The organism is Aquitalea sp. ASV15, assembly GCF_016429115.1.
Taxonomy (GTDB): Bacteria; Pseudomonadota; Gammaproteobacteria; order Burkholderiales; family Chromobacteriaceae; genus Aquitalea; species Aquitalea magnusonii.
Genome location: NZ_JAELTZ010000033.1, coordinates 1 through 45,323, shown reverse-complemented (window position 1 = coordinate 45,323; position 45,323 = coordinate 1). Strand labels below are relative to the sequence as shown.

Genomic DNA, 45,323 nt, shown 5'->3' with positions numbered 1-45,323 from the left:
TGCCGGACATCATCAGCTTGGCAGCGTAGACCAGCAGTCGGGTGCTGACCGATTCGTCCAGATCATAGCCAGTCAGGCGGCGCAGCTGACCGGCCAGCGTCACCAGCTGGCGGGCCTGGCTTTCGGCAATGCCGGTTTCCTGTTGCAGCACCGCCAGTTCCACATCCGCTGCGGGAAAATCAAAGCTCATGGCGACAAAGCGCTGGCGGGTACTGGGCTTGAGGGTTTTCAGCACATGCTGGTAACCGGGGTTGTACGACACCACCAGCATGAAGCTGGGCGGTGCTTCCAGCAGCTCACCGGTGCGCTCGATGGGCAGCATGCGCCGGTCGTCGGTGAGCGGGTGCAATACCACGGTGGTGTCCTTGCGCGCCTCCACCACTTCGTCCAGATAGCAAATACCGCCCTGGCGCACGGCGCGGGTCAGCGGACCGTCGCACCATACCGTCTGGCCATCCCCGATCAGGTGGCGGCCCACCAGATCGGCGGCGGACAAATCGTCATGGCAGGACACGGTGATCAGCGGCAGGCCCAGCCGGGCCGCCATATGGGCGACAAAGCGGGTCTTGCCACAGCCGGTGGGGCCTTTGATCAAGACCGGCAACTGCTGTTGCCAGGCGGCCTCGAACAGGCGGCATTCATCGCCCTGGGCCTGATAAAACGGTGCTGCCACAGCAGCGGGTAAGGGTGCGTTCATGTCCGGCCTCAGCAAAAACTCATCATCAGCAAACCCGTCACCAGCAGCAGCCAGCCATGCACGACAAGGCGCAGCCAGCGGGGGGCGTGGCGCAGGCCCATATAGTGCTCGATCACGGTAACGCCCTTGACCCAGGCCAGCAGCAATACCAGCCGGGCCAGGGCACCCTGCCCCAGCGACAGGCCCTGTTCGGCCAATAGTGCGGCCAGCAGGGTCAGGCCGCTCAGCCAGAGCCACCACAGCCACAAACGGGAAGATGCGGGATAATTCATCTGCACAGCATAGGCAGTAGGCCGCGCGGCATCCTTGATACCGGATAAGGGTTTGGCCCTGCGCTAGCGCGCCACATACACCAGGGCAAACAGCACCAGCCACACCAGGTCCACCATATGCCAGTAGGCCGCGGCGGTTTCCACGCCGTCCAGCCGGCCAGGGCCATAGCGGCCATCGCGCGCCATCCACCACACCGCCGCCACAATCACCATGCCCAGCACCACATGCAGGAAATGAAACACGGTGAGCGACAGGTAGAACATCCAGAAATCATTGCTGGACAGGCTGATGCCGGCCATGAACTTGCCCGCCAGTTCATACAGCTTGCACAGCAGGAAACCGCTGCCAAACACCATGGCCAGCAGCAGCGCCCGGCGCGCCGCAGCTTGCCGGTCCAGGGCAAACCGCTTCACCGCGGCCACCATGCAGGCGCTGCCGGCGATCAGCAGCAGGGTATTGAGCGTGGGCAGCAGCAAGGCCAGATGCGACTGGCCCTCGGCAAACAAGGCCGGCTGCTGCCGGCGATATACCCCGTACACCAGGAAGAACACGCCAAACACCGCCAGCTCTGCCAGGATGAAACACCACATGGCCAGGTCACCCGGTATATGGCGCGCGGGCGGCGCTGCGGTCAGTTCCAGACTTTGTCCATTCATCTCTGCCTCCAAAACAAAGAGGCGGCCCGCAAGCCGCCTCAAGATCGGTACGGATAGCCGCTACTCAGCTTTCACGTTTGCCGGTGACAAAAAAACTGGTGACATACATCATCAGGCCAGTGAAGAAACACAGGCCAAAGCCGAAACGGGCCCAGTACATCGGCATGATGTGCTGCTGGGTTTCCATGAAGGACAGCGGTGCGGCGGACAGGCGCTGCAGCGACACCTGGGTCACCGCGGCAGCAGTCAGCGACAGGGTGATCCCCACGATGGCCAGCGTCATCACCCAGAAGGCGGTCTTTTCCAGCTTTTGCGCCGCGGCACTGTTGGCTTCACGGCCACGCAGCAGTGGCATGGTGTAGGAGATCATGGTCAGCACCACCATGGCGTAAGCACCGTAGAACGCCATATGGCCATGTGCCGCAGTCAGCTGGGTGCCGTGAGTGTAGTAGTTCACCACCGACAGCGTACCCAGGAAGCCCCATACCCCGGCCCCAAGGAAAGACATCACCCCGGTACCCAGCGCCCACAGCGTGGCGGCCTGGTTGGGATGCTCACGCCGGCGCCGCTTGACCATATTGAAGGCGAACACCGTCATCATGAAGAAGGGAACCGGTTCCAGCGCCGAGAAGACGGAGCCCAGCAGCTGCCAGTAGCCCGGCGTGCCAATCCAGAAATAATGGTGGCCGGTACCGATGATGCCGGTGATCAGCGTCATGGCAATGATCAGGTACAGCCATTTTTCAATGATTTCACGGTCGACGCCGGTCACCTTCACCAGCACGAAAGCCAGCATGGCGCCCATGATCAGTTCCCACACGCCTTCCACCCACAGGTGCACCACCCACCACCAGAAATACTTGTCCAGCACCAGGTTGTTCGGGTTCACAAAAGAGAACAGGAAGAAAATCGCCAGGCCCCACAGCCCCAGCATCATCACGATGCTGATGCTGGTCTTGCGCCCGGACAGCAGGGTCATCGACAGGTTGAACAGGAAGGACAGCGCCACCAGCACGATGCCTACCTTGGTGATCAGCGGCTGCTCCAGGTAGCCGCGCCCCATGGTGGGCAGCAGGTCGTTGCCGGTAAGGTGGGCCAGCACGTTATACGGCAGGCCCAGATAGCCCAGAATGGTCAGCGCACCGGCCACCAGGAATACCCAGAAGGTGATGATGGCCAGTTTCGGGCTGTACAGCTCGCGCTCGCACTCTTCCGGGATCAGGAAGTAGCCCGCGCCCATGAAGCCGAACAGCAGCCAGACAATCAGCAAATTGGTATGCACCATGCGGGCGGTGCCAAACGGAATGGCGGGAAACAGGAAGTCGCCCTTGAAGTACTGCAGGCCGATGATCAGGCCAAACAGGATCTGGCCGATGAACAGGCCGATGGCCGCCACGAAATAGGGCTTGGCCACTGCTTGCGAGCGGTATTTTATCTGGTCATTCACTGTCGCCTTGCTGGCGGGCAGTGCTGCCACGGTTGCATTACTCATGTGTTTTCTCCGGAAGCAATTGATCGCACTGCGGATCAGCCTTCGATATTGGGCGGCCAGTTATTGGTATTGATCTGCGAGCTGTACTTCAGGAAGGCCACCAGATCATCCAGCTGGGCATCGTTCAGGTTGAACTGCGGCATCTGGCGCCGACCCGGTACATTGGTGGGCATCGCCTTCATCCAGCCCTTGATGAACTCCGGGCCACGGCGCACATAGACATTGCCCAGCTCCGGCGCAAAGAACGCCCCCTCGCCCAGCAGCGTGTGGCAACCGGCACAGTTGCGTGTCTCCCAGATTTTCTTGCCGCGCACAGCGGCATCGGTCAGCTGGGCCTTGGCGTTATGGCTGGGCACCGCCAGGGTGGTATCCACGGTCAGCCCCAGGAAAATCAGGAAAAAGAAAACCGACCCACCGTAAAAGATGTTGCGGGCCGTCGATTTGGTGAAGCTCGCGCTCATCACGTCCTCCTCAATTGCGTGTACCGGCAAGCCCGGCACTTGCGGCGAAATGTACGGTTTCGGACATCCCGACAGCATTGATTCGAATCAACGATTTCCGGCCCCCTCCCTACCTACACTGGCAACATTCCAGCCAAGGCCCAGCCAAAGGAGCCTGCATGAACAGCCCGTATCAAGCCCTGCACACGCCCCTGGTGCCGCCAGAAAAACCCGTCATTCCCGGCGCTGAATTCCGGCCTGGCAGCGTCGCCCTGGTGGGTGCCGGGCCGGGTGCCGCCGACCTGCTCACCCTGCGCGCGCTGCAGCGCCTGCAACAGGCGGATGTGGTGCTGTACGACCACCTGCTGGACAGCAGCATTCTGGCGCTGGCCCCCGCCACGGCCGCACGCCTCTGCGTGGGCAAACGCGCCAGCCGCCATACCCTGCCGCAAGCCGACATCAATCAGTTATTGGTCAGCCTGGCCCGGCAAGGCCAGCGCGTGGTGCGGCTGAAGGGGGGCGATCCGCTGCTGTTCGGCCGCGGCGGCGAAGAGATGGAAGCGCTGGCCGCCGCCGGCATTCCCTGTGAAGTGGTCCCCGGCATCAGCGCCGCGCTGGGGGCCGCCGCCAGTGCCGGCCTGCCGCTCACCCATCGCGATTACGCCCAGGGCTGCAGCCTGGTCACCGGTCACCGCCGCCAGGGGCAGCAGACGCTGGACTGGACCCGCCACTGCACGCCCGAGCAGACCATCGTGGTCTATATGGGGCTGGGCGAGGCCGCCAGCATCGCCAGTCAGCTGCTGGCGCATGGCCGGGCGGCCGACACCCCGGTTGCCGTGGTGGAACATGCCTGCTCCGCGCGGCAGCGTTGCCTGTGTGGCAGCCTGCAGACGCTGGCCACCCTGATCGAACAGGAAGGCATCACGGCCCCGGCCCTGCTGGTGATCGGGCAGATCGTCACCCTGCATCAGAAGCTGCAGGCCGCCATGGCCGGGCAAGCTGCAGCGGCAAGTTCTTGATCCGTGTCATTCAAACGGGCCGCCGCCGCACCGCATACTGCGCTTTTACCGTCAGCCCCAGCCACACAGGACACCACCCATGAATGCCATAGCCTGCCTGACCCAGCAGCATCGTGACTGCGACGCCATTCTTGCCCAAGCCGAACAGGCGGTACGTCACGGCGACTGGACCACCGCCGGCCAGACCTGCCTGCGCCTGGCCACCGATCTGGAGCAACACTTCCAGCTGGAAGAACAGCAGCTGTTCCCGGCTTTCGAGGCTGCCACCGGCATGTACAGCGGCCCCACCGCCGTGATGCGCCAGGAACACCAGCAAATCCGCCTGCTGCTGCAGGACATGGACGACGCGCTGCTGGCCAGCGATGCCAGCGCCTGGCTGGGCCACGCCGAAACCCTGCTCATCCTCACCCAGCAGCACAATATGAAAGAAGAAAACATCCTCTATCCCATGTGCCGCCAGCACATTGCCGGCTTTGAGCAGATGGTGCGGCCGGGAGTCAGCGCATGAGCCCGGTCGACCTGCGCCACCTGGCAGCCCCCGCGCCGATGGAAATCATTCTGGATGCCGCCGAGCAATTGCAAGACCAGCAAACCCTGGCCTGGATCCTGCCGCACCACCCCACGCCACTGCTGCCCATGCTCACCGCCCAGGGCATTGCCTACCGCTTCGAGCTGTCCGGCGATGGCGGGGTGATTCTGTACATCAGCAAGGCATGAGCCAGGCCTGGCTTTCCTACGACGACGCGCCCCCCATCTGGCTGCCTGCCAGCTTTTTTGGCGCAGCCATGCTGTGGCTGCTGGCCCTGGGAGGGCTGCTGCTGCCTGCGGGCATGCTGGCGGCCAACCGCTACCACCCGCAGCTGCTGGCGCTGACCCATGTTCTGGCGCTGGGCGTGCTGGGCAACATCATGGCCGGTGCCCTGCTGCAAATGCTGGCGGTGGCCAGCGCCGTGGCAGCACGGCGCGCAGGCCGCCTGCTGCTGGGCATTTTCCTGCCCTGGCAGCTGGGAACCACCTTGCTGGTGGGCGGCTTTTTGCATGGCTTTTCCCCACTCGCCCTGCAGGCGGCGGCAGTCTTGCTGGGTGCGGCCATCCTCCGCCTGGCCTGGCACGGCCTGCATGGGCTGGCCCACAGCCCGGCGCGCGATGCCAGCAGCCGCGGCATGGCGCTGGCACTGCTGGGACTATTGGTCGCCGCCGCGCTCGGGCTGTGCCTGGTGCTGACCCTGAGCGGCCGGCTGGCCCTGCCCTGGCTGCCGCTGCTGCACAGCCATGTACTGTGGGCGGCCATGGGCTGGCTATTGCTGCTGATGCTGGCCGTCAGCCAGACCGTGATTCCGCTGTTCCTGATCACTCCGCCCTATCCGGCCTGGATGCTGAGCACGGCGCGGAGCGTGCTGATCTTGCTGCTTGGCTGCAGCCTGGCCCTGCTGTTCTGGCCAGCGCAATTGTGGCTGCCCGCCAGCCTGCTGCTGATTCCAGTACTGCTTTATGCCGTGCAATCCTGGCAGCTGCTGCGGCAAAGCCGGCGGCCGGCTGATCCGCTGTGGTGGCAATGGCAGGCGGTCCTCGCCTGCCTGCTGCTAGGCTGCGTGGCCGCCTGGCTATGCGCTGGATGGACAATATGGCCGAGCCTGCCCTTGCTGGCTGGGCTGTGGTGGCTGGGCGGCGCCGGCCTGGGAGCCACGCTGGCCATGCTGGGCAAGATCCTGCCGTTTCTGGCCTGGTTGCACTTGAAGCGGCTGAACCCGCCACGCGGCCTGCTGCCCTCCACCCATGGTTTCCTGCCCGAGTCCGCCCAGCTGCGGCTGCGTCATCTGCATCTGCTATGGCTGCTGGCCGGCACGCTATGGTGCTGGCAGCCCGCCCGTTTTCATCTGCTGTTTGCCCTGGCCACGCTGGCGCTGGCGGCTTATGCCTTGTGGCTGGGTGGGAACATCGCGCAGCGCTACCAGGCGGTGCGGCGTGCACTGCCTGCGGCGGCGGCGCGCTGAGCGGCCAACAGCCTTGCTGCCGCAGCCGCCGCGCGCGGCCGGATTTTCTTGACGAGAATCATTCCGCCTTGCACGACCGCCACCGATACTGGGCTACCACCTTCTGCGAGCCCGACCATCATGCCTGACACACTTCCCCCCGCCTTGCTGCGCGCACCGCACCGCCTGGCTTTTCTGCTGGGCATGCTCAGCGCCCTGTTGCTGTTTGCCGCCTGGTTTGCCGAACTGGCATCGCGGCTAGGCCCACATATCATCACGCCGCAGATTCCTGCGGTGATGGCGCATGCCTTGCTGATGCTGTACGGCATCTTCCCCTTGTTCATGACCGGCTTTATCTTTACCGCCGGCCCGCGCTGGCTGGGGGTGGCCCCGCCCAACCGGATGCGCTATCTGCTGACGCCCGGCCTGATGGCTGCCGGCGTGGCAGGCTGGCTGGCGGGCCTGGCGCTGGGCAAGAGCTGGCTGCTGGCCGGCCTGCTGTTGTACGGCCTGGGTTTTGCCAGCCTGACCTTGTGCTTTGCCGGGCTGATCTGGCGTAGCCCGCAGCCGGATCGCCGCCATGCGCTGGTGGTGCTGGCGGCTTTTGTGCTGGGGCTGGCCGGTGTCGTGGCCGCAGGCTGCTGGCTGTTCAGCGGCAATGGCGCTTACTGGCTGATCATGCGCGATCTGGCCTTGTGGGGCTTTTTGCTACCGGTATTCCTGACGGTGTGCCACCGCATGCTGCCTTTCTTCACCAGCAGCGTACTGCCGGATCGCAAGGCATGGCGGCCCTACTGGCTGCTGGCCGCCATGGTGGGCGGCAGCTGGCTGCATGGCTTGCTGCTGCTAAGCCAGCACAGCAGCCTGCTGGCCGACCTGCCGCTCACCCTGCTGTTTGGCTACACCAGCTGGCGCTGGGGCCTGCTGCCCTCACGCAAGGTGAGGCTGCTGTGGATGCTGCACCTGTCCTTTGCCTGGCTGGCCGTGGCATTCGGCCTGTACAGCGTAGCCGGCCTGCTGCCCGCGCTGGCGCTGGGGCTGGCGCCGCTGCACGCCATCACCGTCGGCTTCTTCATGACCATGGTCATCGCCTTTGTCTCGCGGGTAACGCTGGGGCATTCCGGCTTGCCGCTGCAGGCCGGCAGCTGGCTGTGGCGTGTCTATCTGGCGGTGCATGCGGTGGCACTGAGCCGGGTCGTGGCCGACTTTGTGCCGCCAGCATGGGTCGCCTGCCTGTATGCAGCAGTAGCCCTCTGCGGCCTGCTGGCACTGCTGGGCTGGAGCCGGCAACTGATCGGGCTGTACCTCAAGCCGCGCGCCGATGGTCAGGCTGGTTGAAGCAAACCGTTTACCGCGACCAAGCAAATAGCGCAGCGCCCCTGTGGCGCAGCCGCTTTCCGGTTTGCGGCTCTTGCATCAAACCGTCTTGCCGCCCCCTGCGCATTGAATAGCCGGGCAAGGGGGCGGCACAGCTTGCCCCGCCAGGTGATCAGCACGCTGATCACCTGGCCATCCACACCCCGGCCGCAATACCCCCGCCATTTCACAAAGCATGCCGACAGCTGATGCGGCGACAGCGCATCAAGTCACGCGCCCTTGCCGACCTTGCTGGCGCCGCAAGCGATGACCAGGCGTCGCATCACTGCCCCCGCAGCCTGCGCAATGAGAGCGGGCTCACAACACCTCGTAGCGAAGCCGGAGTACCAAGTGTAGGGCAAGGAGGCGCAAGGCAGGCGCGGGGGTCTTGTCAGCGGGTCTAAGCAGCCGGGCTGGCGCGCCATACCACCCCCGCGGCATGACCGCGCCCAAAGAAAAGTCGGCTTGTGCGCAGCGCTCTCACACCCCACTGCGCCCTTGCACCGGGCGCCGCCACATCCGCACCGCATGTCCTGGTCGGCTGGCACGGAGCCGACCTTCTGGTACCGGCTTTGTCTTGCCATGCAAGAACACAGCGCCCCCTGCACCGGAGCATTTGCCGCCGGTGATGGTGCGGGACTGGCCCGCAAGCAAAAAAAAGCCCTGTCTCCAATCGCTGGAAACAGGGCTTTCTGCTGTGTGAATGGCTTGTTGTGCCTAGCCAGCCAACTGCTGATCAGGCACGCGGGCGCACCAGCTGCCAGGCGCGTCCCAGATACGTCACCGCGCCAAAGCCGCTCCATACATGCACCAGACGGGTGAAGGGGAAGATCACGAACACGCTCATCCCCATGAACAGGTGCAGTTTGAAGATGGGGGATGCGGCCACGATGAACTGTGCGGCATCGCCACGCAAGGTGACGATATGCTGCGCCCAGGTCATCAGCAGCACCATTTCGTGGCCGTCCAGATGCTGGGCGGACACGGCGATGGTACACAGGCCCAGCAGCAGTGTGGCCAGCAGCCACAGCAGCACCAGCTTGTCACGCCAGGTGGTGTTGGCAGCCAGACGCTGGTTGCTCAGGCGGCGATGCAGCAGGATCAACAGGCCGACCAGGGCCAGGCTGCCCATGATGCCACCGGCGCTCATGGCAAATACCTGCTTGAAGCTGTGGGTGACACCCAGTGCTTCCCATACGCTCAAGGGCGTCAGCAAGCCCACCAGATGGCCGAAGAACAGGCCCAGCACGCCGACGTGGAACAGGATGTTGCCCAGGCGCAGATTGCCGCGATACACCAGCTGGGAGGATTCGCTCTTCCAGCTGTACTGTTCGCGCTCGAAGCGCATCAGGCTGCCCAGCAAAAAGATGCTGAGCGCGATATAGGGATAAATCCCGAACACAAATTGATGCAGATAATCCATCTCTCTCTCCTTGCTGTTCCGGCCAGCCCATGACAGCGCGGGCCGGGAACGGGCAGATTCAGGCGCCGGGTCGCGACGGGTAGAAATTGACCGGAGCTATGGCCGGCATGGCGGGCTTGAGCAAGGGCTCGCTGCCATCCGCACCGGGGCCAAAGGTTTCCAGCAGTTCGTCCATGTCGCGGATGGGCGGTACGGTCAGCGGCTCCGGTGCCACTGGCGACAGCCACACCAGCACATCCAGCACCCCGGCATAGGGCGAGGACGATTCGCGCAGCTTGCCGGCGATATGGCCCAGCACATGCACCGCATCGCCCAGCAGGCGGCTGCCCTCCTCCGCCTCGCACTGCGACAGGAATTCCAGGAACAGCGGCACGTAGTCGGGCAGCTCGGCACACACCGGCTCGAAACCGTGGGCCTTGTACTCTTCCATCAGGTCCACCATGGCCTGACCGCGGGCGCGGTCCTCGCCATGAACATGCTCGAACAGGTGCAGCGAGTGCGCCGGGCTGCGGTCGAAAGTCTGCACATAGCCTTCCTGCAGGGCGATCAGCTCGCTGCCCTCCAGCTGGGCCAGCAACGGTTCCAGCATGCTGGCTGCGGTTGGCGTAGCCTGCAGTGCGCTGCGGATGTCATCCAGCGCCGCCAGCAACTCGGGCTCCGGATAACACAGCAGGGCCGAGGCAATCTTGAACAATGACTGGTTCATGGCTTAGCTCCCGGCGTTGGCCTTGCGGTCGCGCCGCATGTCGTGGAACACGATGGGCGTGGCCTTCTTCTTGCCAAACAGGCTGGATTCCGACGTGCCGCCGGAGCAGCCATTGCCAAAGGTGAAACCACAGCTGGCCTTGTCGTCGAAGGTGTTTTCCACCATTTCCTTGTGGCTGGACGGAATCACGAAACGGTCTTCGTAATTGGCAATCGCCATCACCTGGTACATTTCTTCCACCTGGGCCGGTTTCAGATGCGTGCCGCGCAGGGTGGCCGGATCGCTCACCTTCTCCACGCTCTTCTTGCGCATGTAACGGCGCATGGCCACCATGGTTTCCAGCGCGCTCACCACCGGTTCTTCCTTGCCGGCGGTCAGCAGGTTGGCCAGATAGCGGATGGGGATGCGCAGGTCCTTCACGTCCGGGATGATGCCGTTGTCACCGATCAGGCCATTTTCCAGCGCGCTCTGGATGGGTGACAGCGGCGGGATGTACCACACCATGGGCAGGGTGCGGTATTCCGGATGCAGCGGGAAAGCTACTTTCCATTCCATGGCCATCTTGTACACCGGCGAATTCTGCGCGGCGCTGATCCAGGCTTCCGGAATGCCCTGTTTGCGGGCCTCGGCCTGGATTTCCGGCAAATTCGGGTCCAGGAACACGCCCAGCTGCGCTTCGTACAGGCTCTTCGGGTCCTCCACGCTGGCAGCCGCTTCGATGCGGTCGGCGTCGTACAGCAGCACGCCCAGATAGCGGATGCGGCCTACGCAGGTTTCCGAGCACACGGTGGGCTGGCCGGCCTCGATACGCGGGTAGCAGAAGATGCACTTCTCGGCCTTGCCACTGGTCCAGTTGTAATAAATCTTCTTGTACGGGCAGCCGGACACACACATGCGCCAGCCGCGGCACTTGTCCTGGTCGATCAGCACGATGCCGTCGTCTTCGCGCTTGTAGATGGAGCCGGACGGGCAGGAGGCGACACAGGCCGGGTTCAGGCAGTGTTCGCACAGGCGCGGCAGATACATCAGGAAGGTGTTCTCGAAGGCCGAGTACATTTCCTTCTGGATGCCTTCAAACAGGGCGTCCTTGCTGCGCTTGGCGAACTCGCCACCCAGGTCGTCTTCCCAGTTGGGGCCCCATTCGATCTTGTCCATCTTCTTGCCGGTCAGCACCGATACCGGACGGGCCGTCGGCGGAGTCTGCATTTCCGGCGCGTTTTGCAGGTGCTCGTAATCGAAGGTAAACGGCTCGTAATAGTCGTCAATGGCCGGCAGATTGGGGTTGGCAAAGATATTGGCCAGAATGCGCATCTTGCCGCCCTGCTTGGGCACCAGCTTGCCATTGGGCTTGCGTTCCCAGCCGCCCTGCCATTTTTCCTGGTTTTCCCAGTCCTTGGGGTAGCCGATGCCGGGCTTGCTTTCCACATTGTTGAACCAGGCGTATTCCACACCGTCGCGGCTGGTCCAGACGTTTTTGCAGGTGACCGAACAGGTATGGCAGCCGATGCACTTGTCCAGGTTCAGCACCATGCCGATTTGTGCACGGATTTTCATTTGTCTTCTCCTGCAGGCTTATCCATCCAATCCACTTTTTTCATCTTGCGCACGATGACGAATTCGTCACGGTTGGCACCCACCGTCCCGTAGTAATTGAAGCCCCAGGACAGCTGGGCGTAACCGCCAATCATGTGGGTCGGCTTGGTCACCGCACGGGTCACCGAGTTGTGGATGCCGCCGCGCTTGCCGCTGGTTTCCGCCCCCGGCACGTTCACGATTTTTTCCTGGGCGTGGTACATCAGCGTCATGCCTTCCGGTACGCGCTGCGATACCACCGCACGGGCGGTCAGCGTACCGTTGACGTTGAATACTTCGATCCAGTCGTTGTCGACGATGCCGGCCTTCTTGGCGTCCACTTCCGATACCCATACATGCGGGCCGCCACGCGACAGCGTCAGCATGCGCAGGTTGTCCGAATAGGTACTGTGGATGCCCCATTTCTGGTGCGGGGTGATGAAGTTGAGCACCAGCTCGTGGTTGCCATTGGACTTCTTGCCCAGGATGGCCTGGGTGGTTTTCAGGTCCACATGCGGCTTGAACACGCACAGGCCCTCACCAAAGGCGCGCATCCACTGGTGATCCTGATAGAACTGCTGGCGGCCGGTGATGGTGCGCCATGGAATCAGCTCGTGCACATTGGTGTAGCCGGCGTTGTAGCTGACTTCTTCGCTTTCCAGGCCCGACCAGGTGGGCGAGGAAATGATCTTGCGCGGCTGCGCCTGCACATCGCGGAAGCGGATGCTGTCATGCTCGCGCGGCAGTGCCAGATGGGTGTGGTCGATGCCGGTGATCTTGGACAAGGCTTCCCAGGCTTTCACCGCCACGTGGCCGTTGGTTTCCGGCGCCAGGGTCAGAATCATCTCGGCGGCGTCGATGGCGGTGTTGAGCTTGGGTTGGCCCTTGCCTGCGCCCTCGGCCACGGTATGGTTGAGGCCGCGCAGGATGTCCACTTCGTGGCCGGTTTTCCAGCTGATGCCCTTGCCACCATTGCCCACTTTTTCCAGCAGCGGGCCGATGGAGGTGAACTTGTCGTAGATGGCGCCGTAATCGCGCTCCACCACCGTCATGGCCGGCATGGTCTTGCCCGGCACCGGCTCGCACTCGCCCTTTTTCCAGTCACGCGGGTCAAACGGCTGGCCCAGTTCCTGCGGGGTGTCATGCATCAGCGGGGTGAGTACCAGGTCCTGCTGCACGCCCAGATAGTCCTTGCCGATTTCGGAAATCTTCTTGGCAAAGCCCTTGTAGATTTCCCAGTCCGACTTGGCCTGCCACAGCGGCTGTACGGCTTCGGACAGCGGGTGGATGAAGGGGTGCATGTCGGAGGTGTTGAGGTCGTCCTTCTCGTACCAGGTGGCGGTCGGCAGCACAATGTCGCCGTACAGGCAGGTGGTGGACATGCGGAAGTCCAGCACCACCAGCAGGTCCAGCTTGCCTTCCACCGCCGGACGCACGGTGATTTCGGTGGGCTTGATGCAGTCGTCTTCCGAACCCATCACCGCGTTCTGGGTGCCCAGCAGGTATTTGAGGAAGTACTCATGGCCCTTGCCGGAGCTGCCCAGGATATTGGAACGCCACACAAACATATTGCGCGGGAAGTTCTTCGGGTTGTCCGGGTCGTTGCAGGACATGTCCAGCGTGCCGTTTTTCAGGCTGTCCACGGCAAACGGGATGGCATCCTTGCCAGCGGCCCTGGCGGCGCGGGTGATGTCCAGCGGGTTGGTGGTCAGCTGCGGGGTGGACGGCAGCCAGCCCATGCGTTCGGCCTTGGCGTTGTAGTCGATCAGGCTCATATTGGCCATCTTGCCGTCGGCCGTCGGGCACAGGATTTCGTTGATGCCCAGCTTTTCGTGCCGCCACTGGCTGGTATGGGCGTAGAAGAAGCTGGTGCCGTTCATCTGGCGCGACGGACGCACCCAGTCACCGGCAAAGGCCAGCGGTGCCCAGCCGGTTTGCGGACGCAGCTTTTCCTGGCCCACATAGTGGCACCAGCCGCCGCCGCTCTGACCGATACAGCCACACAGCATCAGCATGTTGATGATGCCGCGATAGCTCATGTCCATGTGATACCAGTGGTTAAGCGCGGCACCGACAATCACCATGGATTTGCCATGGGTCTGGTCGGCGTTCTGGGCGAATTCGCGCGCTACCTGGATCACCATTTCCGGCTTCACGCCGGTGTGCTTTTGCTGCCAGGCCGGGGTGTACGGCACGTCGGCCATGTAATCATTGGTGACATTGCCGCCGCCCAGGCCACGGTCGATGCCGTAGTTGGCTGCCATCAGGTCGAATACCGTGGCCACCAGTGCAGTGCTGCCATCAGCCAGCACCACCTTGCGGGCCGGGACATTGCGGGTGAGCAGTTCCTCGTGCTCGGCACCAAAGTAAGGGAAGCCGACGCCAACTACTTCGTCACGGTTTTCAATCAGGGACAGGCGGGCCGATACCTCGCGGCCAGTGCTGCCGTCCTGCTGTTGCAGGTTCCACTTGCCGGTCTTGCCTTCAGGTTGGCCCCAGCGGAAGCCGATGGAACCGGTGGGAGCCACGATGTCGCCACTGGTTTCGTCGAATACCAGGGTCTTCCATTCCGGGTTGTTGTCTTCGTTCAGGTTATTGGCCAGATGGCTGGCACGCAGGAAGTAGTCCGGCACATAGCGTTCGCCATCCTGGCGCAGCGTTACCAACATCGGCATGTCGGTGTAGCGGCGGATGTAGTCGGTGAAGTAGGCCGACGGTTTGTCCAGGTGGAATTCCTTGAAGATGACATGACCCATGGCCATGGCCAGCGCGGCATCGGTGCCCTGCTTCGGCGCCAGCCAGATGTCGCCGAACTTGGCCATTTCGCCAAAGTCACTGGAAACGGCCACGGTCTTGGTGCCCTTGTAGCGCACTTCGGTATAAAAGTGGGCGTCCGGGGTACGGGTCATCGGGATATTGGAACCCCACACCATCAGGTAGGTGGAGTTGTACCAGTCGGCCGATTCGGCCACGTCGGTCTGTTCGCCCCAGATTTGCGGGCTGGCCGGCGGCAAGTCGCAATACCAGTCGTAGAAGGACAGCGGCACGCCGCCAATCAGGCTGAGGTAACGGCTGCCCGCGGCGTAAGACACCATGGACATGGCCGGAATCGGCGAGAAGCCCACCACGCGGTCCGGACCGTAATTCTTGATGGTATAGGCATTGGAAGCCGCGATGATTTCGTTGGCCTCATCCCAGTTGGCACGCACAAAACCGCCCTGGCCGCGCTTGCTCTTGTACTGCTTGGCCAGTTCCGGGTTCTGGCTGATGTGCTCCCAGGCTTGTACCGGGCCCATGCTCTTGCGCGCCTCGCGCCACAGCTTGGCCAGGCGGCCGCGGATCATCGGATATTTCACGCGCTGGGCGGAGTACACATACCAGCTGTACGACGCACCACGCGGGCAGCCGCGCGGTTCGTGGTTGGGCAGGTCCGGCCGGGTGCGCGGATAGTCGGTCTGCTGGGTTTCCCAGGTAATCAGCCCGTTCTTGACATACACCTTCCAGCTACAGGAGCCGGTGCAGTTCACCCCGTGGGTGGAACGCACGATCTTGTCGTGCTGCCAGCGTTGGCGATAGGCGTCTTCCCACTGGCGGTCTTCATTCACCACCGCGCCATGGCCATCGGCAAAGGTGGATTTCACCTTGCCGAGGAAATTCAGTCTGTCCAGAAAATGGCTCATCTTGCCTCCGAGTTTTTACCGCCAGATGCGGTGCCGCGGCCGTGCCGCGCAGCCTTTGCTTACGCTGGACAGATTAAGTCCGGGCAACAACAGCGCCCATTCGCCACAGGTGGCAAGCAGGCAAAGCAGAGTGAGGAGGCGGATAAGCCATAAGAATTAGACGGCACTACACAGGCCGGCCAGCAACAGGGGGAAAGGGGGCGGGATGGGCGGAGCAGGCCGCCAAGGGGCTGCTCCGCAGCTTGCTGCAGGGAACTCAGGAACTGGTGTGCTGGAAACGGTCGACCAGTCCGACCATCTTGCCGGCGGTGCGGTTAAGCTGGCCGGACAGCGCCGCGGCCTCCTGCACGATGCGCGCATTGCTTTCCGCCAGCGCGGCAATCTTGCTGACATTGGTGGCCACATCATTGCTGGCGGCAGTCTGCTCCTGCATCGCCAGCGTGGTGCTGCGACTCTTGTCGGCGGTAGCGCTGGCCTTGCCGTGAATCAGCGCCAGGTCGGCCACGGTGTGATCCACTTCGGCCATGCCGCCCTGCATGCGCTGCCGCGCCGTGGCCATCTGCTGCGCCACATCGCGGGTTTCGTGACGGATGTCTTCGATCAGCGCCGCGATGTCCAGCGTTTCCTTGCTGGTGCGCTCGGCCAGCTTGCGCACCTCGTCCGCCACCACGGCAAAGCCGCGTCCCATCTCACCGGCACGGGCGGCCTCGATGGCGGCATTCAGCGCCAGCAGATTGGTCTGGTCGGCAATCTCGCGAATGGCGGTGACGATGCTGTGAATACCCTCGGACTTGTCGCGCAGCATATTGACGCTTTCGCCGGTATGGCTCAGGCCATCCGCCGTTTCACTCAGTGCGGCAGCGGTACTGCGCATGCGTGCACGGCCATCGTCCACGCAGCCCTGCATGTCCTCGGCCACGCGCATGGCCTGCTGGGCATTGTCGGTAACCGCGGCAATGCCGGCGGACATTTCCTCGATGGCGGCGGCAATATCCACCGAGGAGCGACTCTGTACCTCCGCGGTGGAGGCCGCCCGTTCCGACACATCGCTCAGCGCATTAGCTGCCGCCACCATCTGGTGTGCTTCGGCCTTGATCTGGCGCAGGGTGGCGGCAAAGGCGTCCGCCAGGTGATCAAAGGCATGGCCCATGCGGGCAATCTCATCACTGCCGGGCAGCGCGGCGCGGCGCGACAGGTCGAAGTCGCGGCTCATGCCGCTCATCAATTGCTCCAGCCGGGAAATCGGCCGCTCCACACTGTGGTAAATGGCCCAGCCCAGCAGCGACAACACCAGAATGGTGGCGGCCGACCCCAGCAAGGTGAACCACAGCTGGAAACGGGCCTGTTGCAGCAGCTGCTGCATATTGTCATCCAGCTGCTGCAGCAATTGATCCTGCAGCTTTTTCAGATTGGCCATTTGCGCGCTGGCTGCGCCAAACCACCGGGCCGGCGCCACACCCGGCGACTGGCCTGGCGCCACCTGCATGATCTGCTGGCGCATGGCCTGCAGCACAGCCGCCTCGGCCGACTGGTCGGCCTGCTGTGCAGCCTGGCGAATCCCGGCAGAGGCCACCAGCCGCAGCTGGCTGGCACAAGCCTGTTGCCGGGCCTGCATGCCGGCTGCCTGCAGCAAGGCAGCCTGGTCAAAGCTGCCACGCCCCAGCACACCATTGATGAATCCGCGTTCGCGCCCGGCAAACTCCTTCTGGCATTGCAGATTGAGCAGCGCCACGGCATCGTGCAGCAGGCCGGTATCACTGGTGCTGCCAGCCAGATCCGCAATCAGGCCGATCAGCTGTTCGATATGGTCGGAATAGGCCGCGAACATCTGCCCTGCCGGCTGACTGCGCGTGTCGATGGCGGCACGCCCCTGCAACAGGGCATGCACCTGCTCATCCACCGTCGCAGCCTGGGTGGCTGCCGGCAACTGCGCCAGGCTGGCGTGGAAGTCGGCCAGCGCGGCGTCGGTTTGCCGGCGCACGGCGGGCAGCTCGGCCGGCAGGCTGCTGCCCGCCGTACTGAGAAAACCATTGCTCAGCCCGCGTTCGGCCTGTAACTGGTGAATCAGGCCACTGGCCTTGCCCGCTACCTGCAGCAGCTGGGCCGAAGCCTGCAGACGTGACAGGCTCTGCCACTTTTCCAGTGACAGCACACCGGCAAGGCCGGCAATCACCAGCACAAAAGGCAGGATCAGCAGGCCCAGCCTGCTGGCAATGGAAAGTCTGGACAACATGACAGCCTCGCAATCGGCGTGTGGGGGTGGGTGTTGCAATGCACTAACAGCATAGGCAATTTCCAGCCGCGATCAAATATGCCAAAAAATTAAAAAGGGGAAGCATTCATGCTTCCCCCTGCCTTGCCTGCTTGCAGCGCGCGGGTCAGCCCAGGCCGATCAGCACGGAATTTCCGCGTTCTTGCGGGCGTAGAACCACCAGTTGATCAACACACAGCTGGCATAAAACAGGATGAAAGCATACAGCGCCGCCTCCACCCCGCCGGTCATGGCGATGGAGGTGCCATAGCTCTTGGGAATGAAGAAACCGCCATAAGCACCAATGGCACCGGAGAAGCCCAGCACGGCGGCGGCTTCACGCGTGGCATCGGCCTGCGCCTGCTTTTGTGCCGTCTCGCCCTTGCCCGCCAGCCGTTGGTGCAGGGTGAGGAAAATCACCGGCACCTGCATGAAGGTGGAACCATTGCCCAGCCCGGTCAGGGCAAACAGGCAGAGGAACATGGCAAAAAAGCCCTGGAAACTGCCGCCCTGGCCGGCATGCGGCAAAAAGCCCAGCACACCGCCCACCGCCAGCATCATCAGCAGGAATACCGCCTGGGTCACCTTGGCGCCGCCGATCTTGTCTGCCAGCCAGCCGCCCACCGGACGGGCCAGCGCGCCCACCAGCGGGCCGTAAAACACGTATTTGGTGGGATCGACATCCGGAAACTGACCTTTCATCAGCAGCGGGAAACCGGCAGAGAAACCGATAAAGGAACCGAAGGTACCGATATACAGCCAGCACATCAGCCAATTATGCTTGCGACGGAAAATGACCACCTGGTCGGCAAACGAGGCCCGCGCCGAGGCAATGTCATTCATGCCCAGCCAGGCGGCGATGGTGGACAGCACGATGAAGGGCACCCAGACAAAGCCGGCGTTCTGCAGCCACATTTTCTTGTGTACCGCCCCCTTGATCCAGGTTTGTGCATCGCCGCCAAATGCCCCGAACACCCCCATGGTAATCACCAGCGGCACCACGAACTGCACCAGCGACACCCCCAGATTACCCAGCCCGGCATTCAGGCCCAGCGCCGTACCCTTTTCCGCCTTGGGAAAAAAGAAGCTGATATTGGACATGGACGAACTGAAATTGCCGCCGCCAAAACCGCACAGCAAAGCCAGCACCACCATCGTGATGTAGCTGGTGTTGGGGTCCTGCACGGCAAAACCGATGCCGATGGCCGGAATCAGCAGGCTGGCGGTGGAAATGGCCGTCCATTTGCGCCCGCCAAAAATGGGCACCATGAAGCTGTAAAAAATGCGCAGGGTGGCGCCGGACAAGGCCGGCAATGCCGCCAGCCAGAACAGCTGGTTTTGCGAATAGCCGAAACCGATATTCGGCATGTTCAGCACCGCCACGCTCCATACCTGCCAGATGACAAAGGCCAGCATCAGCGCCGGGATGGATATCCACAGATTGCGCCGCGCCACCGCCTTGCCTTGCTGTTGCCAGAATGCGGGATTTTCCGGTTCCCACCGGTTCAGTACATGTGACATCAAGCCCTCCCTGACGGCATCTGTGGCCGTCAATCAAAAATTCGAAGACCAGCTCAGCCGGCCTGTCTGGCCATGGCGGCCGGCTCACGCCCGGCCTGTGCCTTGAAGGAAAAGTGCATCCACACCAGCGACACGCACACCGTGCCGTACAGCAGCATGAAGGCGCTGCTGCGCACACCGGTGATATCCAGCAACACCCCGAACAGGATGGGCAGCAGGAAACCGCCCATGCCGCCGGCCAGGCCCACCACGCCGGACACCGCGCCGATATTGTCGGGAAACTCATTGGCAATGAACTTGAACACCGAGGCCTTGCCGATGGCCATGGCAATACCGACGGCAAACAGCACCAGCGTGAACAAGGTGACATTCAGACCGAGATGGAAGCGCTGCACACCGTGGGTGGTGCTGATGCTGAAGTCGGTTTGCGGATAGGACAGGATGAAAAATGCCACCCAGCACACCCACATCACCCCCCAGGTCACCCGGTAGGGGCCGAAGCGGTCGGACAGCCAGCCGCCCATCGCCCGCAGCACGCCGCCGGGCAGGGAGAAGCAGGCAGCCAGGAAAGCCGCATGCTTGATGTCGAAGCCGTATTCGCCGACGTAGTACTTGGTCATCCACAGCGCCAGCGCCACATAGCCGCCAAACACCACCGAGTAGTACTGGCAGTAGCGCAGCACCGCCGGGTCTTTCATCAGGGCCAGCTGCTGGCGCAGGCTGACCTTGCTGCTGACCAGATGGGACGGGTCCTGCCAGGAGAACAGCCAGAACAGGATGGCGGTAACCAGCATGATGATGGCGTATACCGTTGGCACCATTTGCCAGCCGGCCGCGGCGATGATGCCGGGGGCCACCAGCTTGGTGAGCGAGGATCCGGCATTGCCGGCCCCGAACACGCCCATGGCCATGCCCTGCTGCTCCGGCCTGAACCAGCGCGCCACATAGGGGGTGCCCACGGAAAACGCCCCGCCGGCCAGCCCGACCAGCAGGCCGATGGCCAGGAACTGCCAGTAGGCGGTGGCGTACTGCATGATGAAAATAAAGGGCACACACACCAGCATCAGCACAAACATCACGATGCGGCCGCCAAAGCGGTCGGTCCAGATGCCCAGCGGCACCCGCACCAGCGAACCGGACAGCACCGGGGTCGCCGCCAGGATGCCGAATTCGGTTTCGTTCAGGCCCAGATGCTGCTTGATGGGAATGCCCAGTACCGCAAACATCATCCAGATCATGAAACAGATGGTAAATGCCAGTGTGCTGGACGCCAGCACGGCGTACTGCCTGAAGCGTGGGGAAGCCATGGTGCCTTGCTCCGCAATGGGGATAGCAGGCATTTAACCCTGATACGCACACGGGAAATATTCGCCGATAGCAGCAAGGCGCGCGGCATGAGGAGCTAGCCCGACCCTGCAGATGGGGAAGCCGGACTAATCACAAAGTAGCATGCCACCCTGCCCGGCCTTGCCCGGCGCCGCCTGCCCTGGCCATGCCACGCTGCCACGCCCTACCCCTTCCGGAGAATTGCTGTCCACAAGGCCAGCCGGTATTGTTAGCAGTATTGCCTGCGGCAACCCACACCACCCGCCACCCGGACGCCCAGCACCATGATGCTCTACCAGACCCCGCGCCTGCGCAGCCTGTCCACCAAGCTGCTGATGCTGACCATCGCCTGGCTGCTGCTGGCGATGACCTCCATCGGCTACACCCTGATCCTGTCGTGGAAGCTGGAAGGCGGCGCCGCCGCCATCAATGACGCCGGCAGCCTGCGCATGCGCAGCTACCATATCGCGCTGCAAGTGAGCGAAGGCGCCGCACTGGCCACCATTCGTGCCGAGGAGCAGCAGTTTGCCGCCATCCTGGCCCGGCTGAAACAGGGCGACCCGGCACGACCGCTGTTCCTGCCGGACAATGCCACGGTCAGACAGCAGGTCAGCGATATCGAGCGCTCCTGGCAGACGGACATGCTGCCACTGCTGGAAAACGCAGCCCGCCAGCATGCCGGCCAGCGCCAGATGGAAAGCCCGGCCATCGCCCGCTTTGTCAACCGCATCGACCGCCTGGTGAAACTGGTGGAAGAAGACAACTCCCGCAACACCACCCTGCTGCGCTTCTTCCAGATGGCGCTGATCGCCATGGCCATCATCGGCTCGTTCAGCATGATGTTCTTGTTGTTCCTGCTGGTGATCCGCCCGCTCAACACCCTGGGCGAAGGCATGCTGCGGCTGCGCGACGGCAATCTGGATGCGCGGGTCAGCGTGGACAACAATGATGAATTCGCCACCATTGCCACCGGCTTCAACCAGATGGCCGACCGCCTGCAAGACCTGTACGCCACGCTGGAGCAGAAAGTGGCCGACAAGACCCGTTCGGTGGAATACAAGAACCGCCAGCTGGCCGCCCTGTATAACGTCACCGCCTTCCTGCATGACTCGCACAGCCTGGCCGACATGTGCAGCGGTTTCATCGAGCGGCTGATCGAGCTGACGGGCGCGGACGCGGGCAGCGTGCGGCTGGTGGATTTCAAGCGCGGGCGGCTGGAGCTGACCGCCCAGCGCGGCCTGCCGGCCGAACTGCAGGAAGAGGACGATTGCGCCACCCTCAACGGCTGCCTGTGTGGCGATACCGTACCGCAGCCCTTCTCGGTGCTGCATCGCTTCGACCAGTTGCCGGCCGCCACGGAAAAACACTGCCAGCGCGCCGGCTTTTCCAGCATTGCCGTGTTCCACATCCGGCATAACCAGAGCAATGTCGGCATTTTCACCCTGTACTTTTATCAGGACCCCAAGCTGGCCACGCAAGACCAGTTCCTGCTGGAAACCCTGGGCAGCCACCTGGGTGTGGCAGTGGAAAACCACAGGCTGGCAGCGCGCGACCGCCAGTTTGCGGTATCGGAAGAACGCAACCTGATGGCCCAGGGCCTGCACGACAGCATTGCCCAGTCGCTGTCCTTTCTGAATCTGCAAGTGCAGATGCTGGACGCCGCGCTGGCCGAGCAGCAGATGGAGCAGGCGCAGGAAAACCTTGGCTTCATCCGTGCCGGGGTGCAGGAATGTTATGAGGATGTGCGCGAACTGCTGCTGAACTTCCGCACCCGCATCAGCAAGGAAGACTTTCCCGACGCCGTGCGCACCCTGCTGGAGCGCTTTGAAAAACAGACCCACATCCCCACCCAGCTGCACATGAGCGGCGACGGGCTGGCACTCAATCCCCAGCAACAGCTGCAGCTGATCTTCATCCTGCAAGAAGCGCTGTCCAATGTGCGCAAGCATGCCCAGGCGCAGCGCGTGCGCATCGACATCCTCAACCATGCCGACTTCAGCATGAGCATACGGGACGACGGCTGCGGCTTTGACGAACAGAGCGTGGCCAGCCGCCGCGCCAGCCATGTCGGGCTGTCCATCATGCAGGAGCGCGCGGCCCGCATTCGCAGCCAGATCAGCATTCACCCCCATCCGCACGGCGGCACCGAAGTACAATTGCTGCTGCCACAAAGTGAAAGACAAGCCGCATGACACCCATCCGCATCTTGCTGGTCGACGACCACACCCTGTTCCGCAGCGGCCTGAAGGCGCTGCTGCAACGCCAAAGTGATTTCGACATCATTGGCGAAGCCGCCGATGGCCTGGAAGGGGTGAAACTGTGCGAACAGCTGAAGCCGGACGTGGTCCTGCTGGATATCGACATGCCGCAAATGAACGGGCGCGAGGCGCTGGCACAAATCATGGTCAGCCAGCCGCAGCTGGCGGTGCTGATGCTCACGGTATCGGAAGACGGTGAAGACCTGGCCGAATGCCTGAAGCTGGGCGCACGCGGCTATCTGCTGAAAAACATCAATGCCGACTTCCTGCTGGCCAGCATTCGCCGCGCCGTGGATGGCGACAGCGTGCTGTCACCGGAAATGACCTCGCGCCTGCTGCAGCAGCTACGCAGCGCCGACACCCAGAAAAGCAAGCCGACCGGGCTGGAGCAACTGACCCAGCGTGAAAGGGAAATCCTCGCCTGGCTCAGCCGCGGCATCAGCAACAAGGAAATCGCCCGCGCGCTGGATCTGGCCGAGAGCACCATCAAGGTGCATGTGCAGAACATCCTGCGCAAACTCAACCTCAATGGCCGGGTACAGGCCGCGCTGTTTGCCGTGGAGCACGGGCTGGACAAGCTGCCCTGAAACCGGGGCGGCTGCCGCCCTTTCTTCCCGGCTCCCTACTCCCTCAGACCTAGCCAAAACCCCACTACCGACCAACTGGCAAGCCCGGCGGATGCGCCTACACTCTGGCCATTCTCCCCTCAGAGGGTCAGCCATGTTACGCGACCGTTTTGGCAGAAGCATCGACTATCTGCGGCTATCCGTTACCGACCGCTGCGATCTGCGCTGCAGCTATTGCATACCCAAGGGTTTCAAGAACTTTGAAGAACCGGCCAACTGGCTGGACTTTGCCGAAATCCAGCGGGTAGTGGCGGCCTTTGCCCGCCTTGGCTGCCACCGCTTCCGCCTGACCGGTGGCGAACCGCTGCTCAGGCGCAATCTGCCGGCACTGGTCAGCAGGCTGGCCAGCCTGCCCGGCGTGGACGACCTGTCACTCAGCACCAATGGCACCCAGCTGGCCGGCCAGGCCGGTGCGCTCAAGGCGGCGGGCCTGCAGCGGCTCAATGTCAGCCTGGACTCGCTGCGGCGGGACTGTGTGGCCAGCATCAGCGGCAGCGACAGTCTGGAACAGGTCTTGCAGGGTTTGTCCGTCGCCCGTGCCGCCGGCTTCAGCAGCATCAAGATCAATATGGTGCCGCTGGCCGGCATCAACGACCGCGACATCGACGCCATGCTGGCTTACTGCAAGGCACACGGTTTCATCCTGCGCCTGATCGAAGCCATGCCCATGGGCCATACCGGCCAGCAAGCAGACGGGCTGGATTTGTCACAGCTGCTGCACAGCCTGAGCCAGCGCCACGGCCTGACTCCCAGCGCAGTCAGCCTGGGCGGCGGGCCGGCCCGCTACTGGCAAAGCCCGGACGGCAGCTGCACGCTGGGGCTGATTACGCCGATGTCGCAGCATTTCTGCGCCAGCTGCAACCGGGTACGGCTGTCGGTGGATGGCACCTTGTATATGTGCCTGGGGCAGGAGGAAAAGCTGGCGCTACGCCCACTGCTACGCGCCGGCTGCAGCGACGCCGAGCTGGAAGCGGCTATCCGTGCCGCCATCGAACTGAAGCCGGAAAAACACGAATTCATCCAGCAGCCCCAACAGGTGGTGCGTTTCATGTCGATGACCGGCGGCTGATGCGGCCACCCCAGGCAGCCTGTGGCGGGCGCTTCAGCTTGCTGCCAGGCCGCGGGCATAGGCCTGCGCCAACTCTTTGTCGCTCAGGACCAAATCCGCACCGCCCGTCAGCCGCTCCACCGCCAGGTCGATGAATCGGCGCACGCGGGCAGGCTGGGCGGCGCGGCTGCCGTAATAGACAAACAGGCTGTAGTGATCGGCCATGTGCTCCAGCAGAATGGGCAGCAGCCGGCCACTGCGGATCAGCGGGGCCGCCGTCGGGCCCGCCAACTGGCCGATCACCTCGCCGGCCAGCACCGCGCGCAACTCCATGGCTTCGTCATTGGTGCAGAAGGCCGGATTGATCGGCTGATCCTGCATGCCATCGCCCACCCTTACCCGCCACGGCACCACGCGACCATCACTGGCACGGCGAAAAGCGCTGCAGCGATGCGCGCCAAGCTCGTACAGGCTGTGCGGAATGCCGTACTTGCACAGATAGCTGGGCGCGGCGCAGATAATCAGCTGCATGGGAAACAAGCGCCTGGCCACCAGCCCTTCCTGTGGCGAGTTTCCCAGCCGGAAGCCGACATCGATACGGTCTTCCACCCAGTTGCCAATGCGGTCATCCAGTTGCACATCCAGCTGCACTTCCGGGTAGAGCCGGCAGTATTCGTCCATCACCGGCCCGATCACCGCCTGCAGCATGGTACGCGGGCCGACGATGCGCAAAGGCCCGGCCAGCTCGTCCTTGGTCTGGCGCACCGCCGACAGCGCCTGCTGAAAACCGATCAGCGAGGGATGCACCGCCTCCAGAAAGCGCTGCCCCTCCTCGGTGAGTGACATGCTGCGGGTGGTGCGATGAAACAGTCTCACCCCCAGGTGTTGCTCCAGCTGCCCCAGCGCCTTGCTGGCCGCTTGCGGCGAGATCTGCTGGGCCGCGGCAGCCTTGCTCAGGCTGCCAAACTCGGCGGTACGCACAAAGGTGGTGATGGAGCGCAGCTCGTTCATGGACATGGTTCAATCCTGCCGCTGAATTAACATGAAAAAGTTGTAAATTATTCAAATAATAATGCGCTAGTTTAATGTATCGCAGGAAATTAAAGTGAGGCCCATCAATAGCAGCGGCCCCAGGGGCTGCGGAGCATACCCATGGACAACTTTACTTTCTTCAATCCCACCAGGATCGACTTCGGCACCGGCAAGGAACAGCTGATCGGCCAGCATCTGGCAGAGCACGGCATTAAAAAGGTGCTGCTCTGTTTTGGTAGCGAGCGCATCAAGCGCGACGGCCTGTTCCAGACCGTGAGCCAAAGCCTGGCCGGGCAAGGTATCGAATTCATCGAATTTGGCGGCATTGTCAGCAATCCGCTGCTGTCGAAAGTGCGTGAAGGCATTGCCCTGGCACGCCGGCATCAGGTGGATGCGCTACTGAGCGTAGGCGGCGGCTCGGTGCTGGACAGCAGCAAGGCCATTGCCGCCGGCCTGCCTTATGCCGGCGATGTATGGGATCTGTTTATCGGCAAGGCCACCATCGACTCGGCATTGCCGGTGTTTTCCATCCTCACCCTGGCCGCCACCGGCAGCGAGATGAATGACGGTGCGGTGGTAACCAACGAGGACAGCAAGGAAAAGTTTGCCATCCAGTCGCTACATCTGTTTCCGCGGCTATCCATCGTCAATCCGGCCCTGATGCAGACCGTGTCACGCGACTATCTGGTCTACTCGGCCGCCGACATCATTGCCCATTGCATCGAAGGCTATTTCACCGCCACGCTGCAGCCCACCCTGCACTCGCGCCTGGTGGAAGCCCTCGTCAACACCGTGATCGACACCACGGAAACCCTGCTGGACAATCCGGCCGACTACGCCGCGCGCGCCGAGTTTGCCTGGGCCGCCAGCCAAGCGCTGAATGGCCTGCTCTATGCCGGCAGCGCCGGATTCAGCTACCCGAACCACATGATCGAACATGCCTTGTCGGCACTGTTCAATGTGCCGCATGGCGCGGGCCTGTCGGTGATCATGCCGGCCTGGATGAAGTGGTACCACGGCCGTAATCCGGCACAGTTCCAGCGCTTCGCCCAGCAGGTATTCGCGGTTGATACTCCGCTGCAGGGCATTGCCGCACTGGAAGCCTGGTTCGACAAGATCGGCACCCCGACGCGCCTGTCGCAACTGGGCATTAGCGAGGCCGATTTGCCCGCCATTACCGATGTGGTGCTGGGCAATGCCCAGTGGTTCGGCATTGCCGGTCTCTACACCCGCGATGCGGTGGCCGAAATCCTGCAACTGGCACGATGAGAAAATCATGCCTGCTGCGGATCGAGCGCAACCCTACCCACATCGGGCCAAGCCCGGGAACAAGCCCCAAATGACCACTTCTCGCCCGCTCAATCGCGGCATGGTGCTCACCATCATCATGGCGAGCTACCTGATGCTGGTGATCGACATCTCCATCGTGCTCACCGGCCTGCCACGCATCCAGGCTGCGCTTGGCTTCACGCCGGCCGGCCTGTCCTGGATACAGAATGCCTACACGCTGACCTTTGGTGGCTTTCTGCTGCTGGGAGCACGCGCTGGCGACATCCTCGGCCGGCGGCGCATGTTCATTGCCGGCCTGGCCATTTTCACCCTTGCTTCGCTGGCCATTGGCGCAGCCAGCACACCAGCCTGGATGATCAGCTTCCGGGCGCTGCAGGGCCTTGGCGCTGCCGTGCTGGCCCCTTCCACCCTGGCGCTGATTTCCACCCATTTCGAGGAAGGCCAGGCACGTACCCGGGCGCTGTCGCTATACGCAGCGGCGGCTGGCATCGGTGCCACGCTGGGGCTGGTACTGGGCGGCTTGCTGGCCGATCTCATTTCCTGGCGGGCCGGTTTCTTCATCAATCTGCCGATTGGTGCGGTACTGATCGCCGGCAGCTTGCGTCATATCCATGAAACGCCGCGGCAGAGCGGACGCTTCGACCTTGCTGGCGCGCTGAGCTCCACCCTGGGCATGTGTGCGCTGGTATTCGGCATCGTCGAAGCCGCGGAATCGGGCTGGGCCGCGCCGCTGAGCGTGGCCGGCATCGCCATCGGCGTGCTGCTGCTGGGGATATTCCTGTGGATTGAGTCACATGCCGCACAAGCGCTGCTGCCGCTGGCATTGCTGAACAATCCGCAACGCAATGCGGCCTATGTTGCACGCCTGCTTTTCCTGTGCGGCATGGTGGGTTTCTGGTTCTTTACCGCGCAATACCTGCAAGCTGTGCTGGGCTTCCCTCCCATGCTGGCCGGACTGGCCTTCGTGCCGGTCACCCTGCCGCAACTGGCCAGTTCGCTGTCGGTGCCTGCGGTGGTGCGCCATCTTGGCCATCGTCGCGTATTGCTGACCGGAGTCACGCTGTGTGTGGCCGGAGTGCTGTGGCAGGGGCTGGCGGCCACCCTGGCCTCTTACCCGCGCGGAGTGCTGGTGCCGATGTTGCTCATCGGTTTCGGACAGGGCTGGGTACTGGCACCGCTGACCGTGGCGGGAGTGGCCGGAGTGGAACAGCACAATGCGGGGGCGGCGTCCGGCCTACTCAACGTAGCCCACCAGATAGGCGCGACCCTCGGCCTGGCCATCCTGGTGGTGGTGTATGCCGCAGGCCAGGCCACCGGCACGGGCGCTGCCGGCATGGCATGGCATACCGGCCAAGTCCTGTATGCAGCGGCACTGTTCCTGGGCGCGGCCTGGCTGGTATCGCTGCGCTACATCCGCTTTGATGCAGGACAGCCGGCAGCGGGCAAGGAGATGCCGGGCAGCGCCGTAGCGCCCCGCGCCTGAACAGCCCACTGCTGCGTATATGACATCAACAAAGGAGTCGCCAGATGCAGACCACAACACTGAACAAGGGCATCCGGAACACATGGCGGAAAACTTCGCCATCACCGACCTTGCACTGGGCGCGGGCGACATGGCTGGCATCGCGGCGCTGGACACCGGCTGCCCTGCATTTTCCGACCACAGCGACCCGGCCAGGGTGAAGTGGCCGTAGCCAGCCCATCGACCCAGCTGATACACACATCCTGAAAGGACATCACATGACTGAGCAAACACCATCCGGCAACGAGGCCATCACGCTAAGCCGCGCCGGCTCGCAAGACTCCTACCGCGGCCCGGCAGAGTGGTTCAGCGGCAGCGTGCGCGTCGACCCGCTGTTTGCCGCACGGCCTCCGGCGGCCAGCTCCGGCGCCCTGGTCACCTTTGAACCTGGGGCACGCACCGACTGGCACACCCATCCGCTGGGGCAGACACTGATCGTCACCGCCGGCTGTGGCCGCGTGCAACAGTGGGGTGGCCCCATACAGGAAATCCGCCCCGGCGACGTGGTGAGCATCCCGGCGCACACCAAACACTGGCACGGCGCCGCCCCCACCACGGCCATGAGCCATATCGCCATCCAGGAACAGCAGCAAGGCAGTGTGGCGAACTGGCTGGAGAAGGTCAGCGACGAGCAGTACGCCGGCTAGTGCCTGCCCAGCCAGGTGCGCCGGCTGAGCGGCCGCACCCGCTGGCGGGGTGCGGCTGTTTTCATGGCGCGCGGGCCAGATCGCCGGATTGTGCGGCAGCCTGGTCGCTTTCCTCCGCCAGTTCTGCCAGCTTGCGTGCTGCGATGCTTGCCACACGCCGCACATGCGCCACCGAGGCATCGTGTGCGGCTTGTGCATCGCGTTTTTGCAGTGCATCCACCAGCAAACGCATTTCCTCGGCCGCTTCGGCAGCCCGCCCGCTCGAGCTGATGGTCATGGCCCGCAGGCGGTTGATTCTGGCATTGAGCGACTGCACGATTTCCCAGGCCATGCTCTGGCCACTGCCGTGGAACATCAATTCGTAAAACGCCGAGGTCTGCTGCAGAACGCCGTGGAAATCTCCCGCCCGGAATGCCGCCTGGATCTGGCTATTGATCAGCGCCAGTTGCTCAAGCAATGCCGTGTCCGCCCGTTCGGCGCACAGCCGCGCCGCATGCCCTTCCAGCAAGGCGCGGATTTCATAGATTTGCGCCGCCTTGTCGGCATCCAGCGTGGCCACCACCGGGCCCTGATGCGGAATGGACTCCACCAGGCCCTCGGTTTCCAGGTGGCGCAGCACCTCGCGCACAATCGAGCGGCTCACCCCCAGTTCGTCGCACAATGTACGCTCCACCAGCCGTTCACCTGGCTTGAAATAGGCACTGAGGATGGCGTCACGCATTTTTTCCAGCGTCAGCTCACGCAGGGTCTTGACGCTACGATCTATCTTCAGCGAGCTACCTTCTTTGGATGACATCGGTCATCTCCTTTATTCAATTCCACCCATACACAGGTATTTTATTTCAAGGTAGTCGTCGATCCCATGGCGGGAACCTTCCCGACCACTGCCCGATTGCTTGATGCCGCCGAAGGGGGCCGCCTCGCTTGCAATCAGCCCGGTATTGATCCCGACCATGCCGACTTCAAGCGCCTCCGCCACCCGCCAGATACGCGCATGGTCGCGACTGAAAAAGTAGGCGGCCAGGCCAAATTCGCTGGCATTGGCCTGGGCCACGACATCCTGTTCATCGCGAAAACGGAACACCGGCGCCAAGGGGCCAAAGGTTTCTTCCCGCGCCACGCGCATGGCAGATGTCACATCGCGCAAGATGGTCGGCTCGAAAAAGCTGCCGCCCAGCGGATGACGCTGCCCGCCCAGGACGACCCTGGCCCCCTGCGCCAGGGCATCGGCAATGTGCGCCTCCACCTTGGCCAGGGCTTTATGGTCTATCAGCGGACCCATTGTCACCCCGGCCGCCATGCCATTGCCCACTTGCAAGGTCGCCACCCGCTCCCGCAAGCGGGACACAAAGGCTTCGTAAATGCCATCCTGCACATACAGCCGGTTGGCACAGACGCAGGTCTGCCCTGCATTGCGGTATTTGGACAGCATGGCGCCTTCGACCGCGGCATCCAGATCGGCATCGTCAAACACGATGAAGGGCGCATTGCCGCCCAGCTCCATGCTGACTTTCTTGACCGTATCCGCACACTGGCGCAGCAGCAGCCGCCCGACTTCCGTTGAACCGGTAAAGGTCAGCTTGCGTACCAGCGGATTGCCGGTCAGCTCAGCGCCAATGGCCAGCGGATCACCAGTCAGCACATTGATCACGCCCGCCGGCATACCGGCCAGCTCGGCCAGCCGGGCCAGTGCCAGCGCCGACAAGGGCGTCAGCTCCGCCGGCTTGGCCACCACCGTACAGCCGGCAGCCAGCGCCGGGGCGATCTTACGTGCCAGCATGGCATTTGGGAAGTTCCAGGGGGTAATTGCCGCCACCACTCCCACCGGCTGCTTGAGGGTAAGCAAGCGGCGGTCGGGACCCGGCGCAGGAATCACCTCGCCATGCATCCGCTTGGCTTCTTCGGCAAACCACTCGATATAACTGGCTCCGTAAGCAATCTCGCCCCTTGCCTCGGCCAGTGGCTTGCCCATTTCGGCAGTCAATATCCGGGCCAGGGCGTCCTCATGCTGCAGCACCAGATCAAACCAGCGCCGCAGATACTGCGCCCGTTGCTTGCCGCTCAAGGCCCGCCAGCCGGGGCCAGCATTCGCGGCAGCCGTAATCGCCTGCCGGGTTTCCGCCGCGCCCATGCACGGAACGCTGGCGATCTGCTCGCCCGTGGCCGGATTGCACACCGGCAGGCGTTCTGCCGCGTCCACCCACAGGCCATTGATATAGCAGCGCTGCACTAACAGCCCGGTTTCCTGCACTTGATCCATGCTTCACCCTTCAGCGACGGAGCATGTCCGTCGCCCTGATTGCTACGGTCTGCATTCAGGCAAACACATGCCCGTGCTGCGCGTCCCACTCCAGCACAGCCGATGAGCCGATGCTCAGCCCCTGGCCATCCCCCACCGCCATGCGTACCGCCAGCTCCTGTTCCCAGGGGGTTTGCACGGCAAAATGCATGCTGTCGCCCAGATAGGTCATGTCGCGCACGGTGACGGCCAGGCCGCGGGCCGAGGTGGCATGCGGACGAATCCGCATTTTCTCCGGCCGCACCATCAGCGTGCCCTCGCTACCGGCGGCAAAGGCCCGGGCATCCCCATCTACTGCCTGACCATTGGGGAAGATGGCGCGGGCACGGCCACCGCCCATTTGCTCCACCTTGACCGGCAGGAAGTTGGAATTACCAATGAAACCGGCCACAAAGCGCGACGAGGGATGCTCGTACAGCTCCTCACCCGTGCCCACCTGTTCGATACGCCCCTGGCTGAACACCGCAATGCGGTCGGACAGGCGCAGCGCTTCTTCCTGATCGTGCGTCACATACAGAATGGTCACCCCGGTTTCCTGATGGATGCGGCGCAGCTCGAACTGGATTTCCTCGCGCAGCTTTTTGTCCAGCGCCGACAGCGGCTCATCCATCAGCAATAGCGGCGGGTCATAGGCCAGGGCACGGGCAATGGCCACCCGCTGTTGCTGGCCACCGGACAACTGGCCGGGCAGGCGGTCGCGATACTCCGCCAGATGCACCAGTTCCAGCATCTTGGCCACCTTGGCCTTGACCTCCGACTCCGGACGGCGGCGCACGCGCAAGGGAAAGGCCACGTTCTCGCCCACGGTCAGGTGCGGAAACAGGGTATAGCGCTGAAACACCATGCCGATGTTGCGCTTGTTGGGTGCCACATCCAGCAAGGACTTGCCGTTCAACAGCACCTGCCCTTCGGTCGGCTCCTGAAAGCCGGCCACAATATACAGCGTGGTGCTCTTGCCCGAACCGGACGGTCCGAGAAAGGTCATGAACTCACCCTGTTTGATGTCCAGGGAGACCTGATCGATGGCCACCACCTGATCGTAGGTTTTACGCAGGCCACGAATCTGCAGGAATGGTGTTGTCATTGGCGTGAGCCTTTCTTCAAAAAGGAAGCCAGCAGCATCAGCAGCACCGTAAAGGCGACCAGCAATGTGGATGCAGCGGCGATGACCGGGGTCAGATCCTGGCGCAGCGTGCTCCAGATCAGGACCGGTAGGGTTTGCAAGGTGGGACTGGCCATGAAGATGGACAGCACCACTTCATCCCAGGAAATCAGGAAGGAAAAGATGGCCGCGGCAAACAGTCCCAGCCGGATGGCTGGCAAGGTCACCCGCCACTTCACTTCCAGTGGCCCGGCACCACAGATCATGGCGGCATCTTCCAGTGCGGAGTCGAAGCTCTGCAGCGAATTGCCGATGGTGATGATGGAAAACGGCAAGGCGATGATCAGGTGACCAATCACAAAGCCGGTCAAGGTCCCGGTCAGGCCCAGCTTGAGGAAAAAGGCATACAGGGCCACCGCCAGCACCACCACCGGCAATACCATGGGGGTCAGGAAAAACGCCTGCAATGCACTCTTGCCAAAGAAACGGCTACGCGCCAGACCCAAGGCCGCCAGTAGTCCCAGCACCACCGACAGCAGCGTGACCATGACAGCCACCTTGGCACTGGTCAGCAGCGCATTGACCCAGACCGGGTCGGTCAGCAGCTGCTGATACCACTGCGTGGTCCAGCCCGGCGGTGGAAAGACCAGCCATTGCGAATCGCCGAAGGACAATGCCGCAATGAATACGATGGGCAGCAACAGAAACAGCATGACGGCGCTGCCAATCGCCACCAGGCCCCAACGCCAGCCGCCCAGACGGTCATAATCCAGCAACATGTCAGCGCCCTCCCATTTCACTGCGGCCCGCACCCAGATAGCGCAGCTGCACGGCATACAAGCCCAGGGTCACCACCAGCAGGACAAAGGCAGCCGCACCGGCCAGACCCCAGTTGAGCAAGGACTGCACCAGTTGGGCGATCAGCTCGGCCAGCATCATGTAGCTGGTGCCGCCCAGCAAGGCCGGTGTCACGTAATAGCCCAGCGACATCACAAACACCATCAGGGCACCGGAGGCGATGCCGGGCAAGGCCAGCGGCAACAGCACCAGACGCAAGGACTGCCAGCGGCTGGCGCCACAGATGGCCGCGGCGCGCAGCGTGGAGGGGTCGATGGCGCGCAGGGTGGCATGCAGGGGCAACACCAGGAAGGGCAGCATGATATAGGTCATGCCGATGGTGACGCCGACCAGGTTATTCACCAGCGCCAAGGGCTCATCAATCACCCCCAGCGTCATCAGCACCCGGTTAATCAAGCCCGTCTGCTGCAACAGCACCATCCAGGCATAGGTGCGCGCCAGCAGATTGGTCCACATCGACAGCAGCAGCACGGCAAACATCAGCCGCGACCAGCGCTGCGGCAGGATGGCCAGCAACCAGGCGGTGGGAAAACCCACCAGCAAGGTAATCAGCGTAACCACGCCGGCTACCATGAAGGTATTGAAAAACACCCGCACATAGGTTTGCGAACCAAGCAATTCAGCATAGTTTTGCCAGCCAGGCGTCGGCTCCATGACGCTGCGCAGCAGCAAGGTGATCACCGGCACCAGAAAACACAACACCAACAACAGCAATACCGGCAGCATCAATTTGATGCCGCGCGTCTCGGCGCTCAGCCGGAATCGACGGCGCGCCGGCACAGCAACCGAACTCAAAGCAGTGGGCATGACAGCTCCTCGGGACAATCGCGACACAGGCCGTGGCCCTGCGCTGCGGCAAGGCCACGGCATTCCTGCCTTACTGGGTCTGCCAGGCATACCAGCGCTTGGCAATCTCGTCGCGGTGCTCGGCCCAGTAGCGCATGTCCAGATTGATCTGGCTGGAGCTGAACTGGTCGGGCAGGGTCTTGACCGCAGCCGGGGTCATCTTGGTCTTGGATTGCAGGTTGACCGGGGCATAACCGGTTTCCGTGGCGAACTTCGCTTGCGCCTCGGCACTGGTGGCATAGGCGAGGAACTGCATGGCCGCGGCCTTGTTCTTGCTGCCCTTTGGAATCACCAGCATGTCGGCGGCAGTCAGGTTCTGCTTCCACGACATGCCTACCGGCGCACCGCTGTGCTGCAAGGCATTGATGCGGCCATTCCAGAACATGCCGATGCTGGCTTCACCAGAGGCCAGCAATTGCTGTGACTGGGCGCCACCGGTCCACCAGACAATCTGGCTCTTGATGGTGTCCAGCTTCTTGAAGGCGCGGTCGATATCCAGCGGATACAGCTTGTTGGCCGGCACGCCATCGGCCAGCAAGGCCAGTTCCAGCACGCCCGGCGCCGACCACTTGTACAGCGTGCGCTTGCCCGGATAGCGTTTCAGGTCGAACAGATCACTCCACGCTGCCGGGGCCGTTCCCTTTACCGCTTGCTTGTTGTAGCCCAGCACAAAGGAGTAATAAAAACTGCCCACTGCGTTGGCAGAGATAAAGCGCGGGTCTATGCCCTTCAGTTTGGACTGGTCCAGCGGCTCCAGCAGGCCATCCTTGGCGGCGCGATAGGCAAAGTCGCCCTCCACGTCCACCACATCCCAGGTGACATTGCCGCTTTCCACCATGGCCTTGAACTTGCCGTAATCGGTGGGGCCATCCATGGCAACGGCGATGCCGCTGGCGGCGCTGAAAGGCTGGGCCCAGTTTTTCTGTTGCGCTTGCTGGGTCGTACCGCCCCAGCTGGTGAACACCAGGCTTTCCGCCATGGCGGGAGCGGCGGCCAACAGGCTGATGCCGGCCAGCAAGGCCAGACGGGTGCGGATCGGTTTTGCTGCATTCATGATGTCATCTCCTGTGTAGAAGTCTGTGCTTCTGTTTCTCTTGCGTGGTATTGCTATTTGGACGATCTACTGCAAGGGGGAAAAGGCGGCCGCTTTCATGATCTTGCTTTCCATTTCTTCCAGCAGCGCCTGGATTTTCGGGGCAAAGGCGACCCACGCCGGGTCTGCGGCCAGTGCGGCACGTCGCGTTTCGCGCTCATCCAGACCGGGGTAAGCCCAAATGTGCACAATCTGGTTCAAGGGGCCGATTTCCGAGTAGAAATAGCCCACCAGCTCTCCCAGATACTGCTTTTGCAAGGCAATGCCCTCTTCCTCCACCAGCTTGAGGTAGGTAGGCAGTGCCCCGGTCTTGATGCGGTAGGTGCGGATTTCGTAATACATGGCATGCTCCTCAGCGCATCACGAAGGGGTCGGCAATCGGCTCATCCGAGGTACGAATCCACACCGACTTGGTCCGGGTGTAATCCAGCACCGACTCCATGCCGCCCTCCCGGCCCAGGCCACTCTGGCCATAGCCGCCAAACGGCACGATGGGTGACACCGCCCGGTAGGTATTCACCCAGACAATGCCGGCACGCAGGGCGCGGGTCAGCCGGTGGCCGCGGCTCAGGTCGCGGGTGAATACTCCGGCAGCCAGGCCATACACACTGTCATTGGCCAGGGCCACGGCTTCGGCCTCGCTATCGAAGGTCAGCACGCTGAGCACCGGACCAAACAGCTCCGTAGTGACACTGGGAATCTGCGCGTCCGGGCAACTCAGAATGGTGGGCAGGTAGTAATAGCCATCCTGCCGCCCGGCCGGAACCCCACCGCCGGTCAGCAGCTCGGCACCGGCCTGCACGCTGGCGGCAACCACTTTTTCGATATGCTCGCGCTGGCGGCAGGTGGCCAGCGGGCCCATTTCGGTGGCACTGTCCTGCGGATCGCCAATACGGATGGCCTCGGCCTTGGCCTGCAGCCTGGCCAGCAGGCGGTCGCGCACGCCGCGCTGCACCAGCAGGCGCGAGCCGGCCACACAGCTTTGGCCGCTGGCGGCAAAAATACCGGCCACAATGGCATTGCTGACGCTGTCCACATCGACATCATCAAACACCAGCACCGGGGATTTGCCGCCCAGTTCCAGCGTGGTATAGGCAAGGTTCTCTGCCGAATTACGCACGATGTGGCGGGCGGTTTCCGGTCCGCCGGTAAAGGCAATGCGCGCCACCAGCGGGTGGCTGGTCAGCACCTGGCCACAGTCCTGGCCATAGCCGGTCAGCACATTCACCACACCGGGTGGGAAGCCTGCCTGATGAACCAGCCGGGCGAATTCCAGCAAGGGGGCCGGGCCCTCTTCCGAGGCTTTCAGCACCACGGTGCAGCCCGCGGCCAGTGCCGGGCCCAGCTTGACGGCAGACAGAAACAGCTGGGAATTCCACGGCACGATGGCGGCAACCACGCCAATAGGTTCGCGGCGCAAGAAGGCTTCCATATCCGGCTTGTCCACCGGCAGGCAGGCACCCTGGATCTTGTCGGCCAGACCGGCGTAATAGCGGTAATACTCGGCCACATAGCCAATCTGGCTGCGTGTTTCGCGGATGATCTTGCCGGTATCCGCCGTTTCCAGCGCGGCCAGCTGGTCGGCATGCTGGGCCACCAGCTCGGCCAGCTTGTACAGCAGCTTGCCGCGCTGGCTGGCGGTGAGGCCAGCCCAGGCCGGGTCGAGAAAGGCACGGTGAGCCGCGTTTACCGCCCGGTCCACATCCTTGGCACTGGCGGCCGGCATGCTGGCCCACGCCCTGCCATCGGCCGGATTGATGCTGTCAAAACGGGTGTCGCCATCTTCAAACACCCCGTCGATATACTGCTGAAAGCTGCGCAACATGGTGACGGCTCCTTGCAATCGTCCAATCAGGCAAATGCCGGCATGACCTGCTTGATGAACAGCTCCAGCGACTTGAGCTTGCGCTCGAAATCCATATGACTGTCTATCCAGAAGCTGTACTGGTCGTAGCCCAGCGCCTCGTAGCCCTTGAGGCGGGCGATCACCTCGTCTGGCGTACCGATCACCAGATTGTTGCGAATCAGCTCCGGCGCATAGTTGGGGAACATCGCCAGGTCTTCCTCGTTCAGCGGCTCGATAAAGCCCTGTCTGATCGGCTTTTCGTTCTTGAACCACTTGCTGAAGTAGCAGTAGAAACGGCGCATGTCATCAACGCCTGCGTCTACCTCGACAGCGTTTTCGCCCACAAAAGTGTGCATCAGCATCATGATTTGCGGCCGCGGCACTTCCGGGTGATTGGCGCAGGCGGCATTGAAGCGCGCCATCAGGCTGGCCACTTCCCCGTCGCCGGCCGCCAACGAGGTCACCTGCACATTGCAGCCTTGCGACACGGCAAAGTCATGGGAATTGGGGTCACGCGCAGCCACCCACAGCGGCGGATGCGGCTGTTGCAAGGGACGGGGAACCGGCGTGGTCTGGGGGAAGCTCCAGTATTCGCCCTGGTGGGCATAATCACCGGCGAATAATTGTTGCAGGCAGGGAATCATCTCGCGCAAACGGCCACCGGCCCCCCAGGCATCCAGCCCCGGGAACATGCGTTCGTATTCAAAAGAATAAGCCCCCCGTGCAATGCCCACATCCAGCCGACCATTGCTGGCCAGGTCCGTCATGCCGATTTCACCGGCCAGCTTGATGGGGTGCCAGAACGGTGCCACCACCGTGCCGGTGCCCAGGCGGATCTTGCTGGTTTTGGCAGCCAGATAGGCCAGGTTGACGAAGGGATTCGGGGCGATGGTGAATTCCATGCCGTGGTGTTCACCAATCCAGGCGGTCTCGAAACCACCCTTTTCGGCCACCTGCACCAGTGCGGTCATCTCATCAAACAATGCTTTGTGCGGCTTGGCAGCGTCGTAGCGCTCCATGTGCAGAAACAGCGAAAACTTCATGATGTCACTCTCCTCATTGCTTTCGAATTGAAGCTATTTTTTTATTGCGACGACTCATACCCGTGCCAGCGACTGTACCGAACCACGCTGGGCATCACCCATGTAAATCCCGAAGGCGTCTTCGGTGCGCTCGCGCACAAAGCGCTGCAGCATGGCGCGCTCTGCCTCATCAGCGACCTGCTCCCATGGAATGCTGTCCAGCGCCAGCCACTGCAAACTGCTGGTGGCCGGCCATGCCCCGGACACCCGGCCCCGGTAGAACACATTGACGCCAGTGGCGTCGGCAGCACCGTCCTCGTATACCGCAAACAGGAAGTCCAGCTGCGCATCCAGCCCCAGCCCGGCCAGCACACCACGCAGGCTGTGGACATCGGATGCCGGTTCCAGCCGTGTGCCAGTGGGCAGCGTGTAACCCCTGTCCGTTTTCAGCAGCACCACCCCACCCTGATACTCCAGAATGGCCCCCACCCTGGCACGCGGCCCGGCGGCGGCCAGCGCGTCTTGCGACAGGCTGAAGGTAAGGTAGGCCCCACGCCCGTAACCGAGCGGGCTGGCACTGGTATTGGCAAAATCCACCACGCGGCCGATCAGGATGATATGGTCGCCCGCCTCCACCACTTGATGGGTTTCACAATCAAACCAGGCAGCGGCGCCAGCAATGATCGGACTACCGGTCTGGCCTTGCTGCCATGCCACTTGCTCGAATTTGTCCGCCGCCTTGGACGCGAACAGACTGGACACCTGCTTCTGATCCTCGGCCAGAATGCTGATGGAAAAATGCCCAGCGGCAGAAAATACCGGGTAACTGGCGGCAGACTTGCCAATGCAGATCAGCACCAGCGCCGGGTCCAGCGATACCGAGGTAAACGAATTGGCGGTAAAACCGCGTGGCGTGCCATCTTCCTGCCGGGTGCTGACCACCGTCACCCCGGTGACAAAAGCACCCAGGGTCTTGCGAAACTCCATTGCATCAATCGTTTTCGACATGATTCCTCACTCCTGCGAATGACAGCCAGTCACCCCGCCACGGGTGGTTTCCAGGAAAATGCGCAGCCGCCGGTTCACCCTGTCCGGGGCAGTGACATTCATCATGTGGCGTTCTGCCGCCACGATATCCAGCTGCCCCTGCGGTGCCAGTGCCGCCATGGCGCGCGACATGTCCGGGCTGGAGTTGGGATCACACTCGCCGGTCATGAACAGTGCCGGCATGGCCAGCGATGGCAGCCCCTCCGCATGCACCGCATCCGAGCAGGCAAACAGCTGGTAGGTCCGGGCATAACCTAGCGGATTCACACTGTGCAGAAAGTGGCGCACCATGCTGGCCGACTGCTCCAGCGCTAAGGGCACCGGCTTGCCAAACCAGCGATCCAGTGTCGAATCCACGGTCGCCGTCACACCGCCGTGCGCCAGGGCTGCCGCACGCTCCAGCACCGCCGCACGCTGCGCGGCCGTGCGCATGAACACCGCATTCAAGGCCGCCACGCGCAGTACCCGTTGCGGATAAGCCAGGGCAAACTCCAGCGCCACCAGCGCCCCCATCGAGTGCCCCACCACATTGGCGGCGGCAATGCCCAGGTGGTCTAGCAAACCCGCCAGCTGCTCAGCGTAATCACGCAATGTGGCATCCGCCGCGGGCAATGCACTGCCACCATGGCCCAGCATGTCGTAGACAATCACCTGATAGTCCCGGCTGAAGGCGGCAATCTGCGGCGTCCAGATTTCCTTGCCCATACCCACGCCATGCACCAGGACCAGCGGCTCTCCGCTGCCATGGACAGTGAACGCTGTACCGTCTGCCGTGCCTGCCATCTGTGCTGGCAGAGGAGCATGTTCAGGCTTCATTGCTGCCAAGCTCCTGCAGGTCCTGATAGCGGTTGGCGATGCGATGGTGCGGCCGGCCACCGATGGATGCACCCAGCGCCACCACGATTTCATCGGCGGCCGGCGCATCGTTAATGGAAAACTGGAGGGTCAGATAATGCGAACGCATGCCCTCATCATCCTTGTGCATCATCGGGATGGAGATGGCGCAATTGGGCCCGCCCCGCACATTGGTAAAGCTCAGGTAGCTCTTGGCACCCACCGCCTTGCGATAGAAATTACCAAACCGCAGGGTGTGGATCAGCGCCGAGGCATGCTCGATCTCCCCCGCCACCCCCACCACCGCAGCCTTGCCATAGCCCTCGATCACGGCACCGGAACCGGCCATGCGCAGGATTTCCGCAGTCAGCAGCTCCCCCAGCACCGGTGCGATGGCATGAATCTCCGGCTTCAGGTCCTCGACAAAGCCGCGCCCATGCCACGGATTTTTCAGCACCACCGCCGCCGCAAACATCTTCAGCGGCACGGGCGCGGCCTTCCCTCCCTCGATCAGCGTTTCCTCAACATAGCTCACCACCTTGCGAATACCGGCATCCATCTTTCTGTCTCCTGTTGTCTGGCTGCGATGGCCATCACTAAATATGATGGTATTACGGTATACCAAGAAAAAATCGATTACAAGGTATTTGTATGATGGTATACCATCGGACAAACAAAAATGACACACCCACAACAACGCAGCGCTTTCACTTTCATCGACCACAACAAGGAGCAAGTAATGAGCACGGAAACATTTCAGCAGGGCCTGGACATCCGCAAGGCGGTACTGGGAGAGGACTATGTCAATCAGGCACTGAACAATGCCGACGCACTGAGCATGCCGCTGCAGCAGCTGGTGACTGAATACTGCTGGGGCACGGTGTGGGCACGCGAAGGACTACCACGCAAGACGCGCAGCCTGATCAACCTGGGCATGATTGCCGCTCTGAATCGCCCACACGAGCTGAAACTGCACATGCGTGGCGCATTGAACAATGGGTGCAGCAAGGAGGAAATCGTGGAAGCAATCCTGCAGATCGCCATCTACTGCGGCGTCCCCGCAGCAGTAGACGCCATGCGGATTGCCCGGGAAGTCTTTGCCGAGCCTGCTAGCGCTTAGCCCCAGCCAGCACGCATCGCCATGCCGCGGACTGAGCGGCCCGCAGTCCCGGCATGGCACTGGCTCGCAAGCAACAGCACACCCGGCCGGATACTGCGTGCCGCCGTACCGCCAGCAAAGAGCCAGGGCCGGCAGCACCACAAGCAGCGGCAATGGCCAACGGCCCTGCCGTCCTGGAGCCGATCAGCTCATTGACTACCGGCAACTTGACTACACGCATCATGAGTTCGAAAACGTGCTGCATGACTATAAGCCGGTGCCGGGACCAGCAAGGAGGGATGCACTGGCGAAATCCGTAGGCATTCTCAAGCCGGGCGGCAAGATCGTGTCACTCATTGGCCCACGGGAAGGCGCATTTGCCCGCAGCAGAGGAACACCCTGCCATCAGGCGGAGGACTTTCCGGTTCCACCCTCTGCCAGCTTGCAGAAAATCGCACGGCAGCCAAACCCTGCCCGGCAAAAACCAAACCGCCAGTCAGCCCTTGCGAGCACGCACGACAATCCATGCGACCAATTTGCGACAGCGGGTATCGGCTAATACGGCGTTTTACAGTGGAATACAGAGCTGCTGACACCGTAGAAAAAGGCTAAAACCTCTTTATCCACGGTCTTTTCGGAGAAATACGGACTATCAGGAGAAAAATCTGTGGTGCGAGCGGAGAGACTCGAACTCTCACGCCTTGCGGCGCTGGAACCTAAATCCAGTGCGTCTACCAATTCCGCCACGCTCGCCCATCAGCAGCACCGGAAAGCACTGCGAAAGAGGCGGCAAATATACCTCAGGATTCCACGCTGTTCAAGCACCATGTCGAATGAACCATTAGCATGTTTTCATGTCACAATGCAGGCACACTGTTTTGTGACAGCGCAACAAACCCAACAATTAGAGAGGGCAGCATGCAACCGGACCTGCACAATACCTACCAGACCAGCACGACCAGCGGCCTACGCAACAAGGTGCTGCGCAATACCTATGCGCTGCTGGGCCTGTCGATGATCCCCACTGTAATGGGTGCCCTGATTGGCACACATCTCAATTTCGCCTTCATGGCAGCCAGTCCCATCATGGGCATGCTGGCCATCATGGCGGTATTTTATGGCCTGGTCTTTGCCATCGAGAAAAACCGCAATAATTCGCTGGGCGTGTTCCTGATGCTGGGCTTTACCTTCATGATGGGCCTGCTGCTGGGACCCTTGCTGCAATTTGCACTGCGTTTGAGCAATGGCGGCCAGCTGATCATGACCGCCGGCGCAGCCACCTCGCTGGTCTTTGTGGTCATGGCCGGCATTGCCAGCACAACCAAGCGTGATCTGTCTGCACTGGGCAGCTTCCTCACCATCGGCGCCATTGTACTGATGGTGGCTGTGGTGGCGAATATCTTCCTGCAAATGCCGGGCATGCAACTGGCGATTGCCGCCGCCTTTGCCCTGTTCAGCTCGCTGATGATTCTGTGGCAGGTCAAGGTTGTGGTGGACGGAGGTGAAACCAGCTATGTATCGGCAGCACTGTCGATTTACATCAGCATTTACAATCTGTTCACCAGCCTGCTGCAATTGCTGATGGCTTTCAGCGGCGAACGTGACTGATCCTGCGTCGTGCTTCTGTAAAAAAAGCGCCCCTTTGCCGGGGCGCTTTTTTATTTTCCCTGTTTAATGGTCCAAGCCCGGCAGCCATTCCGGCCAATATCCCTCCGCGCTGAAACAATCACTGGCTACCGCCACACCGGGCAGGGCCAGCAAGCGACCATCGGCGGCATACAGCAAGGGCCATTGCCGGCGCAATAATGGCGGAATACCCGCTTCCTGCAACAGTTTCTTCACCGGCTTGCGCCCTACTGGCTGCTGCAACACCTCGCCACCCTGCCGCGGGCGCAATTGCAGATCACCTGCAAGTGAGGGCAAGGACAAACCACCGCCGCGCACCCAGCGCAAACGCCCGCCCCAGCCGGGCTGGCGACTGACTGGCTGCGACGCATCAAACCGCAACACAGTCGCTGATTGGGTTGGGCGTACCGGCACTGCATGCAGCTGCTGGCGATAGCGCACCACAACCAGCTCGGGCAATTGCAAACAGGGCTGGCTGGCGGCCGCCGCCACATGCAATTGGCGCAAAAATTCCTGCAATTGCTCCGGCGCGACTTGTGATTGCCCCAGATGCCGCAGCCAGGCCATCAGCAAAAAGCCCTGCCGCACTGGCGACAAGGACAGTAATCGTTCGACATCCAGCGCAGCGCCAGTGGTGCAACTGGCCAAATCAGCGGCGGCCACCTCATCCACCAACTGCGATGCCTGCGCCATATGCCAGGCGCTGCGTTCCAGCTGTTGCCGATAGGACGGAACATGCTGCAGCAGCAGCGGCATGATGCGGTGTCGCAGTAAATTGCGGCGGTAGGCAATGTCCGCATTACTGTCATCTTCGACCCAAACCAGCCCCTGCACTGCAGCGTACTGTTCGAGTTGCTGGCGGGTAAAGCCAAGCAATGGCCGCCACAATTGCAGCGCCCCCAGCCTGCGCACAACGGGCATGCCCGACAGCGCACGTACGCCGCCACCGCGTAACAGCTGCAACAGCACGGTTTCGGATTGATCATCCAGGTGATGCGCCAGTACCAGCACCTCGGCCGTGGACTGCGCATACACCGCGTAGCGCTGCTGCCTGGCCTGGGCCTCCAGGCTCTCTCCGGCGCAACGACTGACAGCAACCCGGACCACCCGCAGGGGGACTTCCAGCTGTTGACACACCTGCTGACAATGCAGCGCCCAGTCGTCCGCTGCGGCATTCAGGCCGTGATGCACATGCACGGCCGACAGCCGCAGCTGTGGCCGCTGCTGGCGCGCCCGAGCCAGCAGCGACAACAGCACCATGGAATCGAGCCCACCACTCAGTCCAAGCTCAAAAGCACAAAGGCCGGACAAATTGTCCGGCCAGTGGGCTAACAGGGCTTCCAGCAGATCAGGCTGCATCTTCCTTGTAACGTCCATAACTCATCAAGCGCTCGAAGCGCTCTTTCAACAGCACTTCAATCGGACGATTGGCAAAGTCCTTCAATTGCTCCTGCAGCACACGTTTCATGGCATTCATCATTTGCGCATGATCACGATGTGCACCACCAACCGGCTCGGTCACCACGCGGTCAATCAGGCCGAGGGTCTTCAGACGATTGGCGGTAATGCCCAGCGCCTCTGCCGCTTCGGATGCACGCTCGGCAGTTTTCCACAGAATGGAAGCACAGCCTTCAGGTGAAATCACCGAATAGGTGGAGTACTGCAGCATATTGACCTGGTCGCCCACGGCAATGGCCAGCGCACCACCGGAACCACCCTCACCGATGATGGTGCAGATGATGGGCACACGCAGTCTTGCCATTTCGTAGAGATTGCGCCCAATTGCTTCGGATTGGCCGCGTTCTTCCGCACCAATGCCGGGATAGGCACCCGGAGTGTCCACGAAGGTGATGATCGGGATGCCAAACTTTTCGGCCAGCTTCATCAGGCGCAATGCCTTGCGATAGCCTTCCGGGCGCGGCATGCCGAAATTGCGGTAGATCTTTTCCTTGGTATCACGGCCTTTCTGATGGCCAATCACCATCACAGACTGGCCATTGAAACGGGCCAAGCCACCCACGATTGCCGGGTCGTCGGCAAAGGATCGATCACCATGCAGCTCTTCGAAATCCGTGAAGATGCTGCGCAGGTAGTCCAGTGTATAGGGACGCTGCGGGTGGCGGGCCACCTGGGAGATCTGCGAGGGGGACAGTTTGGCATATAGAGTCTTGGTCAGTTCCAGACTCTTCTTTTGCAGGCGTGCGATTTCTTCGGAGATATCCAGTACGGAATCATCCTGCACGAAACGCAGCTCTTCTATCTTGTTCTCGAGCTCGGCAATCGGCTGCTCAAAATCGAGAAAGGTCGGCTTCATTATTCACATCATCCGATTAAGCGAATCGGGCAATCATACATGAGTGCAAAAGAATCCGTCACGCCCCTGTCTGACAAAATTCAATCAGCATGGCGCGTCGATTTGGGATTTGCCCGTTTTATGCAAAAAAATGAAACCACCCCCTTGCGCTGAAAATATGGCTGTGCTTTAATTCGCCTCCTCGCTGAGACGCAAACGCAGACAGCGAAAAGGTTTCAGGGCGTTTAGCTCAGTTGGTAGAGCGTCTGCCTTACAAGCAGAATGTCGGCGGTTCGACTCCGTCAACGCCCACCAAGGTTGGAGTGGTAGTTCAGTTGGTTAGAATACCGGCCTGTCACGCCGGGGGTCGCGGGTTCGAGTCCCGTCCACTCCGCCAACAGATTATGTAGCAGTAACCCTTTCGGGCGTTTAGCTCAGTTGGTAGAGCGTCTGCCTTACAAGCAGAATGTCGGCGGTTCGACTCCGTCAACGCCCACCAAGGTTGGAGTGGTAGTTCAGTTGGTTAGAATACCGGCCTGTCACGCCGGGG

The 45,323-nt window shown here is 62.1% G+C and carries 41 protein-coding genes and 4 tRNA genes; 17 read left to right on the top strand and 28 right to left on the bottom strand.

What is annotated here, in order from left to right; all coding sequences use genetic code 11:
• From JHD64_RS14630 to JHD64_RS14610, 5 genes are all read right to left on the bottom strand, one after another.
• Positions 1-697, bottom strand: a 697-nt coding sequence (locus JHD64_RS14630) for a CbbQ/NirQ/NorQ/GpvN family protein (protein ID WP_199053770.1), incomplete at its 3' end; no start/stop codon positions are given.
• Positions 698-705: 8 nt separating this feature from the next.
• Complete coding sequence (locus JHD64_RS14625) at positions 706-969, bottom strand: cytochrome C oxidase subunit IV family protein (protein WP_059287604.1); 264 nt, start codon at positions 967-969, stop codon at positions 706-708.
• A gap of 63 nt (positions 970-1,032) precedes the next feature.
• Positions 1,033-1,626: a cytochrome c oxidase subunit 3 gene (locus JHD64_RS14620; protein ID WP_059287603.1), complete on the bottom strand. Its 594-nt coding sequence runs from the start codon at positions 1,624-1,626 to the stop codon at positions 1,033-1,035.
• Between the two features lie 64 nt (positions 1,627-1,690).
• The gene (locus tag JHD64_RS14615) at positions 1,691-3,118 is read right to left on the bottom strand and encodes a cbb3-type cytochrome c oxidase subunit I (protein ID WP_110312942.1); all 1,428 of its coding nucleotides are present in this window, start codon (positions 3,116-3,118) and stop codon (positions 1,691-1,693) included.
• A 35-nt stretch (positions 3,119-3,153) separates the two neighbouring features.
• A complete protein-coding gene (locus tag JHD64_RS14610) occupies positions 3,154-3,579 on the bottom strand; it encodes a cytochrome c (protein WP_059287651.1) in 426 nt (141 codons plus the stop codon).
• A 158-nt stretch (positions 3,580-3,737) separates the two neighbouring features.
• Here JHD64_RS14610 and cobA point away from each other — a divergent pair, with 158 nt between their 5' ends.
• The 5 genes from cobA to JHD64_RS14585 all read left to right on the top strand — a co-directional run bounded on the left by cobA (position 3,738) and on the right by JHD64_RS14585 (position 7,888).
• Positions 3,738-4,577: a uroporphyrinogen-III C-methyltransferase gene (gene cobA / locus JHD64_RS14605; RefSeq protein ID WP_199053768.1), complete on the top strand. Its 840-nt coding sequence runs from the start codon at positions 3,738-3,740 to the stop codon at positions 4,575-4,577.
• A 79-nt stretch (positions 4,578-4,656) separates the two neighbouring features.
• A complete protein-coding gene (locus tag JHD64_RS14600; RefSeq protein ID WP_059287675.1) occupies positions 4,657-5,085 on the top strand; it encodes a hemerythrin domain-containing protein in 429 nt (142 codons plus the stop codon).
• Positions 5,082-5,294: a DUF2249 domain-containing protein gene (locus tag JHD64_RS14595; RefSeq protein WP_059287674.1), complete on the top strand. Its 213-nt coding sequence runs from the start codon at positions 5,082-5,084 to the stop codon at positions 5,292-5,294. The genes JHD64_RS14600 and JHD64_RS14595 overlap by 4 nt, the downstream gene beginning before the upstream one ends.
• Entirely contained in the window at positions 5,291-6,571 is a 1,281-nt protein-coding gene (locus JHD64_RS14590) for a hypothetical protein (RefSeq protein ID WP_199053766.1), read from the top strand. Before JHD64_RS14595 ends, JHD64_RS14590 begins: the two co-directional genes overlap by 4 nt.
• A gap of 120 nt (positions 6,572-6,691) precedes the next feature.
• Positions 6,692-7,888, top strand: coding sequence for an NnrS family protein (locus tag JHD64_RS14585; protein WP_199053764.1), 1,197 nt, complete (start codon positions 6,692-6,694; stop codon positions 7,886-7,888).
• A gap of 754 nt (positions 7,889-8,642) precedes the next feature.
• On the opposite strand, the gene narI is transcribed toward JHD64_RS14585, so the two are convergent.
• From narI to JHD64_RS14550, 7 genes are all read right to left on the bottom strand, one after another.
• The gene (narI, locus tag JHD64_RS14580) at positions 8,643-9,329 is read right to left on the bottom strand and encodes a respiratory nitrate reductase subunit gamma (protein ID WP_199053762.1); all 687 of its coding nucleotides are present in this window, start codon (positions 9,327-9,329) and stop codon (positions 8,643-8,645) included.
• A 58-nt stretch (positions 9,330-9,387) separates the two neighbouring features.
• Positions 9,388-10,035 carry a nitrate reductase molybdenum cofactor assembly chaperone gene (gene narJ / locus JHD64_RS14575; RefSeq protein WP_199053760.1) on the bottom strand — a complete coding sequence of 216 codons (648 nt, stop codon included), beginning with the start codon at positions 10,033-10,035 and terminating at the stop codon, positions 9,388-9,390.
• Between the two features lie 3 nt (positions 10,036-10,038).
• Positions 10,039-11,589, bottom strand: coding sequence for a nitrate reductase subunit beta (gene narH, locus JHD64_RS14570; protein ID WP_199053758.1), 1,551 nt, complete (start codon positions 11,587-11,589; stop codon positions 10,039-10,041).
• Complete coding sequence (locus tag JHD64_RS14565; RefSeq protein WP_199053756.1) at positions 11,586-15,287, bottom strand: nitrate reductase subunit alpha; 3,702 nt, start codon at positions 15,285-15,287, stop codon at positions 11,586-11,588. Before JHD64_RS14565 ends, narH begins: the two co-directional genes overlap by 4 nt.
• A 256-nt stretch (positions 15,288-15,543) precedes the next feature.
• The gene (locus JHD64_RS14560; protein WP_199053754.1) at positions 15,544-17,520 is read right to left on the bottom strand and encodes a methyl-accepting chemotaxis protein; all 1,977 of its coding nucleotides are present in this window, start codon (positions 17,518-17,520) and stop codon (positions 15,544-15,546) included.
• A gap of 159 nt (positions 17,521-17,679) precedes the next feature.
• Positions 17,680-19,059 (bottom strand): NarK family nitrate/nitrite MFS transporter, encoded by a 1,380-nt coding sequence (locus tag JHD64_RS14555; RefSeq protein ID WP_059287296.1) that lies wholly within the window; start codon positions 19,057-19,059, stop codon positions 17,680-17,682.
• A gap of 53 nt (positions 19,060-19,112) precedes the next feature.
• Positions 19,113-20,366: a nitrate/nitrite transporter gene (locus JHD64_RS14550; RefSeq protein ID WP_199053752.1), complete on the bottom strand. Its 1,254-nt coding sequence runs from the start codon at positions 20,364-20,366 to the stop codon at positions 19,113-19,115.
• A 303-nt stretch (positions 20,367-20,669) separates the two neighbouring features.
• On the opposite strand from JHD64_RS14550, the gene JHD64_RS14545 reads away from it, so the two are divergent.
• The 3 genes from JHD64_RS14545 to moaA all read left to right on the top strand — a co-directional run bounded on the left by JHD64_RS14545 (position 20,670) and on the right by moaA (position 24,338).
• Complete coding sequence (locus JHD64_RS14545) at positions 20,670-22,577, top strand: type IV pili methyl-accepting chemotaxis transducer N-terminal domain-containing protein (protein WP_199053750.1); 1,908 nt, start codon at positions 20,670-20,672, stop codon at positions 22,575-22,577.
• Entirely contained in the window at positions 22,574-23,230 is a 657-nt protein-coding gene (locus JHD64_RS14540) for a response regulator transcription factor (RefSeq protein WP_059287298.1), read from the top strand. Before JHD64_RS14545 ends, JHD64_RS14540 begins: the two co-directional genes overlap by 4 nt.
• A gap of 133 nt (positions 23,231-23,363) precedes the next feature.
• Positions 23,364-24,338 (top strand): GTP 3',8-cyclase MoaA, encoded by a 975-nt coding sequence (moaA, locus tag JHD64_RS14535; RefSeq protein WP_110312949.1) that lies wholly within the window; start codon positions 23,364-23,366, stop codon positions 24,336-24,338.
• 33 nt (positions 24,339-24,371) lie between these two features.
• Here the strand turns inward: moaA and JHD64_RS14530 are convergent, their stop codons facing one another.
• Positions 24,372-25,334 carry a LysR family transcriptional regulator gene (locus JHD64_RS14530; RefSeq protein ID WP_199053748.1) on the bottom strand — a complete coding sequence of 321 codons (963 nt, stop codon included), beginning with the start codon at positions 25,332-25,334 and terminating at the stop codon, positions 24,372-24,374.
• Positions 25,335-25,469: 135 nt separating this feature from the next.
• On the opposite strand from JHD64_RS14530, the gene JHD64_RS14525 reads away from it, so the two are divergent.
• The 4 genes from JHD64_RS14525 to JHD64_RS14515 all read left to right on the top strand — a co-directional run bounded on the left by JHD64_RS14525 (position 25,470) and on the right by JHD64_RS14515 (position 28,808).
• Entirely contained in the window at positions 25,470-26,618 is a 1,149-nt protein-coding gene (locus JHD64_RS14525; protein ID WP_199053746.1) for an iron-containing alcohol dehydrogenase, read from the top strand.
• Between the two features lie 70 nt (positions 26,619-26,688).
• The gene (locus tag JHD64_RS14520) at positions 26,689-28,122 is read left to right on the top strand and encodes an MFS transporter (protein WP_199053744.1); all 1,434 of its coding nucleotides are present in this window, start codon (positions 26,689-26,691) and stop codon (positions 28,120-28,122) included.
• Between the two features lie 82 nt (positions 28,123-28,204).
• Positions 28,205-28,333: a hypothetical protein gene (locus JHD64_RS22230; RefSeq protein ID WP_255524367.1), complete on the top strand. Its 129-nt coding sequence runs from the start codon at positions 28,205-28,207 to the stop codon at positions 28,331-28,333.
• Between the two features lie 46 nt (positions 28,334-28,379).
• Entirely contained in the window at positions 28,380-28,808 is a 429-nt protein-coding gene (locus JHD64_RS14515; RefSeq protein ID WP_199053742.1) for a cupin domain-containing protein, read from the top strand.
• Positions 28,809-28,869: 61 nt separating this feature from the next.
• Here JHD64_RS14515 and JHD64_RS14510 read toward each other — a convergent pair whose 3' ends face one another.
• From JHD64_RS14510 to JHD64_RS14455, 12 genes are all read right to left on the bottom strand, one after another.
• Positions 28,870-29,604, bottom strand: coding sequence for a GntR family transcriptional regulator (locus JHD64_RS14510; RefSeq protein WP_059287237.1), 735 nt, complete (start codon positions 29,602-29,604; stop codon positions 28,870-28,872).
• Positions 29,605-29,616: 12 nt separating this feature from the next.
• Positions 29,617-31,068, bottom strand: a complete 1,452-nt coding sequence (locus JHD64_RS14505; protein WP_199053740.1) for an NAD-dependent succinate-semialdehyde dehydrogenase — start codon at positions 31,066-31,068, stop codon at positions 29,617-29,619.
• Positions 31,069-31,123: 55 nt separating this feature from the next.
• On the bottom strand, positions 31,124-32,191 hold the full coding sequence (locus JHD64_RS14500; protein ID WP_199053738.1) for an ABC transporter ATP-binding protein: 1,068 nt from the start codon (positions 32,189-32,191) through the stop codon (positions 31,124-31,126).
• Positions 32,188-32,988: an ABC transporter permease gene (locus JHD64_RS14495; RefSeq protein WP_199053736.1), complete on the bottom strand. Its 801-nt coding sequence runs from the start codon at positions 32,986-32,988 to the stop codon at positions 32,188-32,190. Before JHD64_RS14495 ends, JHD64_RS14500 begins: the two co-directional genes overlap by 4 nt.
• A 1-nt stretch (position 32,989) precedes the next feature.
• Positions 32,990-33,874: an ABC transporter permease gene (locus JHD64_RS14490; RefSeq protein ID WP_199053734.1), complete on the bottom strand. Its 885-nt coding sequence runs from the start codon at positions 33,872-33,874 to the stop codon at positions 32,990-32,992.
• A 70-nt stretch (positions 33,875-33,944) separates the two neighbouring features.
• On the bottom strand, positions 33,945-34,967 hold the full coding sequence (locus JHD64_RS14485) for an ABC transporter substrate-binding protein (protein WP_199053732.1): 1,023 nt from the start codon (positions 34,965-34,967) through the stop codon (positions 33,945-33,947).
• 66 nt (positions 34,968-35,033) lie between these two features.
• Positions 35,034-35,348: an NIPSNAP family protein gene (locus JHD64_RS14480; RefSeq protein WP_199053730.1), complete on the bottom strand. Its 315-nt coding sequence runs from the start codon at positions 35,346-35,348 to the stop codon at positions 35,034-35,036.
• A gap of 10 nt (positions 35,349-35,358) precedes the next feature.
• A complete protein-coding gene (locus JHD64_RS14475) occupies positions 35,359-36,831 on the bottom strand; it encodes an aldehyde dehydrogenase (RefSeq protein WP_199053728.1) in 1,473 nt (490 codons plus the stop codon).
• Between the two features lie 26 nt (positions 36,832-36,857).
• On the bottom strand, positions 36,858-37,895 hold the full coding sequence (locus JHD64_RS14470) for an LLM class flavin-dependent oxidoreductase (protein ID WP_199053727.1): 1,038 nt from the start codon (positions 37,893-37,895) through the stop codon (positions 36,858-36,860).
• 54 nt (positions 37,896-37,949) lie between these two features.
• Positions 37,950-38,882 (bottom strand): flavin reductase, encoded by a 933-nt coding sequence (locus JHD64_RS14465; RefSeq protein WP_199053725.1) that lies wholly within the window; start codon positions 38,880-38,882, stop codon positions 37,950-37,952.
• 6 nt (positions 38,883-38,888) lie between these two features.
• Complete coding sequence (locus JHD64_RS14460; RefSeq protein ID WP_199053723.1) at positions 38,889-39,737, bottom strand: alpha/beta fold hydrolase; 849 nt, start codon at positions 39,735-39,737, stop codon at positions 38,889-38,891.
• Positions 39,727-40,314 carry an amino acid synthesis family protein gene (locus JHD64_RS14455; RefSeq protein WP_199053721.1) on the bottom strand — a complete coding sequence of 196 codons (588 nt, stop codon included), beginning with the start codon at positions 40,312-40,314 and terminating at the stop codon, positions 39,727-39,729. Before JHD64_RS14455 ends, JHD64_RS14460 begins: the two co-directional genes overlap by 11 nt.
• A 180-nt stretch (positions 40,315-40,494) precedes the next feature.
• Here JHD64_RS14455 and JHD64_RS14450 point away from each other — a divergent pair, with 180 nt between their 5' ends.
• Entirely contained in the window at positions 40,495-40,875 is a 381-nt protein-coding gene (locus JHD64_RS14450) for a carboxymuconolactone decarboxylase family protein (protein WP_059286640.1), read from the top strand.
• Between the two features lie 647 nt (positions 40,876-41,522).
• Here the strand turns inward: JHD64_RS14450 and JHD64_RS14445 are convergent.
• Positions 41,523-41,607, bottom strand: a tRNA-Leu gene (locus JHD64_RS14445).
• A gap of 165 nt (positions 41,608-41,772) precedes the next feature.
• On the opposite strand from JHD64_RS14445, the gene JHD64_RS14440 reads away from it, so the two are divergent.
• Positions 41,773-42,462 (top strand): Bax inhibitor-1 family protein, encoded by a 690-nt coding sequence (locus JHD64_RS14440; RefSeq protein ID WP_059286638.1) that lies wholly within the window; start codon positions 41,773-41,775, stop codon positions 42,460-42,462.
• 63 nt (positions 42,463-42,525) lie between these two features.
• Here the strand turns inward: JHD64_RS14440 and tilS are convergent, their stop codons facing one another.
• Complete coding sequence (gene tilS / locus JHD64_RS14435) at positions 42,526-43,839, bottom strand: tRNA lysidine(34) synthetase TilS (protein ID WP_255524366.1); 1,314 nt, start codon at positions 43,837-43,839, stop codon at positions 42,526-42,528.
• A complete protein-coding gene (locus tag JHD64_RS14430) occupies positions 43,829-44,794 on the bottom strand; it encodes an acetyl-CoA carboxylase carboxyltransferase subunit alpha (protein ID WP_059286636.1) in 966 nt (321 codons plus the stop codon). The genes tilS and JHD64_RS14430 overlap by 11 nt, the downstream gene beginning before the upstream one ends.
• Before the next feature lie 218 nt (positions 44,795-45,012).
• Between JHD64_RS14430 and JHD64_RS14425 the strand changes: the two genes are divergently transcribed.
• The 3 genes from JHD64_RS14425 (at position 45,013) to JHD64_RS14415 (ending at position 45,272) form a co-directional block, all read left to right on the top strand.
• Positions 45,013-45,088: transfer RNA gene (locus JHD64_RS14425), tRNA-Val, on the top strand.
• A 5-nt stretch (positions 45,089-45,093) separates the two neighbouring features.
• Positions 45,094-45,170: transfer RNA gene (locus JHD64_RS14420), tRNA-Asp, on the top strand.
• Positions 45,171-45,196: 26 nt separating this feature from the next.
• Positions 45,197-45,272 (top strand) — tRNA-Val (locus JHD64_RS14415).
• Positions 45,273-45,323 lie beyond the last annotated feature (51 nt).

What these genes read in the sequence shown, in the direction of transcription:
- JHD64_RS14625 (WP_059287604.1), bottom strand. Translation starts at nt 969, where the DNA reads ATGAATTATCCCGCATCTTCCCGTTTGTGGCTGTGGTGGCTCTGGCTG.
- JHD64_RS14620 (WP_059287603.1), bottom strand. Translation starts at nt 1,626, where the DNA reads ATGAATGGACAAAGTCTGGAACTGACCGCAGCGCCGCCCGCGCGCCAT.
- JHD64_RS14615 (WP_110312942.1), bottom strand. Translation starts at nt 3,118, where the DNA reads ATGAGTAATGCAACCGTGGCAGCACTGCCCGCCAGCAAGGCGACAGTG.
- JHD64_RS14610 (WP_059287651.1), bottom strand. Translation starts at nt 3,579, where the DNA reads ATGAGCGCGAGCTTCACCAAATCGACGGCCCGCAACATCTTTTACGGT.
- cobA (WP_199053768.1), top strand. Translation starts at nt 3,738, where the DNA reads ATGAACAGCCCGTATCAAGCCCTGCACACGCCCCTGGTGCCGCCAGAA.
- JHD64_RS14600 (WP_059287675.1), top strand. Translation starts at nt 4,657, where the DNA reads ATGAATGCCATAGCCTGCCTGACCCAGCAGCATCGTGACTGCGACGCC.
- JHD64_RS14595 (WP_059287674.1), top strand. Translation starts at nt 5,082, where the DNA reads ATGAGCCCGGTCGACCTGCGCCACCTGGCAGCCCCCGCGCCGATGGAA.
- JHD64_RS14590 (WP_199053766.1), top strand. Translation starts at nt 5,291, where the DNA reads ATGAGCCAGGCCTGGCTTTCCTACGACGACGCGCCCCCCATCTGGCTG.
- JHD64_RS14585 (WP_199053764.1), top strand. Translation starts at nt 6,692, where the DNA reads ATGCCTGACACACTTCCCCCCGCCTTGCTGCGCGCACCGCACCGCCTG.
- narI (WP_199053762.1), bottom strand. Translation starts at nt 9,329, where the DNA reads ATGGATTATCTGCATCAATTTGTGTTCGGGATTTATCCCTATATCGCG.
- narJ (WP_199053760.1), bottom strand. Translation starts at nt 10,035, where the DNA reads ATGAACCAGTCATTGTTCAAGATTGCCTCGGCCCTGCTGTGTTATCCG.
- narH (WP_199053758.1), bottom strand. Translation starts at nt 11,589, where the DNA reads ATGAAAATCCGTGCACAAATCGGCATGGTGCTGAACCTGGACAAGTGC.
- JHD64_RS14565 (WP_199053756.1), bottom strand. Translation starts at nt 15,287, where the DNA reads ATGAGCCATTTTCTGGACAGACTGAATTTCCTCGGCAAGGTGAAATCC.
- JHD64_RS14560 (WP_199053754.1), bottom strand. Translation starts at nt 17,520, where the DNA reads ATGTTGTCCAGACTTTCCATTGCCAGCAGGCTGGGCCTGCTGATCCTG.
- JHD64_RS14555 (WP_059287296.1), bottom strand. Translation starts at nt 19,059, where the DNA reads ATGTCACATGTACTGAACCGGTGGGAACCGGAAAATCCCGCATTCTGG.
- JHD64_RS14550 (WP_199053752.1), bottom strand. Translation starts at nt 20,366, where the DNA reads ATGGCTTCCCCACGCTTCAGGCAGTACGCCGTGCTGGCGTCCAGCACA.
- JHD64_RS14545 (WP_199053750.1), top strand. Translation starts at nt 20,670, where the DNA reads ATGATGCTCTACCAGACCCCGCGCCTGCGCAGCCTGTCCACCAAGCTG.
- JHD64_RS14540 (WP_059287298.1), top strand. Translation starts at nt 22,574, where the DNA reads ATGACACCCATCCGCATCTTGCTGGTCGACGACCACACCCTGTTCCGC.
- moaA (WP_110312949.1), top strand. Translation starts at nt 23,364, where the DNA reads ATGTTACGCGACCGTTTTGGCAGAAGCATCGACTATCTGCGGCTATCC.
- JHD64_RS14530 (WP_199053748.1), bottom strand. Translation starts at nt 25,334, where the DNA reads ATGTCCATGAACGAGCTGCGCTCCATCACCACCTTTGTGCGTACCGCC.
- JHD64_RS14525 (WP_199053746.1), top strand. Translation starts at nt 25,470, where the DNA reads ATGGACAACTTTACTTTCTTCAATCCCACCAGGATCGACTTCGGCACC.
- JHD64_RS14520 (WP_199053744.1), top strand. Translation starts at nt 26,689, where the DNA reads ATGACCACTTCTCGCCCGCTCAATCGCGGCATGGTGCTCACCATCATC.
- JHD64_RS22230 (WP_255524367.1), top strand. Translation starts at nt 28,205, where the DNA reads ATGGCGGAAAACTTCGCCATCACCGACCTTGCACTGGGCGCGGGCGAC.
- JHD64_RS14515 (WP_199053742.1), top strand. Translation starts at nt 28,380, where the DNA reads ATGACTGAGCAAACACCATCCGGCAACGAGGCCATCACGCTAAGCCGC.
- JHD64_RS14510 (WP_059287237.1), bottom strand. Translation starts at nt 29,604, where the DNA reads ATGTCATCCAAAGAAGGTAGCTCGCTGAAGATAGATCGTAGCGTCAAG.
- JHD64_RS14505 (WP_199053740.1), bottom strand. Translation starts at nt 31,068, where the DNA reads ATGGATCAAGTGCAGGAAACCGGGCTGTTAGTGCAGCGCTGCTATATC.
- JHD64_RS14500 (WP_199053738.1), bottom strand. Translation starts at nt 32,191, where the DNA reads ATGACAACACCATTCCTGCAGATTCGTGGCCTGCGTAAAACCTACGAT.
- JHD64_RS14495 (WP_199053736.1), bottom strand. Translation starts at nt 32,988, where the DNA reads ATGTTGCTGGATTATGACCGTCTGGGCGGCTGGCGTTGGGGCCTGGTG.
- JHD64_RS14490 (WP_199053734.1), bottom strand. Translation starts at nt 33,874, where the DNA reads ATGCCCACTGCTTTGAGTTCGGTTGCTGTGCCGGCGCGCCGTCGATTC.
- JHD64_RS14485 (WP_199053732.1), bottom strand. Translation starts at nt 34,967, where the DNA reads ATGAATGCAGCAAAACCGATCCGCACCCGTCTGGCCTTGCTGGCCGGC.
- JHD64_RS14480 (WP_199053730.1), bottom strand. Translation starts at nt 35,348, where the DNA reads ATGTATTACGAAATCCGCACCTACCGCATCAAGACCGGGGCACTGCCT.
- JHD64_RS14475 (WP_199053728.1), bottom strand. Translation starts at nt 36,831, where the DNA reads ATGTTGCGCAGCTTTCAGCAGTATATCGACGGGGTGTTTGAAGATGGC.
- JHD64_RS14470 (WP_199053727.1), bottom strand. Translation starts at nt 37,895, where the DNA reads ATGAAGTTTTCGCTGTTTCTGCACATGGAGCGCTACGACGCTGCCAAG.
- JHD64_RS14465 (WP_199053725.1), bottom strand. Translation starts at nt 38,882, where the DNA reads ATGTCGAAAACGATTGATGCAATGGAGTTTCGCAAGACCCTGGGTGCT.
- JHD64_RS14460 (WP_199053723.1), bottom strand. Translation starts at nt 39,737, where the DNA reads ATGAAGCCTGAACATGCTCCTCTGCCAGCACAGATGGCAGGCACGGCA.
- JHD64_RS14455 (WP_199053721.1), bottom strand. Translation starts at nt 40,314, where the DNA reads ATGGATGCCGGTATTCGCAAGGTGGTGAGCTATGTTGAGGAAACGCTG.
- JHD64_RS14450 (WP_059286640.1), top strand. Translation starts at nt 40,495, where the DNA reads ATGAGCACGGAAACATTTCAGCAGGGCCTGGACATCCGCAAGGCGGTA.
- JHD64_RS14440 (WP_059286638.1), top strand. Translation starts at nt 41,773, where the DNA reads ATGCAACCGGACCTGCACAATACCTACCAGACCAGCACGACCAGCGGC.
- tilS (WP_255524366.1), bottom strand. Translation starts at nt 43,839, where the DNA reads ATGCAGCCTGATCTGCTGGAAGCCCTGTTAGCCCACTGGCCGGACAAT.
- JHD64_RS14430 (WP_059286636.1), bottom strand. Translation starts at nt 44,794, where the DNA reads ATGAAGCCGACCTTTCTCGATTTTGAGCAGCCGATTGCCGAGCTCGAG.